Genomic DNA, 55219 nt, shown 5'->3' on the forward strand with positions numbered 1-55219 from the left:
GCTGGGATGGCCGGGCGGCGAGCGGGAACTGACCGATCTGCGGCACCTCGCGCAACTGCTCGACGAGACCGCGTCGGCCGAGGCGCTGGGTGTCACGGCGCTGACCCGCTGGCTGACGGAACGGATCGCCGAGGCGGGCACGGCCCGCGCCGACCGCAGCCGCCGCCTCGACAGCGACGCCGCCGCGGTGCAGGTGCTCACCGTCCACGCCAGCAAGGGCCTCGAATTCCCCGTCGTGTACGTGCCGTTCGCGTGGGAGTCGGGCGTCCGGTCGAAACCCGACCGGCTCCTGCTCCACGACGACGACGGCCGCCGCGTCCTCGACGTCGGCGGCGAGGGCAGCGCGGGCTACGGCGAGCGCCGCCGGCGCCACGACGAGGAGGTGGCCGGCGAGGAACTGCGCCTGCTCTACGTCGCGCTGACCCGCGCCCGCTGTCACCTGGTGCTGTGGTGGGCTCCGGGGTACAGCACCTCCGGTGCCCCGCTGCACCGCATGCTCTTCGGCCGCGTGCCGGGCACCTCCGAGATCGCCCACAAGGCGCGCGTGCCCGAGGACCCGATCGTGGCGCAGCAGCTGACCGGGTGGGCCGGCCGGGCCGCAGGCACGGCGTCCGTCGAGGCCGTCGGATCGGCGCCGATCCCCGCCGTCACGTGGGTGCGGCCGCACGAGACCGTCGTGGAACTCGAGGCCGCCCGCTTCGACCGCGAGCTCGACGACGCCTGGCGGCGCACCTCCTACACCGCCCTCACCGCCGCTGCCCACGAGGGGCCCGGCGCGGGCGCCGAGGCCGAACAGCCCGCGAAGACCGACGAACCCGAGGAACCCCCGCTGCTGCCGGCCGACGCGGCGGACGACGGCATCGCGTCCCCGATGAACCCGCTGCCCGGCGGGGCCGTGTTCGGCACCCTCGTGCACGCGGTGCTCGAGGTCGTCGACACCGCGGCCGCCGACCTCGGGGCGGAACTGCTGCGCTGTTGCCGCGACACCGTCGCCGAACAATTCTCCGACGTCGACCCCGAGGAGCTGGCCGAGGCCCTGCTGCCGGTCCTGCGCACCCCGCTCGCCGGGGGCGCGGGCACGCTCGCCGACATCGCTCCCGCCGACCGGCTCGCCGAACTCGACTTCGAGCTGCCCCTCGCCGGGGGTGACGACCCCGTCGCCACCACCGTCACCCTCGACGGTGTCGCCCGGCTGCTGCGTGCCCACCTGCCCGCCGGCGACCCGTTCGCGTCCTACGCCGATCTCGTGGGCATCCTCGAGCCGACCCCGCTGCGCGGCTACCTCACCGGCAGCATCGATTCGGTCCTGCGGATCCACGGCACCGAGCCGCGATTCGTGATCGTCGACTACAAGACGAACCGGCTCGGGCCGGAGGAGCTCACCACCGCCCACTACACCCGGGACCGGATGGCCGAGGAGATGCTGCGCGCCCACTACCCGATGCAGGCGCTGCTGTATGCCGTTGCCCTGCACCGGTATCTGCGGTGGCGGCTGCCCGGGTACGACCCGGCCGTGCACCTCGGCGGCGTGCAGTACCTGTTCGTGCGCGGCATGGTCGGCCCGGACACCCCCGCGGGCTGCGGCGTGTTCGACTGGGCGCCGCCGCCCGCCCTCGTCGCCGAACTGTCCGACCTGCTGGCAGGCAAGGAGGTCCCGTGACGAACGCCCAGGTGGCCCAGCGTGGCAAGGGGGCCCTGCGGGTCTTCAACGAGGCCGGGGTGCTCGCGGCCGCCGACGTGCACGTCGCGCTGCGGCTGGCCCAGCTGTCCGGGGAGACCGCCGAGGACGTGCACCTCGCGACCGCGTTGGCCGTGCGCGCCGTGCGTGCCGGTTCGGTGTGCCTGGACCTGACCCGGTTGCGGGAGGTCACCGTCGACGAGGCCGCAGAGGTGGATCTCGCGGCGCTGCCGTGGCCGGACGACGACGCCGTCGTCGCCGGGTTGCGCCGCAGTCCGCTCGTCGTCGGCGGCGACCGCGGCCCGCTGCGCCCGCTGCGCCTGGTGGACACCGCCGACGGTCCGCTGCTGTACCTCGAGCGCTACTTCCGTCAGGAGGAGACGGTCCGGCAGATCCTCGACGCCCGCGGGCTCGGTCATCCCGTCGTCGACGAGCAGACGCTCGAGCGGGGGCTGCGGGAGCTGTTCCGGGACCAGCACGACCCCGGCCGCCCGTCCGCCGCACCGGATCGGCAGCGCATCGCCGCGGCGCTGGCCGCCACCGGGTGGACCACGGTCATCGCCGGCGGGCCGGGCACCGGCAAGACCCACACCGTCGCCCGGATCCTGGCGCTCCTGACCACGCTGCACGGCCCCGCCCTGCGCATCGGATTGGCCGCGCCCACCGGCAAGGCCGCGGCCCGGCTGCAGGAATCCGTCCGCGAGCAGGCCGAGCCGCTGGGCCTGCGCGCCGACCTGTCCGCGATGACCCTGCACCGCATGCTCGGCTGGCAGCGCGGCCGCACCCGGTATCGCTACCACGCCGGCAACCACCTGCCCTACGACGTCGTGGTCGTCGACGAGACGTCGATGGTGTCGCTGACCATGATGTGCCGGCTGCTCGAGGCCGTCCGCCCCGGCACCCGCCTGATCCTGGTGGGCGACCCCGACCAGCTGACCTCCGTCGACGCCGGCGCCGTCCTGGCCGACCTCGTCGCCCGTCCCGTCACCGCCGCGGGAAACCCCGTTCTCGGCCGCGTCGTCGGACCCGACCTCGACGCCGGCGACGACCCCGCCGAGGCGGCGCTCTCGCCGGGGGAACGGAACCGGCTGCGCGGCGGCGTGATCCGGCTCAGCCGCGGCCGGCGGTTCGGTGGAGACATCGCACACCTGGCCGTCGCCGTGCGGGAGGGCGACGCCGACGCGGTGATGCGGATTCTCGGGGGCGGTGGCACCGAGGTGTCCTTCCACGCCCCGAACGACCTGGAGGCCCTGCGGCACGACGTCGTCACCACCGCCGCGACCGTCACCGCCGCCGCCGTCGCGGGCGACGCCGGGACTGCGCTCGAGCAGTTCGAGACGCACCGCCTGCTGTGCGCGCACCGCGAGGGACCGTACGGGGTGCAGTGGTGGGCGCGGCGGGCGATGGAGTGGATCGCCACCGACACCGGCCGGCGGCTCGACGCCGAGCGCTGGTACCCGGGTCAGCCGCTGCTCGTCACCGCCAACGACCACGAGACCCGCATCTACAACGGCGACACCGGCGTCGTGGTCGTCGACGCCGCCGGCGAACCCGTCGCGGCATTCGCGCGCGGCAGGGAGCCGTTCCGGCTCCACCCGAGCCAGCTGTCGACCGTGCAGACCGTGTACGCGATGACGATCCACCGCAGCCAGGGCAGCCAGTACGGCACGGTCTCGGTGATCCTGCCCCCGCCCGAATCCTCGCTGCTGACCCGCGAATTGCTGTACACCGCGATCACCCGGGCGCGCGGTCACGTGCGCCTGATCGGCACCGAGGAAGCCGTCCGCGCCGGGGTCGAGCGGCGGGTGCTGCGAGCCAGCGGCCTGCGCCGGCAGCTGCCGGGCCCTCGGGCCGTCCAGTGATACCAAAGTGGTAGCATCGGACTCATGGCCATGACACTCCGGTTGACCGAAGAGCAGGAGCGAGCACTTGCGCTGTTGGCGGAGGCCGACGGTGTGAGTAAGCACGAGGCGACGGTGCGTGCCATCACGGAGGCGGCGGCGCGGCGCGTGCGGGACACGCGGGTGCAGGCGTTGTCCCGTGACGGCCGGGAGCGATACGCTGCGCTGCTCGACCGATTGGCTCAGTGAACGTCGAGTACCTGGAACTCGAGGATCTGCTCGCGCTTGCGGCGGATCTGGGAGTGCCGCACATTCGCGATCTCGGTCTCCTGGATTCGGCTGCGCACCGACCTCGCTCCTCGCTTTTCGGGCGTGATGCCTATCCGTCGATCCACGAGAAGGCCGCGGTGCTGCTCGAATCGATCGCGCGGAACCATCCTCTGGTCGACGGCAACACGCGGCTCTCGTGGATGGCGGTGTTCGTCTTCTACGGCCTCAACGGGCTCGATCTCGACGCGCCGGATGACGACGCGTACGACCTGGTGATCGCCGTCTCTACCGGGACGATCGACTACCGGGCAGCAGCCGAGACACTCGCCGGCTGGACGTAGCGTAGGTCCCCGACGAGCCGTGTGAACGGCCGTGCGCCGGAGCGCCGAGTCGGGTCGGAACCCCAGCGGCGACGGGCGCGCGGTGCTCGACCAGGTGCCGGACGACGTGCCCGGCGTCCGCGCCGGCCCCGCCCACGAGCATCGAGCGGAACGACGACTGGAAGCACAGCCCGGTGAAGTACAGGCCGGGGATGTCGGTCACCACCCCGTGTTCCTCGAGCGGCCAGCCGTCCGGGCCGAGCACCGGCAGGTCGATCCAGTCGTAGACCTGGCGGAAACCGGTGCACCACAACACGTTCGTCACGTCGAGGACGCGCCCGCCGGCGAGGACCGGACGGCCGTCGACGACCCCGGTGACCCGTTCGGTGATCCGTTCGACGCCGAGCTCGGCGAGATCCTCCCGCTTGACCCGCAACAGCGGTGCGCCGTGCCGGCGTTCGTGTTCACGCACCTTCCGGCCGAGCGGGGTGCGGACGGAGAGCACGTGGCCCCACACGAACCACAGGACCGGGAAGAGCACCCGCATCCGGCGGCTCTCGATCCGCACCGGGAGCTGCCCGGTGTCGCGGCCGCACAGGATCGTTGGATGCGACGTAGCCACCTCGTAGGCGAGGTCGCCGCCGGAGTGGGAGGCGCCCACCACGAGCACCGGGCCGTCGATCAGCTGCGTCGGATTACGGTATTCGCTCGAGTGCAGCTGCACGATCCGCGGGTCCAGCTCCGCCGCGAATTCCGGGATGCTCGGGGTGCGGCCGAACGTGCCGGTCGCGACGACGACGTTGCCGGCCTCGATCCGCATCTCGCCGCAGTCGAGGAGGAAGCGGTCGCCGTCGCGTGAGAGCCGACGCACCCGGGTGCCGCCCGCGACGGGGAGATCGAACCGCGCGGCGTATGCCTCGAGATAGTTTGCGACGTCGTCCTTCGTCGGGAACCGGTGCGGATCGCCGGGGAACGGCATGCCGGGCAGGCCGTCGTATCCGGCGGGGCTGTACAGGCGCAGCGAATCCCAGTGGCTGCGCCAGTTGTCGCCGATCCGCCGGTTCGCGTCGACGATCAGGAAAGAGCGGCCGCGCCGGGCGAGGTGGTAGCCGGCGGACAGACCCGCCTGGCCCGCGCCGATCACGACGGTGTCGATCAGTCGGGGTGCACTGTCGGTGGTCATGGGGAACTCCTGGCTCGAGGGGTCTGGACGGACGACGTTAGGCGCCGCCGGCATCGGCCGCGTCGGGCGAACTATGTAGCCGGCCCGAGAACCCGGATGGGTAATTCTGTGCAGCTCAGAGCAGGTGGTGCTCGTACGCGTATGCCGTCGCGGCCGCCCGGGACGACACGTCGAGCTTGGTGAAGATGTTGCTCAGGTGCCGCGCCACGGTCTTCTCGCTCAACACGAGTTCACGGGCCACGGCCCGGTTGGTCTTCCCGGTGGCGACGGCCCGCAGCACTTCGACCTCGCGCGGGGTCAGCCGGCCCCGCGCGGCCGGCCGCGTCGGCACTCGCGCGAGGTCCCGCAGGTCCGGCTCGGCGTGCAGGTCCCGGAACGTCGCCGCCGCGGCCTCGTACTCGAGCCGCGCCGACTCGGCATCGCCGAGCGCATCACAGCAGCGGCCCTGCAGCACCCGCACCCGCGCGCACTCGTAGGGCGCCTCGAACCCGCGCCAGAGCCCGCACGAGCGGCGCAGCCGGTCGAGGGCGGCGCGCGGTGCGCCCTCGGCGAGCAGGACGGCCCCGGTGACCTGCTCGGCGATCGCGCTCAACGCCGGAGCGTCCTGTTCGCGGGCCAGCGCCGCGAGTTCGTCGGCGCTGCGGCGCGCGGCCGCGACGTCGCCGACGGCGAGCGCGACCTCCACGTGGCCCGCCAGCAGCCGCGGACGATAGAGGGGAAGCGATTCGCCGAGCGCCCGCCGGATCCCGGCGAGCGCCGCGTCGGGGTCGCCCTGACGCAGACGCAACAGCGCCATGCCCGGTTGGATCTCGCGGCCCAGCCGGCCCGCGCGGCGGTAGGCGTCCTCGGCCTCGTCGAACTCGCCGCGCAGCCGGTGCAGTTCACCCTGTTCGTACAGGGCCATGCCGACGGCCGGTTGCCCCGGTGGGTCCGACAGCCGACGGAACGCGAGCCGGGCCAGGTCCATGGCCTCCGTCCAGGCGCCCTCCAGTTGCAGGATCTCCGCGCGGTGTACGAGGCACTGTCCACGGAACGGGACGAGGCCGGGCTGGGCGTCGCACCAGCGGCCGAGTGCCCGCGTCCATTCCCTGGCCCGCTGCAGCTGGAACGTGTCCTGGCAGGCCTCGATCACCGCGCAGTACACCAGGCCGGCCACGACCGGCGAGACCTCTTCGAGGGTCACGCCGACCATCACCTCGTCCAGCGTGCCGAGACCGCCGGTGACGTCGCCGAGCAGGATGCGGCACTGCCCGATGCCGAGGGTGCTCAGCGCGACGAGGTCGGCGTCGCCGCAGGACCGGCCGATTTCCTGGGCGGCGGTGAACGCGGGCAGGGCGTCGGCCGGGCGGTTCGCATGCATGTCCTGCACCGCCGCCGGCAGCAGCAGGAAGCCGCGCGTCGCGCAGTCCGGGCGTCCGGGCTCGCTCAGGTGCTGGGCCCGGGCGAGCCAGCCGCCGGCGCGCGCCACCTCACCACGGTTCATCAGCAGGAAGCAGAGCCAGAAGGCACTGCGTCCGGCCCGCTCGGGGTCGTCGGCGTCGAGATGGGCCGAGAACGCACGTTCGTACAGCGTCGCGCAGTCGTCGTCCCGGCCGACCAGATACGCCGACCGTGCGAACAGGTCGAGGTCGTCGGCGGTGAGGGGCTCGTGCGCGTCGGCGGCGCGGAACGCGTCGAACGCCCGCGTCCAGTCCCGCGCGTGGAACGCTGCCCGCGCGTGGTCGAGCACCGTCGACGGGCCCATCCTCGCTCCCTGCGGCGACCGAACGTGCACCGAGTGGTTGCCTGCGATCCTACGCCCCCCGGCCACCCGGTCCGGGGCGCTGCGGAGATCAGTCCGGCAGGCCGGGCCGGGTACGGACCGGTGCCAGACCGGAGACGAGGACGACGGCGGTGATCGTTCCGGCGGCCATGATCGCGGCGAGCACCACGATCTGGAAGCGTCCGGCCTCGAGCGGGGACACACCCCCGAAGATCGCGCCGACGAAGGCGCCCGGCAGCGTCACCAGCCCGGTGGTCTTGGTCTGGTCCGTCGACGGGATCAGCGCCGAGTGGACGGCCAGGCGCGTGAGCTCGCGGGTGGACTGCCGCGGCGTCGCACCGAGCGCGAGCCAGCCCTCGACGGTGTCCCAGTTGTCCCCGGTCAGTTCCGTGAAGCGCCGCCCGGCGAGGGTCGCGATCGTCATGGCGTTGCCGACGACGATGCCGCCGATGGCCAGCACGTACCGCGGGGAGAACTCGATGGCGCCGGTGACGAAGACGATCGTGAGCGTCACGGCGATCCCGAGCGCCATCGCACCGGATACGAGGGCCACGTGTCCCGGGCTCCAGCCGATCCGGCGCGATGCGGTGAGAGCCGCCACGGTGAACATGACGAGCAGGGCGGCGCCCACCCAGATCGGATTCGTGATCACCCCGGACAGCACCACACTGATCAGGGCCAGTTGCACGGCGCCCCGCAGCACCGCGATCGCCGGCGCGAACTGATGCGGGGCGCGGTAGCCCCACAGCACCGCGGTCGTCGTCCCGACGAGCAGTGCCACCCCGACGGCGGTGGGCACCAACTCCAGGGACCAGGTCACCTCCGGAGCGTATCCGCCGGTCGCGCCCCTGCAACATCACCTGTGTCTGCCGTCGGCAGACGAAGCGCCCCGGCGCGCGGAACCGGCGCCAGGATGACGGTCATGATCACCACACCACCGCTGAACTACCGCGACCAACTCGCCGACCGGCTCTTCCAGCACCGCACGGTGCTGCTGACCGGGGAGGTGAACGACGACACGGCCGAACGGGTTTGCTCCGAACTCGTCCTGCTCGCCACGGCCGACACCGAACGCGACGTGGTCGTCTACATCAACTCGCCGGGCGGATCGGTCCTCGCCGGGCTCGCGATCTACGACACCATGAAGCTGATTCCGAACGACGTGGTCACCGTGGCTCTCGGGTTCGCCGCGAGCATGGGGCAGGTGCTGCTCGCCGCCGGCACGCACGGCAAGCGGATCGCCTTGGCGCACAGTCGCATCATGATGCATCAGCCGTCGGCGGGGATCGGCGGCACCGCGATCGACATCGCCATCCAGGCCGACAACTGGGAATACATGAAGCGCCAGTCCGAGGAGATCCTGGCGGCCGAGACCGGGCGCCCGGTGGAGCAGATCGCCGCCGACAGCGACCGGGACCGGTGGTTCACGCCCGAGCAGGCCCGCGAGTACGGCATCGTCGACGCAGTGGTCGACTCGTTCGGTCAGCTCGCCCCGTTCGCGGCCGGTCGCCGGATGGGGTTGTGATCATGTCCCAGTACACGATTCCGCACGTGATCGAGCGGACGCCGGCGGGGGAGCGGTCCTTCGACGTGTTCAGCAGGCTGCTGAACGAGCGAATCATCTTTCTGGGCACGGAGATCGACGACGGCGTCGCGAACGTCGTGATGGCCCAGCTGCTGCACCTCGAAGCCGAGTCGCCCGATCGGGAGATCGGCCTCTACATCAATTCGCCCGGTGGGTCGAGCACCGCGATGATGGCCGTGTACGACACGATGCGGTTCCTGCGGCCGCCCGTCGCCACGTACTGCATGGGTCAGGCCGCGTCCGCGGCGGCGGTGCTGCTCGCGGCCGGAGCACCGGGCCGGCGCTTCGTGCTCGCCCACTCGCGGGTGCTGCTGCACCAGCCGTCGACGCAGGGGCAGGGCACGATCTCGGACCTGTCGCTCCAGGCCGCAGAGGTGTTGCGGATCCGCGCGCAGACCGAGGAGATCCTTGCCGAGCACACCGGTCAGGACCCGGCGCGCCTGCGCAAGGACACCGACCGGGACCGCGTCTTCACCGCGCAGGAGGCCATCGACTACGGGCTCGCCGACGAGCTGATCGTCGACCGCGAGCCGTAGTGGCCGGGCCGCAGGGTGCACTCCCCCCTTCGGGTGGCCGAATGTGACATGCGTTCGCTCGGATCGAAGCGGTGTGACATTCGGCCACGTTGGGTGGGGGCGCTCAGCGGATCAGGTTCCCCAGGTCGACCGGGATCTGCGCGCCGGTGATGTACTTCGCCTCGTCCGAGCACACCCACGCGACGACGGCCGCGACGTCCTCGGGCTGCAGGATCTCGTACGGCAGGGAGTTCATGTAGATCGGGCCGAGAGTGGTCGCGTACTTCGCGATCAGCGGGTGCAGGTCGCTGACCTTCATGCCGGTCTCCACCCCGGCCGGGTGGACGGTGTTGACCCGGATCCGATGCTCGCCGAGTTCGTTCGCCATCGTCTTCGCCAGTCCGGTGATGCCGTGCTTCGTCGCGACGTAGTGGCCGGTGAACGGGGTGCCCTTGAGACCCGAGACGGAACTGGTGAAGACGACCGCGCCGCCCTCGCCCTGCTCGATCAGGTAGGGCACGGCGGCCTTCGCGGTGTGGAACACTCCGGTGAGGTTGACGTCCACCGTTTCGCGCCACTGCTCGAGGGTGATCTCCCACGACAGCGCGCCCGAGCAGATGCCGGCGTTGGCGACGACCACGTCGAGCCGGCCGAGCCGGTCCACGCCGTCGGCGAGTGCCCGCGAGAGCGCGTCGAAGTCCCGGACGTCCGCGGTCGTGGCGACGATGCGACGCCCGGTCGTCTCGACCAGCCGCACGGTCTCCGCGAGATCCTCCTCCGTGGCGCCCGGGTAGGCGGTCGAGGCGAAATCGATGCACGCGTCGATCGCGATGATGTCGGCGCCCTCCCGGGCGAACTGCACCGCCTCGGCGCGGCCCTGGCCGCGGGCTGCGCCGGTGACGAAGGCGACCTTGTTCTCGAAACGGCCGGCGGCATCCATGCTCGTCTCCTCGGCAGTGGGGGGATCGTCGGGTCGGACGCGGATTCTCCAGCCCCGAAGCGACGGGCGATACCACGGGTTCCGCTCAGCGGGACCGGGGCTCAGGCGGCGCACAGCTCCACGCGCGGGTCGCGCACCCGCTCGACCTGCGCGTTCACTCGCGCGGCGGTCAACCGCCGGATCCCGCGCGAGAGCAGGTGCTCGACGGGCAGGTGCAGCGCGCCGCACACCGAGCGCAGCACCTCCGACGACGGCTCCTTGCGGCCGCGCTCGATCTCGGACAGGTACTGCTTGGACATGCCGACCGCGGCCGCGACGTCGGCGAGGCTGCGGTCCTGATCCCGGCGTTCGTCGCGCAGGATCTCCCCGTAGACCTCGCGCAGCAGGCGCTCGGGCCGCGGCCGCTTGGCACGGTGCTGTCGGCGCCGGGCGTCGAAATCCGCGACGGCGGGCCGGTCCGCTGCTGACATGCCCCGAAGTCTCGCACGATGCCGGCGCCGGGGCCGGGGTATTCACCGACAGCGAAACGGGGGCCTCCGTCCGCGACGCGACGCGGCACGGCCGGCCGCGGTTCGGCAGCGCAGCCGATCGCCACCCCGCGGTTACCGCCTAGTAATAGAGCGCATGTTCTGTTATGGTCCCGCTGTGCCCCGCCCCCGCATCCATGACCTCGACGAGGTTCTCGACACCACCGAAAGTCTGGTGGTGGAGGGTGGCGCGAGTGCGGTGACGCTGCGTGCGGTCGCCGCGGCCACGGGGATGTCGAACGGCGCTCTGTATCACGCGTTCGGCTCACGAGGCGGGCTGGTCGGCCGGGCCTGGTTGCGCGCGGCCCACCGCTTCCTCGACCTGCAACACGCGGCGGTCGACGAGGTTCTCGGCTCCGCCTCGGCGCCGGGCTGGGCCGTCGGGGTCGACGCCGTCGTCGCAGCTGCCGATACCCCGGCGGCGTTCGCCGCCCGCTTCCCCGAGTCCTCGCGTCTTCTGCTCACCGTCCGGCGCGACGAGTTGCTCGGGTCCGACCTGCCGGAGGATGTCGCCGCAGAGTTGAGCCGGCTCGATTCGGTTCTGGTCGCGCTGCTCGTTCGCCTGACTCGGACGTTGTGGGGCCGCGGCGACGCGCGTGCGGTCGCGGTCGTCGAGGACTGCGTCGTCGGTCTGCCCACAGGGCTGTTGCTCCGGCGTCGGCGTGTCCCCGACACCGCCTTGCGGCAACGCCTCGAGGCCGCGGTCCGTGCGGTTCTCGCCCTCGATCCTCCGCCGGCGCCGCCCCGGCGCGGCGGCCACACGAAAGGTTCTCGATGACTGCCACTCTGACCTACCGGGACAAGATCGCCGTCCTCGACCTCGGCGACGACGAGAACCGGTTCTCCCCGGACTGGCTCGACACCGTCGACCGCCTCCTCGACGAAGCGCAGCAGAACGCGCACGCGCTCGTCACCACGGCGACGGGGAAGTTCTACTCCAACGGCCTGGACCTGGAATGGTTGACGGCGCACGGTGATCGGGCGCAGTGGTACGTCGGCCGGGTGCAGGCGCTGTTCAGCCGCATCCTCACCTTCCCGTTGCCGACAGTCGCCGCGGTGGTCGGGCACGCGTTCGGGGCGGGCGCCATGCTCGGCATCGCGCACGACTACCGGGTGATGCGCGCCGACCGGGGCTACTACTGCTTCCCCGAGGTCGACATCCACATCCCGTTCACGCCGGGCATGGCCGCCCTGATCCAGGCCAAGCTGACCCCGCAGACTGCAGTCACCGCGATGACCACCGGGCACCGTTACGGCGGCCTCGAGGCCGAGGCTGCCGGCCTGGTCGACCGCACAGCCGGCGAGGGTACCGTCCTGGATGCCGCCGTCGAGCTCGTCACCCCGCTCGTGGGGAAAGACCCCGGCACCCTCGGTGTCATCAAGTCCACCATGTTCGCCACCGTGGTCGAGTCGCTCGCCCAGGGGCGGGCATGACCGGCCACGAGCGACATCCGGTATCGGGCGGAAGTGCGGGGCGCTAACCGGAATCCGTCGCCGGCAGCAGCGCCCGCACCGCGTCGATCGTGTCCGCCTCGGCAGCCGTCTTGTCGGGGCGGTAGCGCACCACCCGCGCGAATCGCAGCGCCACCCCGCCGGGGTAGCGCGGGCTGACCTGCACGCCGTCGAGTTCGATCTCCACGACCAGCTCCGGTCGCAGGTACACCGCGTGTGCGTCGCGGCTGCGTTCGTGACGCGGGAATTCCTCGGTCTGCCATTGCAGCAGCGCGTCGGTCAGCCCCTTGAACGTCTTGCCGACCATGATCGGTTCACCGCCGTCCGGGTCCCGCGCGCCCAGATGGAGATTGGACAGGTACCCGGTGCGGCGGCCGTAGCCCCACTCGGCGCCGAGCACCACCAGGTCGAGGGTGTGCTCCGGCTTGACCTTCTGCCAGGCGCGGCCACGCCGGCCCGCCGCGTAGGGCGCGGTGAGGTCCTTGACGACGACGCCCTCGTGTCCGGCGGCGAGCGCGGCCTCGAACTGGGCCTTGGCTGCGGCGTCGTCCGGCTGCAGCACGCCCGGGATCCGGTGCTCGGGGGCGACCCGCTGCAGGGCGTCGAGACGCTCGGCAAGCGGTGCGTCGAGCAGGTCGACGCCGTCGAGGTGCAGGCAGTCGAAGAAGTACGGGTGCAGCAACAGATCGTGGGCGGACTCGGCGCCGAAGCGGCTCATGGTCTCCTGGAACGGCCGGGGCCGGCCCGCGGGGTCGAGCGCCAGGGTCTCGCCGTCGAGCACCACCGACGTGCACGGCAGCGCGGCGACCAGATCGACGAGTTCCGGTACGCTGCCGGTGATTTCGCGCAAGGTGCGGGTGAACACCCGCACCGTCTCGTCGTGGCGGTGCACCTGGATGCGGGCGCCGTCGAGCTTGTATTCGACGCTGACGTCGCCGCCGAACCGGCTGTAGGCGTCGGCGAGGGACGGCGCGGGAGAGGCGAGCATCGGCCTGATCGGCCGGCCCACCTCGAGACGGAACGCGGTGAGCGCGTCGGCGCCGCCGGTGAGCGCGGCGGCCGCCGTCACGGACAGTTGCCCGGAGAGCATGAACGCCCGGCGCACCGTCTCGGCGGGCAGACCGGCCGTGGCGGCCACCGCGTCGGTCATCACGCCCTCGAGCGCGCCCTGCCGCAGATCCCCGGTGAGCAGCCGCACCAGGAACTCCTGTTCGGCGGTGGTGGCCGCGCCGAGCAGCGTGGCGAGCAGTTCGCGGCGCCGCCCCGTCGATCCGGTCCCGGCCAGACCGGCGAGCTCGGTGAAGGCCCGGTCGACGTCGGAGACGGTCAGCGACGGCGCGTCGGCCGGGTCGACGCGGGCCCCGGCGAGGGTGCGCCAGCCCACGCCGATGCGGCCCTGGCGGGGCTCGCCCGCCAACCACGACACCGCGGGCTCGACCTCCACGGGCTCGAGGACGGCGAGGAGGCTGCGCAGTTCTTCCACCTTGGTCCGTCGCGACCGGGTGGTGCCGACGGCCCGTGAGGTGGCGACGATCGTCGAGAAGAGCACGTCCCGACCGTACCGACCCCCGCCGGTTCCGGCGCAGGTTCACCGCCGGTTCCGGCGCAGGTTCACCGCCGGTTCCGGCGCAGGTTCACCGCCGGTTCCGGCGCAGGTTCACCGCCGGCCGGTCAGTCGCCGACGCGTTCGCCCGTCTCCGGATGGAACAGGTGCACCGAGCCCTCCCGCTTGCGCAGCCGGATCGTGTCCGCGAGCCGGGCCGGGGTGCGGGTGAGCGACCGCGCGACGAGGGTGGTGTCGCTGCGCGCGACGCGGGTGTACACGTACGACTCGCTGCCGAGTTCCTCGACGAGGTCGACGATGGCCTCGACGCCGTCGCCGTCCGTGATCTCCAGCTGTTCGGGCCGGATCCCGACGGTGACGGTCTCGAGGCCGGCGCGGTGCAGCGCGGCGATGCGGTCCCGTTCGACGTCGACGACGGTGCTGCCGATCTGCACGCCGCCGTCGACGATCCGCGCGTCGAGCAGGTTCATCGCGGGCGAGCCGATGAACCCGGCGACGAACGCGTTGGCGGGCCGGTCGTACAGCTCGGTGGGGGAGGAGAACTGCTGCAGCGTGCCGCCGCGCAGCACCGCCACCCGGTCGCCCATGGTCATCGCCTCGACCTGGTCGTGCGTGACGTACACCGTGGTGGTGCCGAGACGCCTTTGCAGCGCGGCGATCTGGGTGCGGGTCTGCACCCGCAGCTTGGCATCGAGGTTGGACAGCGGTTCGTCCATGCAGAACACCTGCGGTTCGCGGACGATCGCCCGGCCCATCGCGACGCGCTGCCGCTGGCCGCCGGAGAGCTTGGCGGGCTTGCGGTCCAGGTAGTCGGTGAGGTCGAGCAGCTTCGCCGCCTGCTCGACCTTGCGCCGCCGTTCGTCGGCGCTCACACCGCGCATCTTCAGTGCGAAGCCCATGTTCTCGGCGACGGTCTTGTTCGGGTACAGGGCGTAGTTCTGGAAGACCATCGCGATGTCACGGTCCTTCGACGGCACACCGACCATGTCGCGGCCGCCGATGCTGATCGAGCCCTCGTCGATGTCCTCGAGTCCGGCGAGCATCCGCAGCGCGGTGCTCTTGCCGGAGCCGGACGGTCCGACCAGGACGACGAACTCCCCGTCCTGGATGTCCAGGTTCAGCGAGTCGACGGCGAGGGTGTCGGAGTTCTCGTAGATGCACGACGCGTTGCGGTAGGTGATCTCGGCCATGACGATTCCTTCGAAAGTGATCGGGGGAGTTACTTGATTGCGCCGAACGACAGGCCGCGCACGAGCTTGTTCTGGGCGACCCAGCCGGCGAGGACGACGGGCAGCGCCGCCATCGTCGCGGCCGCGGACAGGCGAGCCCAGTACAGGCCCTCGCCGGTGATGAAGCCGACGAGGAACACGGGAATTGTCTGCGCCTGTACCGCCGTGAGGTTGACGGCGAAGAAGAATTCGTTCCAGGAGAAGATGACGCAGATCAGGGCGGTGGCGGCGATGCCGGGCGAGACGAGCGGCAGGATCACCTCCCGCACCGACGTCCACAGGCCGGCGCCGTCCATGCTCGCGGCCTCGAGCAGCTCGCCCGGCACCTCGAGGAAGAACGAGCGCATCATCCACACCGCGATCGGCAGGTTCATCGCGGTGTAGAGGATGATCAGGGCCCAAATATTGTCGAGCAGGCCGATGTTCGCGACGATCACGTACAGCGGGATGATCGCGGCGACGATCGGCAGCATCTTCGTGCTGATGAAGAAGAACAGGGCGTCCTTGGTCTTGCGCACCGGCCGCAGCGACAGGGCGAACGCGGCGGGCACGCCGAGCAGCAGGACGAGGATCGTCGACACGCCGGTGGCGAACGCCGAGTTGAGCAGGCTGACACCGACGCCGGTGTCGAACACCGCGCGGAACTGGTCGAGGGTGGGTGTGAAGAAGAACTTCGGTGGATCGGAGTAGGCGTCGGCCTCCTGCTTGAAGGCGGTGAGCACCATCCAGAACACCGGGAAGAAGAACCCCAGGGCGGCGATCCAGGCGACGACGCCCCATGGATTTGCCTTGCGGTGCTTACGTTTCCGGGGGCGCGCCGGGACGGTCTCCGGTGCGGGGAGCTGCTGTGTGGTGGGGGCGGTGGTGCTCATCAGGCGGCCTCCTCCTTGCCCGTGAACGATGTGAAGATCAGCCGCAGCGCGACGGTGGCCACGACGATGGTGGCGACGACGACCACCACGCCCATGGCGGCGGCCTGGCCGATGTCGAAGCCGAGGAACGCCCGCTGATAGATGTAGAACGGCAGGTTGGAGCTGGCGGTGCCCGGTCCGCCCTGGGTCATCATGTAGATGGCGTCGAACGTGTTGACCAGGTGGATCGCGCCGAGCACGGCGCCGAGTTCGATGAACCGCCGCAGGTGCGGCAGCGTCAGCTCGCGGAACAGGGCGAAGGCGCCGGCCCCGTCGACCCGGCCGGCCTCGAGAGTGTCACGCGGCATGGACTGCAGCCCGGCCAGGATGAGCAGCATCATGAACGGGGTCCACTGCCACACCAGGTTGGCCATCACCGCGGCGAGCGGGTAGCGGCTGACCCAGTCGATCTGCCCGACGCCGAACGGGGAGAGCACGAAGTTGACGATGCCGAACACGGGATCGAACATCGCGGTCTTCCACATCAGCGCTCCCGCGACGGGGGTGACCAGGAACGGCGTGATGAGCAGGGTGCGGACGATGCCGCGGCCGAGGAAGACCCGGTCGAGCAGCAGCGCGAGCAGCAGGCCCAGCACGACGGAGATCAGCACGGTGCCGACGATGAGGATCACGGTGTTGACGGCGACCTCGCGGAACTGGCTGTCGCGGAAGACGTCCGCGTAGTTCTGCAGGCCCACGAAGCTGCGCGAGCCCGGGCGCACCAGGTTCCACGACTGCGTGGAGTAGTAGAGGGTGAACACGAACGGGATCTGCGTGACCACGATCATGAAGATCAGGGCCGGCAGCAGGGGCCCCCGGCGGCGCCAGCCTTCCGCGCGGGAGACCGCGTCGCTCTTGGCTTCCCGCACCCGGCGGATGCGTTCCGAGTCGTCGGCGGTGGGTGCGCCGACTGCCACGGTTGTCATTGTTGATCCTCCCGATAGGTGGCACCGACGACGTCGGCGTATTCCTGGGCCTGTTCCAGCGCTTCGGTGACGGTCTTCTGGCCGGCGATCGCGGCGCTGATCTGCTGGCTCACGCGGGTTCCGAGGTCCTGGAACTCGGGGATGGCCAGGAACTGGACGCCGGTGTAGGGCACCGGCTCGACCGTCGGGGCGTCCGGGGTCGCGTTCTCGATGGACCGGAGGGTGAGCGGCCCGTAAGCGGCTGCGGCCTCACGGTATTCGGGGATCTCGTAGGTGGACAGCCGGCTGCCGGGCGGCACCCGCTCCCAGCCGAGGGTCTCGCCGACGGTGCGCAGGTACTCCTTGCTCGTCATCCACGAGACGAACCGCCACGCCGAGTCCGCGTTGTCGCTGTCGACGGGGATGCCGAGCGACCAGCTGTAGAGCCAGCCCGCGTCGTCCTTGACCCGGATCGGTGCCGGCGCGTACCCGATCTTTCCGACCACGTTGCTCGACGCGGGGTCCTCGAGGGTGGAGACCGCCGACGTGGAGTCGTACCACATCGCGACGCGGCCCTGGGCGAGCTGCGTGGCGCATTCGCTGAAACCGCTGGTGGCGGCGCCCGGCTGGCCGTGCTCGCGCACGAGGTCGACGTAGAACTGCACGGCCTCGACGACCTCGGGACTGGTGAGCTGCGCGTTCCAGTTCTCGTCGTACCACCGGCCGCCGAAGGTGTTGATCACCGTGTTCAGCGGGGCGAGCACCTCACCCCAGCCGGGCTTGCCGCGCAGGCAGATCCCGGCGGTGTCGGGGCTGTCGAGGCGGGCGGCGGCAGCGGCGACCTCGTCCCATGTGGGGGTGGGGGACAGGGCGATGCCGGCCTGCTCGAACAGGTCCTTGCGGTACATCAGGAACGAGGACTCGCCGTAGAACGGCACCGAGTACATGTCGCCGTCGTAGGACAGCGATTCGCGCAGGGAGGGAATGAAGTCGTCCTCGTCGTAGCCCTCCGTCTGCCGGGCGTAGTCGGAGAGGTTGGTCAGCCAACCGTTCTCCGCCCACTGCGGGGTCTCGTAGTTGCTGATCATCACTACGTCGAACTCGCCGCCGCCCATCGCGGTGGAGGCCGTGATCTTCGCGCGGGCCTGGTTCTCCGAGAGCGTGACGAACCGCAGGTCGATGTCCGGGTTCTCGGCCTCGAACTGCGCGGCGAGTTGCTGGGCGTCCTGCATCTGGGAATTCGACACCATCGCGATGGTGACGGTCTGGTCGGAGGCGCCGAGCGAGCCGGCGCCGGCGCAGCCGGTGAGCGTGAGGCTGAGCGCCCCCGCTCCGGCCACCAGCATTCGGGTGGTCGTTCTGGATGTGTTCACCGATCGTCGCCTCTTCTTCGGTCTCTCCGGTGGGGTTATCGGTCGAGTAGCCAACGTGCGCACTCGATGTCGCACACGAGCATGGTGGCCAGGCCGCCGCGCAGCGCCCCGAGCGCGGCCTGGTGTTTGGCGGCCCCGCCGGTGACGAGGACCGTGCCGGGGCAGGCGCGGATGTCGTCGAGCGAGACCGACACGGCGCGACGGTCGAGGTCCCCGCCGACGGCCGTGCCGTCGGCGTGGAAGAACCGTCCCGCGATCTCCCCGACCGCGCCGAGGTCGGTGAGGGAGTCGAGCATGGCGGTGTCGAGGTAGCTGCCCTCGAACAGGGTGGTCGACGTGGACACCGCCCCCACGCCGAACATCATCATGTCGGCGCGGCGGCCGATGTCCAGGGTGCGGGAGATCATCGAGTCGGCACGCATGGACGCGACCGTCGCGGGGTCGGCGTACAGGGGAACGGGGAGGCGGACCATCTTGGCCTGCAGCTGTTCCGCACATCGTCCGAGCACGTACTCGGCGCCGGTCTGGTAGTCGGACGCGGTGACGGCGCCGTCGAGCTGGACGATCGTCGCGCAGGTCGCCCCGCCCGGCGGCAGGGCCTGCGCGACGGCCACGGTCTCCGGGCCCCACGTGAATCCGAGGGTGTCCGTCGCGCGGATCCGCCGGCTGATCAGGGCGGCGGCGGCCCGTCCGACGCCCGCGAAGCTGGCGGCCTCGTCGAGCGGGCCGGCCGCGTCCACGCCGTCGCCGACGACGACGGCCTCGAGCAGGCCGAAGCGCTCCTCGAGGGCGCGTTCCTCGTCGGCGTGCAGGTCGTCGCGCAGGTTGGCCGGCACGTTCACCTCGATGCGCACCAGGCCCTGGGTCCGGGCCCGGGCGACGAGGCGTCCCGCGGTCGGCCGGGAGACGCCGAGGCGCGTCGCGACCTCCGCCTGGGTGAGGCCGTCCAGGTAGTACAGCGTCGCCGCGCGCAGCGCCAGGCGTAGCTCCTCCGGCGCGGCGGCGGCCGCGGGCTGGTTCGTCACGTGGGGGACGGTCACGACATCTCCTGGTTCGGAGGAACACCGTGAGCAAATGCTCATGGGTGCGTTCATTTGCTCAGTACGCTAGCATCGGCAATGTGACCCACACAACACCCCCGTCGATCCCGGCCGGCATGCGCGCCGCCGTCCTCGTCGAACCCGGACGGATCGAGATGCGCGAACGGCCGGTCCCCGAACCCGCACCCGGCGACGTGCTCGTCCGGGTCACCTCCGTCGGCGTGTGCGGATCGGACACGCACTACTACCGGGAGGGCCGCATCGGCGAATTCGTCGTCGAGGCCCCGCTCGTCCTCGGCCACGAGGCCGCCGGCACGATCGCCGCGGTCGGCGCCGGCGTCCCCGCCGGCCGGGTCGGGCAGCGCGTGTCCATCGAGCCGCAGCGCCCCGACCCCACCACCGACGAAACCCGGCGCGGGCGCTACAACCTCTGCCCGCACATGCGGTTCTACGCCACCCCACCCGTCGACGGCGCCTTCTGCGACTACGTCACCATCGGGGCGGAATTCGCCCACCCCGTGCCCGACACCGTCTCCGACGACGCCGCCGCCCTCTGTGAACCGCTGTCCGTGGGCATCGCCGCCGTCCGCAAGGCGGGCGTCACCGCCGGATCCCGGGTCCTGGTCACCGGCGCGGGCCCCATCGGGATCGTCACCGCGCAGGTCGCCCGCGCGTTCGGCGCCACCGACATCGTCGTCACCGACCTCGACGCGGACCGGCGCGCGCTGGCCCGGAAGTTCGGGGCGACCGCCACGCTCGACCCGCGCACCGACGACGTCAGCGACCTGCACGTCGACGCCTACATCGACGCCTCCGGCGCCCCCGCCGCGGTCGCCGCCGCGATGCGGGCGGTCCGGCCCGCCGGCACCGTCGTCCTCGTCGGCTCCGGCGCCGAGACGATGAACCTGCCGGTCCAGCTGATCCAGAACCGCGAGCTGGTCCTCACCGGCGTCTTCCGTTACGCCCACACCTGGCCGACGGCGATCGCCCTCGCCGCCACCGGCCGCGTCGACCTCGACGCGATGGTCACCGCCCGCTTCCCGCTCGAGAGGGCGGCCGAAGCACTCGAATCCGACCGGACACCCGGCAACATCAAGACCGTCGTGCGGGTGCACCCCGGCGACGACACGTAAGGAGCCCCGAAGTGGACCTGGGGGAGAACACCCTGAACGCCCTGCCCGTCCCCGGACCGACCTACTCGCGCCGCGACATCGGCGTCGGCATCGTGCATTTCGGGGTCGGCGGATTCCATCGTGCCCATCAGGCGATGTACGTCGACCGGCTGCTCGAACGCGGCGCCCGCAACTGGGGCATCTGCGGCGTCGGCGTCATGCCCGGCGACCGCCGCATGCGCCACGCCCTCGCGTCCCAGGACGGCCTCTACACCCTGATCCTGCGCCACCCGGACGGCAAATGGGAACCGCGGGTGATCGGTTCGATCGTCGACTACCGCTACGCCCCCGACGATCCCGAGGCGGTGATCGAACAGATCGCCGCACCCACCACCCGCATCGTCTCGCTCACCGTCACCGAGGGCGGTTACAACATCCGCCACGACACCGGCGAATTCGACGTCGACGACCCCGCCGTCCGCCGCGACCTCGAGCACCCCGACGCGCCGGCCACCGTCTTCGGCCTGGTCACCGCCGCGCTCGCGCGCCGCCGGGAGCGCGGGCTGCCGTCGCCGACGATCATGTCGTGCGACAACATCGAGGGCAACGGCACCGTCGCCCGGCGTGCCTTCACGTCCTTCGCCGAACTCGTCGACCCCGATCTCGCCGGCTGGATGCGCGAGCACACCCGGTTCCCCAACTCGATGGTCGACCGCATCACCCCCGTCACGACCGACGACATCGCCCCGGAGCTCGACGCCCGCTTCGGCGTCCGCGACCGCTGGCCCGTCGTCGCCGAACCGTTCACCTCGTGGGTGCTCGAGGGCGACTTCTCCTGCGGCCGTCCGGCCTTCGACGAGGCCGGGGTGCAACTCGTCGACGATGTCGCGCCGTACGAGCTGATGAAGCTGCGCCTGCTCAACGCGAGCCACCAGGCGCTGGCCTACTTCGCCCACCTGTGCGGCTACCGCTACGTGCACGAGGCCGCCCAGGACCCCCTGTTCGCGGAGTTCCTGCTCGACTACATGGACACCGAGGCCACCCCCACCCTGCGGCCCGTGCCCGGCATCGACCTCGCGCAGTACAAGCGCACCCTGATCGAGCGCTTCGCCAATCCCGAGATCCGCGACACCGTCGCCCGGCTGTGCGCCGAATCCTCCGACCGCATCCCGAAGTGGCTGCTGCCGGTGGTGCGGGAGAACCTCGCCACGGGCGGATCGGTGCGCCTGGCCGCCGCCGTCGTGGCCGGCTGGGCCCGCTACGCCGAGGGCATCGACGAGGCCGGCGACCCCATCGAGGTCGTCGACCGGCTCGCCGACACCCTCGGGCCCCTCGCCCGCAGCCAGCGCGAGGAGCCGACCGCCTTCCTCGGGAACCGGTCCGTCTTCGGGGATCTCGCCGATCAGCCGCGGTTCGTCGAGGCCTACCTGTGGGCGCTCGGGTCCCTGCACCGCGTCGGGGCCCGCGCCACCCTGCAAGCCCTGCGCAGCAAGGTCGGATCGTGAACGGGCCCGTCCTCGTGATCGGCGAGGCGCTCGTCGACATCGTCCGCCGGGGCGCGGCCGAGCCCGTCGAACACGTCGGCGGCAGCCCGCTCAACGTCGCCGTCGGCCTCGGCCGGCTCGGCCGCGACGTCGAGTTCGTCACCCATATCGGCGACGACGACCGCGGCCGCCGTATCGTCGGCCACCTCGCGGCCTCGAAGGTGCGGCTCGCCGCCGGCAGCAGCACCGCGGCGCGCACCCCGACCGCGACCGCCGTGCTCGACGAGAACGGCTCCGCCACATACGAGTTCGACCTGGAATGGCAACTGCCCGATCCTCGTCCCACGCCCGGTGCCCGGCACGTGCACACCGGATCCATCGCGGCCCTGCTCGAACCCGGCTGCGAGGCCGTCGCCGCGCTGCTCGACCGGCACGTGCCCACCGCGACCGTCAGCTACGACCCGAACGTCCGGCCCGCGCTCGTCGGCGACGACCCGCGCACCCGCGACCGCATCACCCGGTTCGTCGCGGGCGCCGACGTCGTCAAGGCCAGCGACGAAGACCTGCGCTGGTTCGCCCCCGGCCGCGACCCCCGCGACGTCGCGCGGGAGTGGCTCGCGCTCGGGCCGGCACTCGTGGCGGTGACGCTCGGTGCGGGCGGTGCCGTCGCCGTCGCGCGGTCCGGCGCCGTCGAGGTCGCCGCGCACCCGGTCGAGGTCGTCGACACCGTCGGCGCCGGCGACGCGTTCATGGCCGGCCTGCTCGACGCCCTGTGGACCCAGGAGCTGCTCGGCGACCGCGAGGGCCTGCGCGGGATCGGACCGGACGCGCTGCGCACGGCCCTGGACGTCGCCGCGCTCACCGCGGCCCGCACCGTCGCGCGTGCCGGCGCGGACCTGCCCACCCGCGACGAGCGGGACGCCGACCCGAAGGAGCCGTGGTGACGCTCGTCGCCGGGATCGACTCGTCCACCCAGTCCTGCAAGGTGCTCGTCTGCGACGCGCACACCGGCCGCATCGTGCGGCAGGGCCGCGCCCCGCACCCCGGCGGCACCGAGGTCGACCCGCGTGCCTGGGCGGACGCCCTCGACCGCGCCGTCGCCGCCGCCGGCGGGCTCGACGACGTCGCCGCGGTGTCGGTCGGCGGTCAGCAGCACGGGCTGGTGACCCTCGACGAGAGCGGGACGGTGGTGCGCCCGGCGCTGTTGTGGAACGACACCCGCTCGGCCGCGGCCGCCGCCGAGCTCGTCGCCGATCTCGGGGGCGGACAGAAGTGGGCCGACGCCGTCGGCGTCGTCCCGCTCGCCGCGATCACCGTCGCCAAGGCCCGCTGGCTCGCCGACCACGAGCCCGCCCGCGCCGACCGCACCGCGGCGCTGTGCCTGCCGCACGACTGGCTGACCTGGCGGCTGGCCGGAGGATCGGGCATCGGTGCGCTGATCACCGACCGCAGCGACGCCAGCGGCACCGGCTACTACAGCGCCGCCGACGACGCCTATCGCACCGACCTGCTCGAACTGGCGTTGCGCGGCCGGCGGCCCCTGCTGCCCCGGGTGGCCGGACCGGCCGAACAGGTCGGGGAGACGAGCCGGGGTGCCGCGCTGGGACCCGGCGCCGGGGACAACGCCGCCGCCGCCCTCGCCCTCGGTGCGCGCGAGGGCGACGTGATCGTCTCCGTCGGCACGTCGGGCGTGGTCTCGGCGGTCTCGGTCACCCCCACCCGCGACCCCGACGGGCTGGTCGCCGGCTTCGCCGACGCCACCGGCCGCCACCTGCCGCTCGTGTGCACCCTCAACGCGGCGCGGGTCCTCGACGCCACCGCCGCGCTGCTCGGCGTCGACCACGACGAACTGTCACGGCTCGCGTTGTCGGCCCCGTCCGGCGCCGGCGGGCTCGTGATGGTGCCGTACCTCGAGGGCGAGCGCACCCCCAACCGCCCCGGCGCGACCGGCGCGATCCACGGCCTGCGCCTGACGAATTCGACGCGGGAGCACCTGGCGCGCGCGGCCGTGGAGGGGCTGCTGTGCTCGCTCGCGGACGGCCTCGACCACATCACCGCGCAGGGCGTGCCGGTGCGACGGGTGCTGCTCGTCGGTGGCGGCGCCCGTTCCCGCGCGCTGCGCGAGGTCGCGCCCGGCGTGCTCGGGGTCCCGGTCGAGGTGCCCGAGCCGGGCGAGTACGTCGCCGTCGGCGCGGCCCGCCAGGCGGCGTGGGTGCTCGACGGCGGTGCGGAACCACCGCGGTGGCAGGGTGGTGCCGTGCAGCGTTACGAGACCGACCCGATGCCGGCCGTGCGCGCCCGGTACGCGGAGGTCCGCGACCTGACCGAGGACACGATCCGTTGCAGCTGACGCGGGTGGCCGGCTCAGGACAGGCCGAAGGCACTGGCCAGGAAGTCGATCAGCCAGGAGAAGATCTCGACGGACCCGATCACGCTCGAGCCCTCGTCGGTGGTGTCGGCGAGGGCCGTGCCGGGCGCGAGCGCCGACAGGACTGTGGCGCCGAGAACTGCCGTGGTGATGCGAGCCGACGTCCGCATGAGCGTCTCCTTCCGACGGGTATCGAAACCAGTTCATGATCGCCCGGGCGTGCACCGGTTCGCGACCGCGATGAGTTCCGGTTCCGTCTCGGGTCGATATCTGTGACACCGACGGCAGCGACACAGACGGCAGCGACACCGACGTCGGCGACACCGACGTCGGCGACGCCTACGTCTGTGACACCGACGTCTGTGACACCGAGGGCAGTGCCGTCATCCACCCGAGCAAGGAGAAGACGATGCCGAAGATCACCCCGTTCCTGTGGTTCGACACCGAGGCCGAGGACGCGGCCAAGTTCTACACCAGTGTGTTCCCCGACTCCCGCATCCTGGGCACCACCTACTACCAGGACGCCGGCCCCAAGCCGGCCGGCACCGTCATGGCCGTCGACTTCGAACTCGACGGCCAGCGCTACGTCGCGTTCAACGGCGGCCCGGAGTTCTCGTTCTCCGAGGCGGTGTCGCTCCAGATCGACTGCGCCGACCAGGACGAGGTCGACCACTACTGGAACGCCCTCACCGAGGGCGGGGAGGAGAGCCAGTGCGGCTGGCTGAAGGACCGCTTCGGGCTGTCCTGGCAGGTGGTGCCGCGGCGGCTCTACGAGCTGCTCTCCGACACCGACCCCGAGGTGGGACGGCGCATCACCGAGGCGATGTTGCAGATGCGCAAGATCGAGATCGCGCCGCTCGAGGACGCCGCCCGCGGCTGAACCGGCGCGGCGGCCGAGCCCAGCTATCACCGCGGTGGCGGTGATAGCTTTCGGTCGATGACCACGCGCACCGAGCGGCTCGACGAGCTCCCGTTCACCCGCAAACACGGCAGGCTGCTGCTCGGCTCCGGTGTGGGCTGGGCGCTCGACGCCATGGACGTCGGGCTCATCTCGTTCGTGATGGCCGCCCTGGCGGTGCAGTGGGGCCTGAGCACGACCCAGCTGTCGTGGATCGGTTCGATCGGCTTCGTCGGGATGGCCGTCGGCGCCGCGCTCGGCGGCCTGCTCGCCGACCGGATCGGCCGGCGCCAGGTGTTCGCGGTGACACTGCTGGTGTACGGCCTGGCCACCGGTGCCGCCGCGCTCGCCGGCTCCGTCGCGGTGCTGATCGTGCTGCGGTTCGTCGTCGGTTTGGGTCTCGGGGCCGAACTTCCGGTGGCGTCGACCCTCGTCAGTGAATACGCGCCGCGCCGGCAGCGCGGCCGCATGGTGGTGGCGCTCGAGGCGTTCTGGGCGGCCGGGTGGATCCTCGCCGCCCTCATCGGCTACTTCGTGATCCCGCTCGGCGACGACGGCTGGCGCTGGGCGTTGGCCGTGGGGATCGTCCCCACCCTGTACGCGGTGGTCGTGCGGTTCGGCCTGCCCGAATCCGTCCGGTACCTCGAGAGCCGTGGCCGCTACGGCGAGGCCGAGACGGCCGTCCGGTCCTTCGAGACGTCCGCCGGCGTCGACGCGCCCCCGGACCAGGAGGAGACGTCGCGCCCGGTGCGCACCGACCCGGCGGCGGCCGAGTCGATCTGGTCGTCGCGGCTGCGGCGCCGGACCGTCGCCCTGTGGACGGTGTGGTTCGGCATCAACCTCTCGTACTACGGGGCCTTCATCTGGCTGCCCAGTCTGCTGGTCACCCAGGGCTTCGATTTGGTGAAGTCCTTCCAGTACACGCTGATCATCACGCTCGCGCAGTTGCCGGGGTACGCGGTCGCCGCGTGGCTGATCGAGGTGTGGGGGCGGCGCGCCACCCTGGCGAGTTTCCTCGTCGGCTCGGCGGCGGCCGCGGGGCTGTTCGGCCTCGCCGACACCCCCACCCGGATCGTCGCCGCCGGAATGGCGTTGTCGTTCTTCAACCTCGGCGCGTGGGGCGCGCTGTACGCGATCGGTCCGGAACTGTATCCGACGTCGGTGCGGGCCGCCGGGACCGGTGCGGCGGCCGCGTTCGGGCGCATCGCGTCGATCCTGGCGCCGCTGCTGGTGCCCGGGCTGCTCACGGCCGGCGGCAACCCGCTCGTCTTCGGGGTGTTCGCGGCGGCGTTCGCCGTCGCCGCCGTCGCCGCCTACACGCTGCCGGAACGCAAGGGGCAGGTGCTCGAGGCCTGAGCCCTACGCCCGTGCGGGCGGCGCCTGGCTGCAGGCCGTCGCCACGGCGAAGGCCCCGAGGGCCGTGCCGGTGACGAGGCGCTGCGCCCGCACGGCCCGCGGGTGCGTTGCCACGCGGCGCGCGACGGCTGCCGCGCCGAGCACGATCAACCCGTTCACCGTCAGCGCCACCCCGATCTGGACCGCGCCGAGCACGAGTAATTGCCGCCACTCGGGACCGGCGGCGGGCGAGACGAACTGGGGCAGCAGCGCCGCATACATCAGGGCGATCTTCGGGTTGAGCACGTTCGTCGCGAGGCCCATGCCGAACAGTCGCGCCGCCGAGTGCTCGGTCGCAGGGGCCGGGGCGAAGAGTGCACCGCCGCCGGGACGCAGGATGCCCCATGCGAGATACGCGAGATAGCCCGCGCCGGCGAACCGCAGGAGATCGTGGGCGACGGGGACCGCGGCGAACAGGGCGGAGAGCCCGGCCGCAGTGGCGAGCAGGTAGCAGAGGAACCCGGCGCCGACACCCGCGAGGGACACCAGGCCGGCCCGGCGGCCCTGCGCCAGCGACCGGGAGGTCAGGTACATCATGTTCGGGCCGGGCGTGAGGACCATGCCCAGCGCGACCACGGCCACCCCGGCCGCAGCGGAGGCAGAAACCACGGGAACCCCTTCCGTTCGGGACAGGATCGAGAGTGCCGCGCGGAAACGTGCACGTCCATCACGGCTTTGTGCAGGGTTCTGTGTAATGTTGCTACATGTTCGACGTCGACGGGCTCGTGGCCCTGCGTGCGCTGCGTGACCACGGCACGGTCACCGAGGCCGCGAGCGCCCTCGGCTACACGCCCTCCGCCGTCAGCCAGCGCGTCAAACGGCTCGAGCGACGCCTCGGCGCGGCCCTCACGGCCCCGGCGGGCCGCCGGGTGGTGCTCACCCCCGCCGCCCAGCGCCTCCTCGACGACGCCGAACCCCTTCTCGGGCAGCTGGAATCGGCCTTCTTCCGGGTCTCGGGATCGTCGCGGATCGCCGGCGCGGTCACGGTGGCGGCATTCACGACGGCGATCCGGGCCGGCATCCCCGCGGCGCTGGCCTCGGCCACCATGGGCCGGCCGGATCTGTCCGTCAGGGTCGTCGAGGCCGACCCGGTCGACGCTGCCCTGAGGGTGGCCACCGGGCGGGCCGACGTCGCCGTGCTGCACCACTGGCGGTCGCTGCCGCGGGTGTTGCCCGACACCCTCGTCGCCGAACATGTGCTCGACGACGGCGCCGACGTGATCGTGCGCGCGGACCATCCGCCGGCCCTCGGCGAAACGCTCTCACCGCAACAGCTCTCGTCGTCGGACTGGGTGTCCACCGGCGAGGGGACGCTGTGCCACGAATGGCTGATGTCCATGTTCGCCGGGCACGGCCTGCGCCCCCGGATCACCTGCACGTCGAGTGACTTCGACATCCATCTGGACTTCGTGCGCGCCGGGCTCGCCGCCGCGCTGGTCCCGCGACTGGGCCGCAGGCCGCTGGGACCGGACCTGGTGGCGATACCCGCGCCCGGCGCCGTGCGGGTCGTCAGCGTCGTCCGGCGCGCCGGTCAGGTCGACGACCCGACCCTTGCGCACGTCGTGTCGCACCTGCGCATGTCGTTGGGCGCGTAACCGCCGAGGCCCCGCGAGTGCGCACGTCTCGCGCCGATTTCCGAGGACGCGCGACGGGATGTGCGCACTCGGTGCGCGTGGAGTCATCCTTCTGTGCATTCCCAGCCATGTTCGCCCGCCATCCGGGGACCTAGTGTTCCAGATCACAAGCATCCGGCGGCGGGTGGTGCGCATTCGAGGCCCCCGCCGCGACCCGAAAGGACGGACCTGGACGTGGCGTCACTGCAGACGGTGCAGAGGATCGGACCGGTGCTGGACCTGTTCACGGTGCAGCAACCCGAGTGGGGAGTCTCCGAGGTCGCGGCGGCGATCGACGTTCCCCGATCGAGCGCGCACGCCCTGCTGTCGAGCCTGGTCGACACGGGGCTGCTCCAGTGCCGCGCACGCGGACGCTACCGGCTCGGTTGGCGCGTCGTGGAGCTGGGAGAGACGCTGCGCGGCACCGTCGACGTCCGGTCCTGTGCCGCCCCGGTCCTCGAGCGCCTGGTGGAGAAGTACGGCGAGACAACTCATCTCGCGGTCATGGATCGATGGAACGTCCTCTATGTGGACAAGATTCTCGGCAATCACAACATCACCGTGCAGGGTGCGCGGATCGGGACGCGCCTGGATGCGCATTCCACGGCGGTGGGCAAGGTGCTGCTCGCGCAACTCGAGGAGATCGAGGTGCGCCGGTATCTGGCCATGCGCCCGTTGCGGCGGCTGACACCGTCGACCACCACGAACCCCCAGGCACTTCTGGACGCCCTGGCCGGTGTGCGCTCGGCCGGCTTCGCTGCGGACCTCGGGGAGACGGTCTCGGAGGTGCACTGCGTCGCCGCCCCGGTGCGCGACGACCTGGGTTCCGTCGTGGCGGCCGTGAGCGTGAGCGTGCCCGCGACGCGCTTCGTCCAGCGGCGACCGCAGCTCGAGCGGGCCGTGGTCGGTGCCGCGCACGAGATCACCCGGGCGATCGCCGAAGCCCACGACTGCAGTCCCGTGCTCCTGCGGGACGACCCGGGTGCCGCCGGTTTGACGGCGGCGAGCCCACGCGCCTCCTGACCACGAATCCGACCGCACGAACGAGACAAGCGAAAAAGAGGAGCCATGGACACCGCCGCCCACAAGGCCGCAGACCGACTGCTCGAGGTGTATCGCACGGGGGAACCGATCGATCCGCTCACCCCGGACCATCCCGACGCGTCGATCGAACTCGCCTACCGGATCCAACAGCTGCAGGTCGAGCAGTGGACGCTGGCCGGTGATGTCGTCAAGGGCCACAAGGTGGGCTTGGCCTCCCGCGCGATCCAGCGGCAGATGGGCGTCGATCAACCCGATTTCGGGCACCTGACCGCGAGCATGTTCCACCTCGAGCACCAGCCGATCCCCGCCGGCCGCTTCCTGCAGCCGCGGATCGAGCCCGAGGTGGCGTTCGTGCTCGGCCGGCCGCTGGCCGGTCCGGGCGTCACCGCCGCCGAAGCCGCGCGGGCCGTGGACTTCGTGCTGCCCGCACTCGAGATCGTCGACTCGCGGATCCGGGACTGGAAGATCGGCATCTTCGACACCATCGCGGACAATGCCTCCTCCGGCGGCGTGATCCTGGGGAGCCGGCCGGTCTCCCTCGGCGACGTCGACCTGAGGCTGATCGGATGCACGCTCCACATAGGCGGTGAACTCACGGCGACGGGAGCAGGCGGAGCCGTGCTCGGGTCCCCGCTCAACGCACTGGTGTGGCTGGCCAACACGGTCGGCCCGCTCGGGGTCACCCTCGAACCGGGGCATGTGGTGCTTCCAGGTTCCATGACCAGGGCGTTCCCGGTGGCGGCGGGCGACTCCGTCGTGGCGAACATCAGCGGACTCGGCAGCGTCACCGCCGTGCTCGGAGGAAAGGACGAGAAATGAGCGACCAGTTGTGGAGCGCGGCCCGCGTCGCCGACGTGCTGCTGCGTGCGGAGGACACCGCGACCCCGCAGACGTCGATCCTCGCGGAATGGGACGGACTGGACCTGGGGACCGCGTACGCCGCGCAGGACATCGCGTTGCGCATGCGGCTCGCCCGCGGCGAGCGGCTCACCGGCGTGAAGCTCGGGGTCACGTCGAAGGCGAAGCAACGGCAGGTGGGCGTGGACTCGCCGTCCACCGCGTGGCTCACGGACCGGATGATCCTGCCGATCGGCGAGCCTGTCCCGCGCGAGAAGATGATCCACGCCCGCGCGGAGCCGGAGATCGCGTTCGTCATGGGCCGCAGGCTCGAGGGACCCGGGGTCTCGGCCGCGACCGCGCTGGCCGCGGTGGAGCACGTGGTCGGCGCGATCGAGATCATCGACAGCCGGTTCTCCGGCTACCAGTTCTCGATGATGGACGCCGTCGCGGACAACAACTCGTCCGGACGGTACGTGACCGGTCCGGTCGGCCGTGCGCCGGAGGATCTCGATCTCGCCCTCGAGGCGTGCCTGCTCGAGGTCGACGGCGAGGTGGTGGACTCGGCGACGGGCGCCGCGGTGCACGGACATCCCGCGGAGGCGCTGGCCTTCGCCGCGAACACCCTGGCCGAGCGGGGACTCGCCATCGAGGCAGGGTGGGTGGTGCTCACCGGCGGCATGACCGACGCGGTGCCGGTGCAGCCGGGGGCGCGCATCGCCGCGCACTTCACCACCCTCGGCACCGTCACCGTCGCGGGAGGCTGACGATGCCGTTCATCGACGTGACGATCGCGGAGGGGCGCAGCCCGGACGAGCTCCGGAGGCTGATCCACGAACTGACCCAGGCGGCGCACCGGGCCCTGGACGCGCCGCTGCCCAACATCCGGGTGGTGCTGCGGGAGACGCCGAAGACACACTTCGCGGCGGGTGATGTGACGATCGCCGAGCGTGAGACACGGGCCTGAACGGTCCGGATATCCCGAACTGCGACAACGCCCGCCGGCGACGAAGTCGAGCATCGTGATCGGACCGGATCGGGGCGGGGCCGCGGGATACACAAGGGAGACACCATCCCCTGTATCCCCCGGAGAACCCGATGACGTCGAACCGACAGCGCGCCCTGACCCTGGTTGCCGAGCCCGAGCCCGGCTGCGAACGGGTGGCGGACCGGATGTACCACGACCTGCTGTCGCCACCGGGGGTGCGACAGGTGCGCGACCGCGTCCGGGACTTCGCCACCCGGGCCGTCGCGCCGATCGCCGGCCGGATCGCCGGCGGGGACGAGCGCCTCGACGGGTTCCCGCGGGACGCGTTCGAGGCCATGGCCTCGAACGGTCTGTTCCGCATTCCCTTCACCGCGGACGTCGGTGGCGACGGACTCACGCATCGCGCCACGGCCACCGCGGTGGCCGTCGAGGAACTGGCGTACTACTCCAACAGTGTCGCCGCCATCTACGACGTCCATTGCATCCTCGCCGGCACGGCACTGGACCAGGGCACCGAGGAGCAACGGCACCGATGGCTGCGTCCCGTCGTCGACGGGGAGATCGTCGGGTCGTTCGCGACGAGTGAGCCCGGTGCGTCGAGCGATCTCTCTCCCGAAGCGGTGCAGACCGTCGCGAGCCCGGACGGCGACGGGTGGGTACTCACCGGCCGCAAGCGGTGGATCACCAATTCGGTCGTCGCCGGCGTCGTCGTCGTGCTCGCCCGGACCGGCGACAGCCTCACCACCTTCATCGTTCCCACCAGCGCACCGGGCGTCACCGTCGGCACACCCGACCGCAAACTCGGCAACCGCGGGCAGATCACGGCCGACGTGATCCTCGACCGTGTTCGGCTCGGACCGGAAGCGGTGCTCGGGCGGGTCGGCGGCGGCCTGCGCGTCGCGCTCCGGACACTCACGTACGGCCGCATCGGAATCGGCGCCGCCGGCGTCGGCATGGCGCAGGCCGCCTTCGACCGCACCGTCGCGCATCTGAAGTCGCGGCACGCGTTCGGTGGTTCGCTGGCTTCCAAACAGCACTGGCAGTTCGTGATGGCCGACTACGCGGCGGACCTCGAGGCCGCCCGCAGCCTGTACCTGAAAGCGGCTCTTCGGCTCGACGCCGGGGAGCATTTTCCCGAGCCCGAAGCGGCGATGGCGAAGCTGCGCGGCACCGACCTGGCGGCGCGCATCGCCCGGGATGCCGTGCAGGCGTTCGGCGGACTCGGATTCGTGCAGTCCCTCGGAGCCGACGACACCGAAGGACCGGTCGAGGCGATATACCGGGACAGCAAGATCGGTGAGATCTACGAGGGCGCCAACGAGATCCAGCGATGGGTCCTCGCACGACAGATCTTCGGACGCGATCACACCGGATAACGGAACATTCTCCGCACATCATTCGGAGCGCGGGACGGTCGTCGATCTCCGGCGAGGCAACGGGACGAACGGTTCTCGCGGGACTGCGGACGCGCGGTGCACGCGGTCCGCCCGTCCCGGCGACTATCGTACGGCTCGACCGAGCCGGAAATGCGCGGGGCTGGAGCCGAACTGCCGACGGAAGGCACGGCTGAAGTGGGACACGTCCCGGAAGCCGACCAGGCCGCTGATCTCGGTGACCGTGAGGTCGGTTTCCGACAGCAGGGCACGCGCGCGTCCGAGGCGTACCTGGTACAGCCAGGTGCGGGGGGTGGTTCCCGCCGTGCTGAACAACTTGTGGATGTACCGCACGGACATTCCGAGTTCCGCGCCGACATCGGCGAGCGTGTGGTCGGGGTCTCGGAGATACCGGACCATGGTGCTCTGCACTTTGCGAAGGTCGTCCGCGTGGATCCGCTTCGTGGCGCTCAACGGGGGCGACTGTTCACCGATCGCGCTCACGAGCAGATCCAGCGCCGCGGCCGCAACGGTTGCCGAAGAGCCCTGCGACAAGGGGGTATCGGCGGTGGCGACCTCGACGAGGAACCGGGACACGAACCGTCCGATTCCGGACTGTCCGGAAATGCCCTGGCCTGTCACGCTGTTCATGAGCTCGACAGGAAGGCGGGAGGTCAGCTGCTCACGCGGCGTGCGCAGCACGATCTGCTCGAATTCGGTTGTGGCGTCGACGACGAACGGTGCCGACGAGTCGACGATGCCGAAGGCGCCGTCGGTGAGGGTCGCCGACCGGGTCCCCTGCGTCAGGATCGCGGAACCGCGCGTGATCAAGCACAGCAGGTAGTCGTCGTTCGGATCCGAGGTGATCATCGACGGTGTCCGCACCACCGCGTGCGGATCGGCATGCACCACACTGACGGTCATCTCCCCGAGCGGGCGCGCGACCAGATCCGCCGCGAAACGGTCGTGCGTCTGCGGCCAGTCGACGTCCATCTCGCAGTAGGTCGTCTCGAGCGTGTCCGTCCACCGGGCACGACCTTCGGTGGACTCCAGTTCGCGCGTGCTCAGCGCCAATCTCCGGCCGGACGCCGCGGTGCACGGGGAGTCATCCTTCGGTGCACTGTCGGTCATGTTCCCGCTCACCTCCGCCTTCTAGTGTTCCAGATCACAGGAACTCGGCGGGCGGACGATACCGCGGGACACCCCGTCTGCGCGACCCCGGCCGTCATCTCCGGATGAGCCCACGACAGGAGAGCGACATCATGACCACCACCCATACCTGGATCGACGAGATCACCATGGAGGAACTCGACCGCGACCCGAATCCGATCTACGAGCGGCTGCGCCGGGAGGCGCCGGTCGCCTACGTCCCGGCGATCGGGATGCACGTGGTGGCCACGAGGGAGCTGTGCCTGCAGATCACCCAGGACTCCGAGACGTGGTCCACGGTGATCGCCCCCTCGGGCGGGCGGACGTTCGGGACCGGAACCGTGCTCGACTCCAACGGCGAGCGGCACCGCAAGCTGCGCGAATGGATCGATCCGCAACTCCGGCCCGCCGCGGTCGACTCCTACGTGGAAGCGCTGGTCCGGCCGCAGGCGCGGAGCATCCTCGAACGGATCGAGGAACTCGGGGCCGTGGACATCCAGGAGGCCTATTTCGCTCCGGTCAGCGTCCGTGCGGTCGGTGACCTGATGGGTCTGCGGAACGTCCCCTCGGAGACGCTCGTGCGGTGGTTCCAGACGCTCGCGCTGTCGTACGGCAACGCCGAGGTCGACGAGAACGGCGAGTTCGCCCATGCCGAGCCCTTCGAGGCCGGAGACCGGATCAAGGAGGAGATCGTCGCCACCGTCGATCCGTTGCTCGACCACTGGACCCGCAATCCCGACCACACGTTGATCTCGCACTGGTTGCACGACGGAATGCCGGAGGGGCAGGTGCGGGAGCGGTCGGAAATCTACCCGAACATCTACGTCTTCCTGCTCGGTGCGCTGCAGGAGCCCGGTCACGTCATGACGACGACACTGGCGGGCCTGCTGCAGCATCCCGACCAGCTCGAGCGCGTCGTCGACGATCCGGATCTCCTCCCGCGGGCGGTCAACGAGGGCGCGCGCTGGGTAGCGCCGATCTGGAGCGCCGCCGTCAAGGTCGCGAACCGGGAGGTCACGGTCGGCGGCGTCGACCTGCCCGCGGGTACGCCGGTCATACTCGCGTACGGCTCGGCCAACCGCGACGAGACGGTGTGGGCGAACCCGGACGCCTACGACGTGGACCGGCCGGTCATGCCGCACCTCGCCTTCGGCGCCGGCAAGCACGCCTGTGCCGGCACCTACCTCGGGACCGCGATCGTCCGGATCGCCCTCGAGGAGTTGTTCGAGACGATCCCGAACATCGAACCCGACCCCGACCGCACCCCGAGCTTCTGGGGCTGGACCTTCCGCGGCCCGCAGGGCCTGCACGTCCGATGGGAGGTGTAGTCGTGAGCCACTCGGTGACCGTTTCCGGGCAGGACGGGGCCTTTCCCGGCGCGCCCGACCGTTCGGTACTCGAGTCCGCACTGCGGGCGAACCGCTGGTTGCCGCACGCGTGCTCGCAGGGCACCTGCGGGACCTGCAAGATCAGGGTGCTGTGCGGCGAGGTGGACCACGGCCGGCCCGACGAGACCATCCTGAGCGAGGCGGAGCGCGCGTCCGGGCTCACACTCGCCTGTCAGGCGACACCTCGCACCGATCTGACCGTCGCGCCGTTGAACGACGTGCCCCCGGACGGGCCGAGGCATCCCTTGCGCGACCACGCCGGCACCGTGCTCGAGCTGGCCGACATCGCACGGTGCACCCGCCGGCTCGTCGTGGAGCTGGACGAGCCGATGGAGTTCTCCGCCGGTCAGTACGCCGAGCTGATCGTGCCGGGTTCCGTTGTGGCGCGTCAGTACTCGATGGCCAATCCGCCCTCCGAGTCGCGCCGGCTCGAGTTCCACATCAAGCGGGTCGATGGAGGGCTCGCGACGGAGGGGTGGATCTTCGGCTCGCTTCGGCCGGGAGACCGGATCGGGCTGCGCGGGCCGCTGGGGCAGTTCGCCCTGGTTCGTCCCCAGGAAGAACCGGCCATTCTGGTCGGCGGCGGAACGGGGCTTGCCCCCTTGAAGTCGATTGTGCGCCATGCACTCTCCAACGATCTTGTCCCGAGCATCGACCTGTACCACGGAGGGCGCGGGCAGGCGGATCTGTACGACGTGGACTTCTTCCGGGCTCTCGAGGCCGCCGATCCCCGATTCCGCTACCACCCTGTACTCAGCGAGGAGCAGTGGGACGGCGCCACCGGCGTGGTCACCGACGCCGTGCTCGACGACTTCGCCAGTTGCAAGGGGCGCAGCGCATACCTGTGCGGGCCACCCGCCATGGTCACCGCGGCGGTCAAGGCGCTCAAACGGCGTCGCATGGCGCCCCGGTTGATCTTCAAGGAGGAGTTCACCGTCGGCAGCGCGCCGCCGGTGATGTCGCCGGTGTGACCGGTTCCGCGGCCGGGTGTTCGGGTTCAGCCCGAGCACCCGGCCGGTCGTCGTTCAGTGTCGGTGCCCCGGTTCGCGGCCGGCGCGTTCCTTCCGATACTGGCCGGGGCTCGCGCCGAAGGCGGCGCGGAACGTCCTGCTGAAGTGGGAGACGTCCCGGAAGCCCGCGCATTCGCTGACCTCGGCGACGGACATCTCGGTCGTCAGCAGGTACTTCCGCGCGCGCTCGAGCCGTGCCTGATACAGCCATGCGCGCGGAGTGGTGCCCGCTGCGCTGAAGAGCTTCTGGACGTTGCGCAACGACATCCCGGCGTCGGCGGCGACGTCCGGAAGCGTGAGCTCGGGATCGTGCAGCTTCTGTTCGATGACCCGCTGGACGCGGGTGAGATCTTCCGTGCGGTGCAATTGGGCGGCACCGGTCGCGACAGTGCCTTCGGTGAGGGCGGTGACCAGCATGTCGACGGCCGAGGAGGCGAACGACACGGCGGCCCCCCGCGAGATGGGGGCATTCATCGACGCGATGTCGACGAAGAAACGACCGACCAGTCCGCCCGGCCCGGTCTCGCCGCAGATCGTGCGGGCCGTGCCGTGTTCGACGATCCGCCCCGGCAGGCGCGAGGTGAGCAGTTCACGAGGAGACCGCACGACGATCTGCCGGAACGGCGCGGGGGAGTGGAAGACGAACGGGGTGGCGCAGTCGAGCAATGCGAACGACCCTCGCTCGACCGTCGTGGTCCGGCCCGACTGCTGCACCTCGACGTGGCCCTCGGTCACGATGCACACGAGATAGCCTGCACCGGAGTCGGAGTCGACCATCGCGGGCGAGCGGACCACCGTGTGGGCGTCGGCCCGGATCGTGCTGACGTGCAGATCGCCGAACGGCCGGCCGCCCCATTCCGCGTCGAAGTGACGTCGTGGGTTCGGCCACGCGACGTCCATCTCGCAGTACAGCTGCCCCAGCGTGCTCGCCCATCGGGTGTGCCCCTCGCTCGTGTCCAGCTCCTGCGTCCGCAGGGAAACGATGCCGGGGGCCGCTCCGTTGCGCGCAGAGTCACCCGTTTGTTCGCGCTCAGCCATGTTCCACCACACCTCCGCCTTCTAGTGTTACAGATCACAGGAACGTGGCGCCCGGAACGATATCCCAACCCCCGGCCCCGCGCGACCACCGAGGACGGTTACCGAAGCGCGCCAGCGTGATCGGTGCCGGGATCCTCCGAAGTCGGCGGATACGGCCGGGCCGGGTCGACGCCCGTCGTGCCGTTCCCCACCCGAGCCGATTCCTGCACCACACCCCCGAGACCAGGAGTGAAGACCATGACGACCACATCGATCCTGGGCGACGCCGTCGGAGCGCCCAACACCGTCCGGCCCATGACCGGCGACGAGTACATCGAGTCGCTCCGCGACGGTCGTGAGGTGTACTTCCGTGGCGAGCGGGTCGACGATGTCACCACACATCCGGCCTTCCGCAATTCGGTCCGGTCGGTGGCCCGGATGTACGACGCGATGCACAAGCCGGAAGCGAAGGGCATCCTGTCGGTGCCGACCGACACCGGTAACGGAGGATTCACCCATCCGTTCTTCAAGACGGCGCACAGTGCCGACGATCTGCTCCTCGCTCGTGATGCGATCGCCACCTGGCAGCGCGAGGTGTACGGCTGGCTGGGCCGCTCGCCCGACTACAAGGCGTCGTTCCTCGGCACCCTCGGAGCCAACGCGGAGTTCTACGGGGAGTACCAGGACAACGCGAAGCGGTGGTACAAGGAAGCACAGGAACGCGTGATCTACATGAACCACGCGATCGTGAACCCCCCGATCGACCGCGACAAGCCCGCCGACGAGACCGCCGACATCTGCGTGCACGTGGTGGAGGAAACCGACGCGGGCCTGATCGTGTCCGGCGCCAAGGTGGTGGCGACCGGGTCGGCGATCACCAACGCCAACTTCATCGCGCACTACGGCCTGCCGCTCCGCAAGAAGGAGTTCGGCCTGATCTTCACCGTCCCGATGGATTCGCCGGGCCTGAAGCTGTTCTGCCGTACGTCCTACGAGATGAACGCCGCCGTCATGGGTACGCCGTTCGACTACCCGCTCTCGAGCCGATTCGACGAGAACGACGCCATCATGGTGTTCGACCGGGTGCTGGTGCCGTGGGAGAACGTCTTCGCCTACGACACCGAGACGACCAACGGGTTCGTGATGAAGTCGGGCTTCATGTCTCGCTTCATGTTCCACGGTTGCGCCCGTCTCGCCGTGAAGCTGGACTTCATCGCCGGCTGTGTGATGAAGGCGGTGGAGATGACCGGCTCGGCCGGATTCCGCGGCGTGCAGATGCAGATCGGCGAGATCCTCAACTGGCGTGACATGTTCTGGGGACTGTCCGACGCGATGGCGAAGACGCCCGATCCGTGGGTCAACGGTGCCGTGCAACCGAACCTCAACTACGGTCTCGCCTACCGCACCTTCATGGGCGTCGGCTACCCGCGGATCAAGGAGATCATCCAGCAGACCCTCGGCAGCGGCCTGATCTACCTGAATTCGCATGCGAGCGACTGGGGTAACCCCGAGATCCGGCCGTACCTCGACCAGTACGTTCGCGGGTCGAACGGCATCGTGGCCATCGATCGTGTCAAGCTGCTCAAGCTGCTCTGGGATGCCGTCGGTACCGAGTTCGGCGGCCGGCACGAGCTGTACGAGCGCAACTACGGCGGCGACCACGAGGCCGTGCGCTTCCAGACGCTGTTCGCCTACCAGGCTCAGGGCCTGGACAACCAGCTCAAGGGCTTCGCCGAGCAGTGCATGTCCGAATACGACATCGACGGCTGGACGCGCCCGGATCTGATCAACAACGACGATCTGAAGATCGTCCGTAGCTGAACGGGGCGCAGCGATGAGGAGCACGGTCATGACCGACACCGCCCGGGGATCCGATCTCGACGTCACGCCTCTGCACATGCGTAAGGCCCTCGGCCGGTTCGCCAGCGGCGTCACCATCGTCACCACCGCCGAGTCCGAGGACGAGGCCTCGGTGCACGGAATGACCGCCAACGCGTTCACCTCCGTGTCGCTCGATCCGCCGCTCGTGCTCGTATCGATCGCCAACCGCGCCAAGATGAACGAGCGGATCCGCGAGGCGGGGCGGTACGGCGTTTCGATCCTCGCCGGGGACCAGGAACCGTTGTCCCTGCACTTCGCCGGCGCGGCGAACCAGCCGGATCTGGTTCGGTTCGTGTGGCGCAAGGGCGTGCCTCTCCTCGAAGGTGCACTGGTTCACCTCGCGTGCACCGTGGTCGATTCGCATCCCGCGGGTGACCACACCCTGCACGTGGGCCGGGTGGAGCGGCTCTGGTACGACGACGGGCACCCGCTGGTGTTCTACACCGGCACCTTCCGGTCGCTCGAGTTGCAGGGCAGGGACGAACCCTGGGGGTTCTGATCGAGCAGGGCGGGGTGGCCGCGGCGGGCGTCGCGGTCACCCCGCCTCTCGAACCCCCGAGCGAATGTGCCGTTGTGTCGGATAGATCGACGTAACGGCACATTCGCTCATGCCCCGCTGATCACCGCGCCGGCTGTGCGGCCGCCGCGCGCGCCGTGATCTCGCCGGCGCGCGTGGCAGCGGCCGGGTTGCCTGCGATGGACCAGTTCACCGGATCGACTTCGACGATCTGTCCGCGCACCAAATCTCGCTGTGCCCTAAGGATCTCGACGATCAGATCGGTGAATCGCGCCGCCAGCTCCTGGCGCTGCTCGATCGGGCGTCCGGCGAGGACGATCGCGGTGAAGTAGGGGGCCGGGGTGCCGCCGTCGGCGATCACCGTCCCGGCCGTCGCGGCGTCGTCCGGGTCGTACCGGACGACGAACGCCCGCACTCGCTCGATCGGGGAGTCGAGGACCTCCGCGTAGCAGCGGCTCGCGTCGGCGAGCAGCCGACGTCGTTGCTCGGCAGTGTAGGCGCCGTCGACGAGATGGAAGTGTGCAACGGGCATGGCCGCTCCTTTGTGACGTTTTGGGGTACAGATCTAGTGGACGCCGTGACTATTGGACTCCGTGACTATTGGACTCCGTGCCGGGTCCCGCCGTCGACGGTGAGGACGCTTCCGTGCAGCACGGCGGCCTCGGGGGCGAGCAGCATCTCCAGAGTCCAGCCGATCTCGTCGAGGGTCGGTAGCCGGCCGAGCGTGGTCTTGGCGCGGTAGCGGTTCCAGATCTCGCCGGGGTCGCGGCCGGTCTCGGCGGCTTCGGTCTCGACGAACTTCCGCAGCCGTGGCGTGTCGACAGGCCCCGGCGCGATGGTGTGGGTGGTGACGCCCTTCGGGCCGTACAGCGCGCTGAGCTGGCGCATGAGGTTGAAGACCGCGGCGTTCACCGTCCCCGGCCCGGCGTCGAGCGGGCCGGGTTCGAGTCCGAGCGACCCGGCGATCGTCACGAAACGCGAACCCGGCACCAGGTGGTCGCGGACGGCGTGCAGCAGCCGCACCAGCCCGCCGACCTTGATGTTCGCGCCGACCGCGAAGTCTCCCGGCGCGATGGTGTCGGCCGAGCCGCGCACCGGAAGTCCGGCCGCGAACACGGCCATCCGCACCGGTGCGTCGACGTGGGCGGCGATCGCCTCGATCGCGCTGTCGTCGGCGATGTCGGCGACGCACGGGACGATCAGGTCGTCCGAGGCCGCCAGCTTGTCGAGGTCGTCGGCGTTGCGGGCGACGGCGATCACGCGAAGGCCGCGACGGGCCAGGCGCCGGGTGAACTCGGTACCCATCGCACCGGTCGCGCCGACGACGACACACACTGAGGACGAAGTCATACCTGTGCTCCCTCTTGCCGTTGTGGAACGCCCGGACGACCCGCGCAGTAGCGGGACGGGCGATTGGTCGTTCGGCCGCGATCGACGCGCCGAACAGAAATCCGCCCACGCAAATGCCGTGGGCGGATTCCGGTCTGCGGAGCGAATCCGATTCTCCGGCCGTTTCAGCCGCGCAATCGGAGGGTGACCGCGCGGGGTTCGGTGAAGAATTCGCGCGAGTACTGGCCGCCTTCGCGGCCGAGGCCGCTGGCGCCTTCGCCGCCGAACGGCAGGCGCAGGTCGCGTTCGAAGAACGTGTTGATCCACACGGTGCCGGCCTTCCAGCGGGCGGCCATCCGGTGGGCCCGGTCCAGGTTCTGGGTGAACAGCATCCCGGCCAGGCCGTAGGGGGAGTCGTTGGCGATGCGCAGGGCCTCCTGTTCGGTGTCGAAGCCGAGGACGGTCTCGACCGGACCGAAGATCTCCTCGCGTGCGGTGCGGGAGTCGTTGCTCAGCCCGGTGATCACGGTGGGCGGGTAGTAGAAGCCGCCGGCGCGGGCCTGGTCGGTCAGGCGGGCGCCGCCGGTGACGACCTTGCCGCCTTCCTCCTGGGCGAGTTCGACGTAGCCGTGCACCTTGTCGAGGTGGCGTTGCTCGATGAGCGGGCCCAGGAAGTTCGACGGGTCCTTCGGGTCGCCGACGGTGAGCGTGTTCGCCTGCTCGGTGAACCGGGCCAGGAACTCGTCCATGATGCTGTTGTGCACCAGCAGCCGGGACCCGGCCAGGCACACCTGTCCGTTGCCGCCGAAGATCGCGCGGATCGCCATCGGCACGGCGACGTCGAGGTCGGCGTCGGCGAAGACGATGTTCGCGGACTTGCCGCCCATCTCCGCCGAGACCGGGGTGTGGTTGACTGCCGCGGCCTGCAGGATCTTCACGCCCGTCGCGCTCGAGCCGGTGAAGGTGATCCGATCCACCCGCGGATCCGAGGTCAGCGGCCCGGCGACGGCCTCACCGCCGAACCCGTGCACGACGTTGAGCACGCCCTCGGGCAGTCCGGCCTCGAGGGCGAGTTCGGCGAAGCGGTGCGCGGTCAGCGGGGTCTGCGGCGCCGGCTTGAGCACCGCGGTGTTACCGAAGGCCAACGCGGGGGCGATCTTCCAGGTGGCCAGCATCAGGGGTGCGTTCCACGGGCTGATCGCCGAGACCACACCGGCCGGCGGGTAGAGCACGTAGGACAGCAGGTCCCCGTCGGGGTAGGCCTCGTTGGCGGCCATCGCGACGTAGTCGGCGAAGAACCGCAGATTGTGGGCCACGCGGGGGATTTCGGCGTGCAGCGACTGGTTGATGCTCTTGCCGCCGTCGCGGGTCTCGAGCAGGGCGAGTTCCTCGCGGTGGGCGTCGACCGTGTCGGCGACCGCGTGCAGGATCTTCGCGCGCTCCTTCGGGGACAGCAGCGGCCAGGGGCCGTCGTCGAAGGCGGTGCGGGCGGCGGTGATCGCCGCGGCACCGTCCTCGGCGGTGCCCGCGGGCACGACCCCGAGCAGCGCCCCGTCGTGGGGGTCGCGGGACTCGAAGGTGGCCCCGTCCGACGCCGGCTTCCATTCGCCGCCGATCAGGTGCCGGACCTGCGTCACCGACGGCGTGTTCTGGGTCTGTGTCATGGCAGTCTCCCCGGGTCAGACGCCGGCTCGGGCCGGCAGTTCGTAGGTGCGGCCGGCCAGTTCGGAGGCGACATCGACGATCATGTCCTCCTGCCCGCCGATGACGCCGCGGCGGCCGAGCTCGAGCAGGATCTCGCGGGTGGAGAGGCCGAACTTCTTCGCGGCCCGCTTGGTCGGGTGGAAGAACGTCGAGTACACCCCGGCGTAGCCGAGGATCAGGGCGGTCTCGTCGACGATCTGCGGTTCGGTCATCAGCGGGGCGACGACGTGCTCGGCGGTGTCGATCAGCGGGAACAGCTCGACCCCGGTGTCCCAGCCGGCCCGCTCGAACGCGGCGGCGAGCACCTCGGTCTGGGCGTTGCCGGCGCTGGCGCCGAGCCCGCGCAGCGACCCGTCGATGAACGTCGCCCCGTGCTCGGCCGCGGTGAGCGCGTTGGCGATGCCGACCCCGAGATTGTTGTGAGCGTGGAAACCGATGTCGGCGGAGATCGCCTGCCGCAGGGCCGCGACGCGGTCGCCGGCGTGCCGGGGCACCATCGCGCCGGCGGAGTCGACGACGTAGACGACGTCGGCGCCGTAGGAGTCGAGCTTGGCGGCCTGCTCGGCGAGCGGTTCGGGCTCGAGCTTGTGGCTCATCATCAGGAACGTCATCACGTTCAGGCCCTTGTCCTTGGCCCACTCGACGGGCTGCTGGGCGCAGTCGGCCTCGGTGCAGTGCACCGCGACGCGCACGGTCTTGATGCCGGCGTCGATCGCGCCCTGCAGTTCGGCGAGGGTGGCGATGCCCGGGACGTACAGCACCGCGATGTCCGCATCGTCGACGGCGTCGACGGCGGCACGCACGTACTCGGGGTCGGTGGCGGCGGCGAAGCCGTACTGGATCGAGGAGGCACCGAGGCCGATGCCGTGGGCCACCTCGATGGTGGGGATCCCGGCCCGGTCGAGGCCGCGGGCGATGTCGGCGACGTTGCCGGGGGTGAACCGGTGCGAGACCGACGACATGCCGTCGCGCAGGGTGGTGTCGACGAGGGTGACCTTGCGGCGCCCGCCGGGAGTGCCGGGGGTGTGGGTGGTGTCGGTGGTGCTCACTGGGCTGCTCCCTGGACGAGGCTGCGCTGCGCCATGACGTCGGCGACCTGCACGGCGGCGGCGGTGATGATGTCGAGATTTCCGGCGTAGGTGGGCAGGAAGTCGCCGGCGCCGACGACCTCGAGCATGACCGTGACCAGGTCGCCGTCCACATCGACCAGACGCAACGTGTAGCCGGGGACGTACTGCTGCACCTTGGCGACCATCTCGACCACGGCGCGTTCGATCGCGTCCGGGTCGGGGTGGCGGACCTTGGCGTAGACGGTGTCGCGCATGTTCATCGGCGGCTCGGCCGGGTTGATCACCGAGATCGCCTTGGCGCGGTCCGCGCCGGCGACCTGCGCGAGTGCCCGGCCGGTCTTCTCGCTGAATTCGCTGAGGTTCTGGCGGGTGCCCGGGCCGGCGCTGTGCGAGGCGATCGCGGCGACGATCTCCCCGTAGTAGGCGTCCGCGGCCTGGTTGATCGCGTACAGGATCGGGATCGTGGCCTGACCGGCACAGCTGACCATGTTCACGTTCGGTGCGTCGAGGTGTTCGGTGAGATTGACCGCGGGCACGACGTACGGGCCCACCGAGGCGGGCGTCAGGTCGATCGCGGTGATGCCGGCCGCGGCGTACCGGGGTGCGGCCGCGGCGTGCACCCTCGCCGAGGTGGCCTCGAACACCACGTCCGGCAGCTCGGGCCGGGCCAGGAGCCACTCGAGCCCCTCCGCGGACGCCTCGAGGCCCTCCCGCCGGGCCCGCTCGAGTCCCTCGCTGGCCGGATCGATGCCGACCATGTACACCGGCTCGACATGCTCGGACCGCAACAGCTTGTACATCAGGTCCGTCCCGATGTTCCCGGATCCGACGATCGCGGCTTTCAATCGACTCATCTGTGGGCCTTCCCTCCAGTGTCGGGGTGATGCTGCCGACGCTAGGGGCGATCCCCTGGTAGACGGCGGGTGATCCGGCGGTACCGGACACGCCCGGCCGTGATCCGATCGGTGTTCGGCTATCCCGAACAGCGCTGACGGAAGCGCCGGCACCCCCGCAAGCTCGTGACATCCACCACAACCGGAGCAGCAAGCCCGGCCAGCGGAGATCAGGAGTAGCCATGACCGACCCCACTGCCCGTTTCGACATCGCGCACCTCGCCCGTGCCGAACTGTTCACCCCCAGGCCGCAGGAAACCCTCGACTTCTTCACGAAGTTCCTCGGCATGTACGTCACGCATCGGGAGGGGCAGTCCGTCTACCTGCGTGGGTACGAAGACCCGTACCAGTGGAGCCTGAAGGTCACCGAGGCGCCGGAAGCCGGCATGGGCCACGCCGCGCTGCGCGCCAGTTCGCCGGAGGCGCTCGAGCGCCGCGTGGCGTCGCTGAAGCAGGGCAACGTCGAGGGTACGTGGAGCGAGGACCAGTTCGGCTACGGCAAGACCTTCGAGTTCCAGTCCCCGGACGGTCACAACCTGCAGTTGCTGTGGGAGGTGGAGAAGTACGTCGCCCCGCAGGAACTGCAGAGCAAGATCCTCTCGCGGCCGTCGAAGAAGCCGCTGTCGGGGATTCCGGTCAAGCGGATCGACCACCTCAACCTGATGGCCTCGGATGTCACCCCGCTCAAGGACTCGTTCGAGCGGCACCTCGGATTCCGCACCACCGAACGCGTCGTGGACGGCAACGTCGAGATCGGCGCCTGGATGAGCTCGAACCTGCTCGGCCACGAGGTCGCCTGCATGCGGGACATGACCGGCGGCCGCGGCAAGCTCCACCACCTCGCGTTCTACTACGGCACCGGCCAGCACCTTGCCGATGCGGTCGAGATGTTCCGCGACTACGACATCCAGATCGAGGCCGGCCCCGACAAGCACGGGATCACCCAGGGGCAGTTCCTCTACGTGTTCGAGCCGGGCGGCAACCGCATCGAACTGTTCGGCGAGGCCGGTTACCTGCACCTGGATCCGGACGCCGAGACCAAGACCTGGCAGATGTCCGATATCGACACCGGTCTCGCGGTCGGCGGCGCGAAGCTGCCGTGGGAGACGTACTTCACCTACGGCACCCCGAATCCGCTCGCACTCGATCAGCACATCGAGAAGTTCTCGCACTTCGGTCCCGGTGCTCCCGTCGACGACCCGGAGGTGAGTGCCGCGGAACGCGCGGTTCCGGACGAAATCGACCATTCCCGAGCGGTTTCGGGATCCCCGGTCTGAGCCCTGGCCTTCTGCGGGTGCGCACCTCCCGCGCCGGTCTCCGGCGTGCCGCGACGAGAGGTGCGCACCCGCGTGTCAGCCGGCGTCCGGGAACGTCACCTCGAGCGCCGCGAGCTGCCCGGGATCCGACACCACCTCGATCTCGACGATCGCGTCGTCTTCGATCGTGAAGGCGAACACCGTGCGCGGACGGCCGCCCGGCGCCCATGCGGCACCGGGCATTCCGTCGACGAGCACCGTCCGGGCGGCCTGGGCGCGGCCGTCGAAAACCTTTGCGACGCTGTGGGGTCCGTGAAGCTCGTGCGCGAGCGCCGGTGCGCCGTGAGCCGCGCCGGCACGGGCCGTCGCCACGGCGACGTCGTCCGCGCGAAGGACCACGTCCGGATCGAGCAGGGCCAGCAGGTCGTCGAACCGTCCCTCCCGCGACGCGGCGAGGAACGCGTCGACGAGGCGACGGCGGCGCATCAGGTCGGCCCGTGGGGCGGTCGCGCCCTGGATGCGCCGCCGCGCGCGGCTCGCGAGCTGGCGGGTGGCGGCGGGGGAGCGCTCCACGATCGGGGCGATCTCGTCGAACGGGACGGCGAACAGGTCGTGCAGCACGAACGCGAGGCGTTCGGCCGGGGCGAGGGTGTCGAGCACGACGAGCATGGCCACACCGACCGAATCGGCCAGTAGTGCAGCGCTTTCCGGAACGTCGCGCGGGTCCGTCGACCCAGGTTCGGGACGGTCGGGCTGATCGAGGGGGACCTCCCGGCGCGAGCCCCGGGAGCGCAGCATGTCCAGGCACACCCGGCTCACCACCGTCGTCAGCCAGCCTCCCAGGTTGGCGACCTCGTCGGTGCCGGAGCGGTGCAGGCGCAGCCAGGCCTCCTGCACGGCGTCGTCGGCCTCGCTCGCCGAGCCGAGCATGCGGAAGGCCACCGCCCGGAGATGGTCCCGATGTGCCTCGAACTGTTCGGCGGGGAAGGCGCCGCCGGGGTGGGCCGAGAAGTTTCCGTCGCTCATGTCGTCACATTCTGTCGTCGGGATCCGTCATGGCTGTGACGAACGCACGACCCCGGATGTGACAAGGAGACGATCATGAAGGCTCGAATGACGAATCCCGCGCTCGTTCTGCCCGACGCGGTGACGGCGTTGCAGGCACTGGGGAACGCCGCCGACGGTGGCGGGCTGCCGGCGCGCACCACCCACCTCGTGCATCTGCGGGCGAGCCAGATCAACGGATGCAGCGTCTGTGTGGACATGCACCCGCGGCTGGCGAAGAAGGACGGGGAGACCGACAAGCGGCTGTTCGCGGTGGCGGCGTGGCGCGAGGCGCCGTACTTCACCGATGCCGAGCGGGCGGCCCTGGCGCTGACGGAGGCGGTGACCCGGCTCGCGGACCGGCCCGACCCGGTGCCCGACGACGTCTGGGACGAGGCCGACCGCCACTACGACGAGCCGCAACTGGCGGCGCTGATCCTGCAGATCTCGCTGATCAACGTGTGGAACCGGCTCAACGCGACGGTCAAGCAGGTGGCCGGCGCGCAGTGGTGACGACCGCGACGTTGCCCCCCGCCGTATTTTCTGGAATCATTCCAGATAATGCGTCGGAGGGTCGTCGCCCGCGTGGTGACGGCCCCGAACGAAAAGGAGTGCGCTCATGTTCGCCGCCGGCTCCGGTGCCGTCACGCTTCCGTCGATGGTCCTCGGAGGACTGCGGCCGCTCTACCGGCAGATGGCACGCGCCAACGTGCGCACCGTGGGCTTCGTGCACACCGTGGGCGCGAACCGGTTCGAGGTCCGGCTGACCGCGGCGGTGGGTGGACCGACGCTCGACATCCGTTCTCAGGACCGGACGATCGCGTTCACGGTGCCGCTCACGGCGCAGTTCCGGGCGCAGCCGGAACTCGATCCGGGCAGCTACCGGACGCTGTGCGCGATGCTGACGCCGGACGCCGCTCCGGCGGCCGGCACCGTCGTCCGCTTTCTGCAGGGCCTCGTCGCGCAGGCGCCCGCCGTGCTCTCCCGCACGGACACCCCCGCGGCCTGAGGGAGCCCGCCGCGACGGGTTCGGCTGCCGAGACGGTGCCCGGGGGGCATGATCGGATCGGGACCGAACCGTGGTCCGGAGGAGGGTGGCGATGGCGGAGGACGGCGAGACCCGTCGATTCGGACTGCTCGGGTCCGCGATGGAGGAGTTGCTGGAGAGGACCCGCGCCGTGGCGGACGCGGTCGGGTCGATCGGGAGCGACGCCCTCGGCGCGATTCCCGAGCCCCTGTCCGCGCCCGCGAACCGGATGCTCGGCTCTCTTCGGCAGGTGATGGAGCTCGTGCCACCCGTCCTCACCGAGTTCGACGCACTCGTCGAGCAGCTGCACGCGCAGCGAAAATCGGTGCAGGCGCTGCAGGCACAACTGTCGGCGTTCGACCGTCAGTTGGAGGTGGTCGAAAAGTCGCTGGCACCGTTGCAGGGTCTGGCCCATCAGTGGTCCCGTCTGCAGCAGTCGTTGCTCGACTACCCCGCCACCGGCGAACCGAAGAAGTCCGGCCCGTCGGAGGCCTGATCGACCGGATGCGTCGGCTCGTCCGGCGTCGCAGCGTCCCGGTGCGTCCTTCGGGCTGCTGGGACAGCCCAAAGGACGCACCGGCGGCGCAGCCGCCTACAGCCCGGGGCGCTTGCCGATCGTCAGGGTGACCTCGCCGGTGCCGGCGAAGAAATCGTTGCCCTTGTCGTCCACGACGATGAACGCCGGGAAGTCCTCGACCTCGATCTTCCACACCGCTTCCATACCCAGTTCCGGGTATTCGAGAACCTCGACCTTCTTGATGCAGTCGAGTGCGAGGCGCGCGGCCGGCCCGCCGATGGAGCCGAGGTAGAAGCCGCCGTGGTTCTTGCAGGCGTCGGTGACCTGCTGCGAGCGGTTGCCCTTGGCGAGCATGACCATCGAGCCGCCCGCGGCCTGGAACTGCTCGACGTAGGAGTCCATCCGGCCGGCCGTGGTGGGGCCGAACGAACCGGAGGCCATGCCGTCCGGGGTCTTGGCCGGCCCGGCGTAGTACACCGGGTGGTCCTTCAGGTACTGCGGCATTCCCTCGCCGGCGTCGAGGCGTTCCTTGATCTTCGCGTGCGCGATGTCGCGGGCGACGACGAGCGGGCCCGTGAGGGACAGCCGGGTCTTGACGGGGTGCTTGGACAGTTCGGCGAGGATCTCCGGCATCGGCCGCGTCAGGTCGATCTTCACCGCGGCACCCTTGCCGGTGCCCGACACGCCCTCGGTCTCGGCGTCGAGCTGGGCGTCGGTGATCTCGGGCAGGAAGCGGCCCGGGTTGAACTCGAGCTGTTCGAGGAACACGCCCTCCGGGGTGATCTTCGCCTTCGCCTGCCGGTCGGCGGAGCAGGACACGGCCAGCGCCACCGGCAGCGACGCGCCGTGCCGGGGCAGGCGGATGACACGCACGTCGTGGCAGAAGTACTTGCCGCCGAACTGCGCGCCGATCCCGATCTTGCGGGTCAGCTCGAGCACCTGCTCCTCGAGCTCGAGATCGCGGAAGCCGCGGCCGGTGATCGCGCCCTCGTTCGGCAGCTCGTCCAGGTAGTGCGCCGAGGCGTACTTGGCGGTCTTGAGGGCGAACTCGGCGGAGGTGCCGCCGACGACGATCGCGAGATGGTACGGCGGGCACGCGGCGGTGCCGAGCGAGCGGATCTTGGCCTCGAGGAATCGCATCATCGAGTCCGGGTTCAGGATCGCCTTCGTCTCCTGGTACAGGTACGACTTGTTGGCCGATCCGCCGCCCTTGGCCATGAACAGGAACTTGTAGGCGTTCTCGTGGCCGGCCGCCGTGTCGGCGTAGAGCTCGATCTGCGCCGGCAGGTTCGAGCCGGTGTTCTTCTCCTCCCACATGGTGAGGGGAGCGTTCTGCGAGTACCGCAGATTGAGCCGGGTGTACGCGTCGTACACGCCGCGGGCGATGGCTTCCTCGTCGTTGCCGGGACTGAGGACGTGCTGGCCGCGCTTGCCCATGACGATCGCGGTGCCGGTGTCCTGGCACATCGGCAGCACCCCGGCGGCGGCGATGTTGGCGTTCTTCAGGAGATCGAGCGCGACGAACTTGTCGTTGTCCGACGCCTCCGGGTCGTCGAGGATGCTTGCGAGCTGCTTCAGGTGATCCGCGCGCAGGTAGTGCTGGATGTCGTGCAGCGCGGTCTCGGTGAGCAGGCGCAGCGCCTCGGGCTCGACCTGCAGGAAGGTGCGGCCGCCCGGTCCTTCGACGGTGGACACCCCCTCGGTGGTCAGCAGCCGGTACTCGGTGGGGTCTTCCCCGATCGGCAGCAGGTCCTCGTAGAGGAAGTCGGCCATTTCTTCTCCTGAACTGTCCTGGACAGCGGGGCTGATGTTCGCGACAAGGCTAGTCCGGGCGACACGGCGCCCCGACGCCGGGGCGTGTGACGCAATCCGCTCCCGCACCCGTCGTGACCTGCGTCACTACCGAATTCGGCCGTCGCTGTGGCGCCGGTCACGGCCCCGGCGGCACGCGATCCGTACACTGGTATGGATGGTTCGTACGGCACAGGAACGGGTACTCGGAGAGCATCGGGTACCCGGAGGGCACCGCTTCCGACAGACCCGAGAGCGGGAGTTCGAGAACACATTGAGTACCGAGACCGTGCCGACGACGGCACCTGCGCACCGCGGATCGCTTCGCGGCGCCCACGCCTGGCTCGACGTCGCCGTCGTGGTGGTCGTCCTCGTCGCCACCAACCTGATCGCGCACTTCACCACCGTGTGGGCCAGCATCGCGACGGTGCCCATCGCGGCCGTGGTGCTCGTCGCGCTGATGCGCCGCCGGGGCATGCGCTGGTCCGAACTCGGGCTCTCGCCGCGCCACTGGCGGTCCGGTTCGCTCTACGCGCTGGGCGCCGCGGGGATCGTGCTGGCCGTGATCGCTGTCGGCGTGGCGCTGCCCCCGACCCGGCAGTTCTTCCTGTCCGACCGCTACGCCACGATCTCCGGCGCGCTCCTCGCGTCGATGATCGTCATCCCGCTGCAGACGGTCATCCCCGAGGAACTCGCGTTCCGCGGCGTGCTGCACGGCACGCTCGAACGTGTCTCGGGTGCGCGCGGCGTGTTCGCCGCCGGATCGCTGCTGTTCGGCCTGTGGCACATCGCCTCGTCGCTCGGGCTCACGAACGGCAACCGCGGGCTGAGCGGCGTCCTCGGCGGCGGCCTGTGGGGACAGGTGCTGGGCATCGCCGGAGCGGTCGTGGCGACCGCGGCCGCCGGATTCGTCTTCACCTGGCTGCGCCGCCGCAGCGGGAGCCTGATCGCCCCGATCGCCCTGCACTGGTCGCTCAACGGCGCCGGTGCCCTGGCCGCGGCCCTGGTCTGGCACGCCACCCTGAACTGACCGCCGGCGAACCGCCACCGCGGTACCGTGCGCTGATGGCACTCGCGGTCTGCCTGCTCTTCGACGCCGCCGCCCGGCGCGCCCTGCAACAGCTGTGGGCCCGGCTCGAAGATCTCGGTGTGCCGACGCTGCTCACCCATACCCACGGCCGGCACGTGCCGCACCTGTCGTACGCGGTGCTGCGCAGCTACGACGTCGACGACGTGACGGCCGCGCTCGAGGCGCTGCCCGACGGCGGGCCGCTGACCCTCTACTCCGACGGCCTGGGCGCCTTCCGGCGCGGACGGATCTGGCTCGCGCCCGCCCCCACCGCCGACCTCCTGCGGCGCCAGCAGCGTGTGGTCGACACCGTCACCGCCACCGGCGCGGACCTGCACAAGCACTACCGGCCGGGCGTATGGACCCCGCACCTGACCCTCAGCCCCCGCGCACGGCTGGACGACCTGCCGCGGGTGGCCGCGGCCGTCTACGACGTGCTGCCCCTCGCAACGGCCGTGTCCGGCGCGGCACTGATCGACACCACGACGGGGGAGCGCCGTCCGTTGCGGCGGGTCCCGTGACCGACGTCGCTCACTCCTCGGGGTTCTCCACCCACTTGCCGTAGGGCGGGGGCCCCTCGCCCATGATCTGCACTCCGAAGTGCGGGGCGTGCTTCCACACGTAGCCGTGCAGGGTGTGTTCCTCCGACGTCTGCGTGTTGACGAGGACGAGGTCTCCCGTCGCGCGCTCCTCGAGCGAGAACCCGCTCTCCGGGCCCTCGAGTACCCACCACTTCTTCCTGCTCATGATCGATGCCCTCCGGTGCGGGACGGGACAGGTCTCGGGCCGGACGTTACTCCCGAGCGGGCCTTCGCGGCACCGGTTCGCCGATCCGGGTCACCGGCTCCCCAGCAGACGGCGGGTGGTCTCGTCGGCGGGGTAGAACGCCTCGATCGCCAGTTCCGCGACGGTGACGTCCAGCGGCGTGCCGAACAGCGTCGTCGTGCTCAACAGCGACAGCTCGCCGTCGTCGGTGCGCAGCCGCAGCGGCACCACCAGGGCGTGGGCGCCGGCCGGGTCGAGCTCGGCGTCGTGGCCGTCGTCGCACGGGTAGGCGGCCAGTTCGGCGTGCAGCCGTCGCAGCACCGGGTCGCCCGTCGCGGCGAGCTGGTGCCGCAGGCGTGTCAGCAGGTGCGCCCGCCACTGGCCGTGGTTGGCGATGCGCGGCGCCATGCCCTCCGGGTGCAGCGTCACCCGCAGCACGTTCACCGGGGGCTCGAGCAGCCGCGGCGCGCAGCCGTCGAGCAGTCCCACCACGGCGTCGTTGGCGTCGACCATCGTCCAGTGCCGGTCCACCACCAGCGCCGGATACGGCCGGTGCGACGCCAGGATCCGCTCGATCGCGTCGGCCACCGCGGCCATCGGCACGTCCCCGAGTCGGTGCTCCGGATACGCGGGGGCCAGGCCGGCCGCGAGCAGCAGCGAGTTGCGCTCCCGCAGCGGGATGTCGAGCTGATCGGCCAGGCGCAGCAGCATGGTGCGGGTCGGCCGCGACCGGCCGGTCTCGAGGAAGCTCACGTGCCGCGCCGAGACCTCCGCCCGGTTGGCGAGCGCGAGCTGGCTCAGGCCGCGACGCTCGCGCCAGTGCCGCAGCAGCACCCCGACGGGTTCCTCGTGCACGGTGGTCATGCCCGTCACCGTAGGCGCGGAGTGGGAAGGGCGGCCATTACCTGCCGGGTAATCGATTCGGGCACCGGAGCGCGGCAGTCTCGTCGGTGTGCGGCACACCGCCGCCACCGACCGACCGGGAGGACCCCATGACCGCCTACGCGATCGCCCATCTGCGTTCCGTCGACTTCGGCCCCGAGATCGTCCGTTACCTCGAGGAGATCGACGACACCTTCACGCCGTACGGGGGCAGGTTCGTCGTCCACGGCGCCGAACCCGAGGTTCACGAGGGACCGTGGCCCGGCCACGTCGTGGTCGTCGAGTTCCCCGACCTCGAGCAGGCCCGCGCCTGGTACCGGTCGCCGGCCTACCAGGCGATTCTGCCGCTGCGCACCGAGCACTCCGACAGTTCGGCGATCCTCGTCGACGGCGTGCCGCCGGGATACCGGGCGAGGGACTACCTCGCCAAGGTGGGACGCGGCTGATCCGTCCGCGGTTCAGCGCAGGATCCCGGCCGCGCGGGCCGGCGCCGCATACGCCTCGGCGAGGGTGTCCACCGTCTCGTGGGCGTTGAGCCCGCTCGGATTCGGCACCACCCACACCGGCACCCCGCCGAGCGTCTCCGCCTGCAGCCCCGCGACGGCCTTCCGGTGCCCGAACGCCGACCGGTACGCGGTGATGCCGGCGACGGCCACCACCCGCGGCCGGTGCAGCGCCACCACCTCGGCCAGCCGCACCGCCCCGGCCCGCAGTTCCTCGGCCGTGAGCTCGTCCGCGCGGGCCGTGGCGCGCGGCGCGAGATTGGTGATCCCGACGCCCCGCTCGATCAGGTGGGCCCTGTCTTCCTCGCTCATCCCCGAGGTGGGGTCGATGGGCCGGAGCAGGATGCCGGCCCGCAGCAGCGCCGGGTAGAAGCGGTTGCCGGGCCGCGCGAAGTGCGCACCCGTCGCCGCCGTCCACAGGCCCGGGTTGATGCCCACGAACAGCAGTCGGCAGTCCGGCCCGATCAAATCGGGCACCACCGCGTCACGGAAGCGTTCGAGTTCGGCGCGCGTGAATCCCACCCGCCCCACGGTAGCGAGCGGCGCCGCCGGCCCCGGCAGTGCCGGGCCCGGGGAGTGTGGCCGCCATCGCGCCCGCGCCCATCGGCTAGGGTGAAATGCGCGTCGTGGCGGGACCGGACAGCCGCGGCGAGCAGGGCCGAAACGATAGGGGAAGGTGTGCAGCGCCGGAACGTGATCGGTAACCCCGTCGGAGACTCGTCCGGCCGCGAGGTGGCGCTACCGCCGTACACGGATCTGCTGTGGCCCACCCTGCAGGCGCTGATCGGGCTCGGAGGCTCGGCCTCGATCGAGGAGCTCGAGAAGGCCGTCATCGCGCGCGAAGGTCTGTCCGAGGCCGCGCGGTCCGTACTGCACGGCGACGGGCCGGTCACCGAGATCGAGTACCGGGTCGGCTGGGCGCGCACCTACCTCAAGGGCATGGGGCTGCTCGCCAACACCCGTCGCGGCGTGTGGAGCGTCACCGACCGCGGCCGCGCGGTGCAGGAATCCGAGATCAAGCCCCTGCAGGTGGCATACACCGCGGAGAAGCGGCGCAAGCGGCTCGTGCGCAACGCGTCGTCGCGCGCGCAGGTGGTGACCCTCGCGGCCGCCCCCGAGGATCCCGAGCTGTGGCGCGAGCCCGTGCTCGCCGCCGTCGCCGAGCTCCCCGACGAGGGCTTCGAACGGCTCGCCGTCGCGGTGCTCCGCGCCGCCGGCTTCACCACCATCTCGGTGCCCCCGCACGGCGGTCACCTCGACACCGGCTCCGACAACGACGTCGACGTCGAAGGCACCGGCGTGCTGCGGGTGTCGCTACTCGGCTTCTCGGTGTTCTTCCGGTTCCTGCGCGGCCCCGAGCGGGCGGGCGCGGACGTCGTGCGCGAGTTCCGCGCCGCGATGGCCGGTCGCGGGGAGAAGGGTCTGCTCGTCACCACCGGGACGTTCGGCGACGACGCCCGCGCCGAGGCGCACCGGCTCGGCGCGCCGCCCATCGAACTCGTCGACGGCGACGGCCTGTGCGATCTGCTCAAGGAGCACGGTCTCGGGGTCCACACCACGGTGCGCACCGTCGAGGACGTCGCCCTCGTTCCCGCCTTCTTCGCCGAGCTCGGCGGCCGGTAGCCGCGCCGCGTCCCCGTCGCGCGGGCCCCGAATCCCGATGCGCCCGCGCGGGACCCGCGAGTGTGGTGCAATACCGGAAGCTCGACACCCTGTCCGCCGTGCACGCTCGTCCAAGCGAGGTTCGATGGCCATCTCACGTCGGGAACTGTTGCGGTACGCGGCCGTCGGCTCGTGCGCGGCCTGGGTGTCGGCCGTCGCCGCCCCCGGGGTGGCGCACGGCCGGGAGGTGCTCGGCACGATCGTCGACTACTCGGCGGCCGTGCCGTCGCCGTCGTCGATCCGTGCCGCCGGGCACATCGGTGCCATCCGGTACGTCTCGGACCGCCGGCCGGGCGCCGAATGGATGCTGGCCAAGCCGCTGACGGAGTCGGAGGCCGCCGCGCTCGTCGCCGGCGACCTCGAGGTCGTGTCGTGTTATCAGTTCGGCAAGGCCGACACGGCGGACTGGCTCGGCGGATACGACGCCGGGGTCCGGCACGCGACGCGCGGCCTCGAGCTGCATCGGGCGGCCGGGGGACCGGCGGACCGGCCGATCTACGCCTCGGTCGACGACAATCCGTCCGAGCAACAGTTCGCC

General features: G+C 70.9%; 58 protein-coding genes (2 of these 58 cut by a window edge). 33 read left to right on the top strand and 25 right to left on the bottom strand.

The features are described 5' to 3' along the window. The 4 genes in view from G6039_RS02760 to G6039_RS02775 are tightly spaced (at most 53 nt apart) and all read left to right on the top strand, a layout consistent with a single transcriptional unit that may run on beyond the window. Window positions 1-1660, top strand: partial view of a UvrD-helicase domain-containing protein gene (locus G6039_RS02760; RefSeq protein WP_174824788.1) — the 3' portion only. Its footprint begins 1637 nt before the window's first position; 1660 of the gene's 3297 nt are visible here — the last part of the coding sequence; its start codon lies off the left edge, out of view; the stop codon is at window positions 1658-1660. After that, the gene (gene recD / locus G6039_RS02765; RefSeq protein ID WP_043799202.1) at window positions 1657-3540 is read left to right on the top strand and encodes an exodeoxyribonuclease V subunit alpha; all 1884 of its coding nucleotides are present in this window, start codon (window positions 1657-1659) and stop codon (window positions 3538-3540) included. Before G6039_RS02760 ends, recD begins: the two co-directional genes overlap by 4 nt. A gap of 24 nt (window positions 3541-3564) precedes the next feature. Further along, on the top strand, window positions 3565-3768 hold the full coding sequence (locus G6039_RS02770) for a hypothetical protein (RefSeq protein ID WP_006948033.1): 204 nt from the start codon (window positions 3565-3567) through the stop codon (window positions 3766-3768). Between the two features lie 53 nt (window positions 3769-3821). Next, window positions 3822-4130 (top strand): type II toxin-antitoxin system death-on-curing family toxin, encoded by a 309-nt coding sequence (locus G6039_RS02775; RefSeq protein ID WP_235194056.1) that lies wholly within the window; start codon window positions 3822-3824, stop codon window positions 4128-4130. Here G6039_RS02775 and G6039_RS02780 read toward each other — a convergent pair. From G6039_RS02780 to G6039_RS02790, 3 genes are all read right to left on the bottom strand, one after another. Beyond that, the gene (locus G6039_RS02780) at window positions 4075-5292 is read right to left on the bottom strand and encodes a flavin-containing monooxygenase (RefSeq protein WP_029542279.1); all 1218 of its coding nucleotides are present in this window, start codon (window positions 5290-5292) and stop codon (window positions 4075-4077) included. The two genes, G6039_RS02775 and G6039_RS02780, sit on opposite strands and share 56 nt — an antisense overlap. 115 nt (window positions 5293-5407) lie before the next feature. Beyond that, complete coding sequence (locus tag G6039_RS02785; RefSeq protein ID WP_006948036.1) at window positions 5408-7036, bottom strand: LuxR family transcriptional regulator; 1629 nt, start codon at window positions 7034-7036, stop codon at window positions 5408-5410. An 88-nt stretch (window positions 7037-7124) separates the two neighbouring features. Further along, a complete protein-coding gene (locus G6039_RS02790) occupies window positions 7125-7874 on the bottom strand; it encodes an ABC transporter permease (protein ID WP_043799209.1) in 750 nt (249 codons plus the stop codon). 102 nt (window positions 7875-7976) lie between these two features. Here G6039_RS02790 and G6039_RS02795 point away from each other — a divergent pair, with 102 nt between their 5' ends. Together G6039_RS02795 and G6039_RS02800 are read left to right on the top strand one after the other, a co-directional pair. Further along, a complete protein-coding gene (locus G6039_RS02795) occupies window positions 7977-8579 on the top strand; it encodes a ClpP family protease (RefSeq protein WP_029542283.1) in 603 nt (200 codons plus the stop codon). 2 nt (window positions 8580-8581) lie between these two features. After that, the gene (locus G6039_RS02800) at window positions 8582-9175 is read left to right on the top strand and encodes an ATP-dependent Clp protease proteolytic subunit (protein WP_029542284.1); all 594 of its coding nucleotides are present in this window, start codon (window positions 8582-8584) and stop codon (window positions 9173-9175) included. A 103-nt stretch (window positions 9176-9278) separates the two neighbouring features. Here G6039_RS02800 and G6039_RS02805 read toward each other — a convergent pair whose 3' ends face one another. Both G6039_RS02805 and G6039_RS02810 read right to left on the bottom strand, forming a co-directional pair. After that, window positions 9279-10094: a mycofactocin-coupled SDR family oxidoreductase gene (locus G6039_RS02805; protein WP_006948042.1), complete on the bottom strand. Its 816-nt coding sequence runs from the start codon at window positions 10092-10094 to the stop codon at window positions 9279-9281. A 101-nt stretch (window positions 10095-10195) separates the two neighbouring features. Beyond that, window positions 10196-10564 (bottom strand): helix-turn-helix domain-containing protein, encoded by a 369-nt coding sequence (locus tag G6039_RS02810; protein WP_029542286.1) that lies wholly within the window; start codon window positions 10562-10564, stop codon window positions 10196-10198. A 175-nt stretch (window positions 10565-10739) separates the two neighbouring features. On the opposite strand from G6039_RS02810, the gene G6039_RS02815 reads away from it, so the two are divergent. Next, window positions 10740-11399, top strand: a complete 660-nt coding sequence (locus tag G6039_RS02815; protein WP_006948046.1) for a TetR family transcriptional regulator — start codon at window positions 10740-10742, stop codon at window positions 11397-11399. Then, the gene (locus G6039_RS02820; RefSeq protein WP_006948048.1) at window positions 11396-12055 is read left to right on the top strand and encodes an enoyl-CoA hydratase-related protein; all 660 of its coding nucleotides are present in this window, start codon (window positions 11396-11398) and stop codon (window positions 12053-12055) included. The genes G6039_RS02815 and G6039_RS02820 overlap by 4 nt, the downstream gene beginning before the upstream one ends. Before the next feature lie 43 nt (window positions 12056-12098). On the opposite strand, the gene G6039_RS02825 is transcribed toward G6039_RS02820, so the two are convergent. The 6 genes from G6039_RS02825 to G6039_RS02850 all read right to left on the bottom strand — a co-directional run bounded on the left by G6039_RS02825 (window position 12099) and on the right by G6039_RS02850 (window position 19095). Beyond that, window positions 12099-13622, bottom strand: a complete 1524-nt coding sequence (locus tag G6039_RS02825; RefSeq protein ID WP_029542288.1) for an ATP-dependent DNA ligase — start codon at window positions 13620-13622, stop codon at window positions 12099-12101. A gap of 122 nt (window positions 13623-13744) precedes the next feature. Next, window positions 13745-14827, bottom strand: a complete 1083-nt coding sequence (locus G6039_RS02830) for an ABC transporter ATP-binding protein (protein WP_029542290.1) — start codon at window positions 14825-14827, stop codon at window positions 13745-13747. Window positions 14828-14856: 29 nt separating this feature from the next. Continuing rightward, entirely contained in the window at window positions 14857-15738 is an 882-nt protein-coding gene (locus G6039_RS02835) for a carbohydrate ABC transporter permease (RefSeq protein WP_006933843.1), read from the bottom strand. Continuing rightward, the gene (locus G6039_RS02840; protein WP_006933844.1) at window positions 15738-16703 is read right to left on the bottom strand and encodes a carbohydrate ABC transporter permease; all 966 of its coding nucleotides are present in this window, start codon (window positions 16701-16703) and stop codon (window positions 15738-15740) included. The genes G6039_RS02835 and G6039_RS02840 overlap by 1 nt, the downstream gene beginning before the upstream one ends. Further along, entirely contained in the window at window positions 16700-18028 is a 1329-nt protein-coding gene (locus tag G6039_RS02845) for an ABC transporter substrate-binding protein (protein WP_006933846.1), read from the bottom strand. Before G6039_RS02845 ends, G6039_RS02840 begins: the two co-directional genes overlap by 4 nt. A 62-nt stretch (window positions 18029-18090) precedes the next feature. Then, window positions 18091-19095, bottom strand: a complete 1005-nt coding sequence (locus G6039_RS02850; RefSeq protein ID WP_043799213.1) for a sugar-binding transcriptional regulator — start codon at window positions 19093-19095, stop codon at window positions 18091-18093. A 116-nt stretch (window positions 19096-19211) separates the two neighbouring features. Between G6039_RS02850 and G6039_RS02855 the strand changes: the two genes are divergently transcribed. From G6039_RS02855 to xylB, 4 genes are read left to right on the top strand one after another with little or no spacing between them, the layout of a single operon-like run. Then, on the top strand, window positions 19212-20228 hold the full coding sequence (locus G6039_RS02855; RefSeq protein WP_043799216.1) for an NAD(P)-dependent alcohol dehydrogenase: 1017 nt from the start codon (window positions 19212-19214) through the stop codon (window positions 20226-20228). Window positions 20229-20239: 11 nt separating this feature from the next. Then, window positions 20240-21712 (top strand): mannitol dehydrogenase family protein, encoded by a 1473-nt coding sequence (locus tag G6039_RS02860; RefSeq protein ID WP_043799217.1) that lies wholly within the window; start codon window positions 20240-20242, stop codon window positions 21710-21712. After that, window positions 21709-22635, top strand: coding sequence for a carbohydrate kinase family protein (locus tag G6039_RS02865; RefSeq protein WP_043799219.1), 927 nt, complete (start codon window positions 21709-21711; stop codon window positions 22633-22635). The genes G6039_RS02860 and G6039_RS02865 overlap by 4 nt, the downstream gene beginning before the upstream one ends. Further along, window positions 22632-24041, top strand: a complete 1410-nt coding sequence (xylB, locus tag G6039_RS02870) for a xylulokinase (RefSeq protein ID WP_043799288.1) — start codon at window positions 22632-22634, stop codon at window positions 24039-24041. Before G6039_RS02865 ends, xylB begins: the two co-directional genes overlap by 4 nt. A 14-nt stretch (window positions 24042-24055) precedes the next feature. On the opposite strand, the gene G6039_RS02875 is transcribed toward xylB, so the two are convergent. Further along, the gene (locus G6039_RS02875) at window positions 24056-24229 is read right to left on the bottom strand and encodes a hypothetical protein (RefSeq protein WP_006933860.1); all 174 of its coding nucleotides are present in this window, start codon (window positions 24227-24229) and stop codon (window positions 24056-24058) included. 239 nt (window positions 24230-24468) lie between these two features. Here G6039_RS02875 and G6039_RS02880 point away from each other — a divergent pair, with 239 nt between their 5' ends. Then, the gene (locus G6039_RS02880; RefSeq protein ID WP_043799220.1) at window positions 24469-24939 is read left to right on the top strand and encodes a VOC family protein; all 471 of its coding nucleotides are present in this window, start codon (window positions 24469-24471) and stop codon (window positions 24937-24939) included. A gap of 57 nt (window positions 24940-24996) precedes the next feature. Continuing rightward, entirely contained in the window at window positions 24997-26313 is a 1317-nt protein-coding gene (locus G6039_RS02885; RefSeq protein ID WP_006933865.1) for an MFS transporter, read from the top strand. A 3-nt stretch (window positions 26314-26316) separates the two neighbouring features. On the opposite strand, the gene G6039_RS02890 is transcribed toward G6039_RS02885, so the two are convergent. Continuing rightward, on the bottom strand, window positions 26317-26961 hold the full coding sequence (locus G6039_RS02890) for a LysE family translocator (RefSeq protein WP_043799222.1): 645 nt from the start codon (window positions 26959-26961) through the stop codon (window positions 26317-26319). Window positions 26962-27056: 95 nt separating this feature from the next. Between G6039_RS02890 and G6039_RS02895 the strand changes: the two genes are divergently transcribed. The 6 genes from G6039_RS02895 to G6039_RS02920 all read left to right on the top strand — a co-directional run bounded on the left by G6039_RS02895 (window position 27057) and on the right by G6039_RS02920 (window position 32210). Then, the gene (locus G6039_RS02895; protein WP_043799223.1) at window positions 27057-27947 is read left to right on the top strand and encodes a LysR family transcriptional regulator; all 891 of its coding nucleotides are present in this window, start codon (window positions 27057-27059) and stop codon (window positions 27945-27947) included. Between the two features lie 213 nt (window positions 27948-28160). Continuing rightward, the gene (locus G6039_RS02900) at window positions 28161-28988 is read left to right on the top strand and encodes an IclR family transcriptional regulator (protein WP_029542304.1); all 828 of its coding nucleotides are present in this window, start codon (window positions 28161-28163) and stop codon (window positions 28986-28988) included. Window positions 28989-29033: 45 nt separating this feature from the next. After that, on the top strand, window positions 29034-29828 hold the full coding sequence (locus G6039_RS02905) for a 2-keto-4-pentenoate hydratase (protein WP_006933873.1): 795 nt from the start codon (window positions 29034-29036) through the stop codon (window positions 29826-29828). Next, entirely contained in the window at window positions 29825-30613 is a 789-nt protein-coding gene (locus tag G6039_RS02910) for a 2-keto-4-pentenoate hydratase (protein ID WP_006933875.1), read from the top strand. Before G6039_RS02905 ends, G6039_RS02910 begins: the two co-directional genes overlap by 4 nt. Window positions 30614-30615: 2 nt before the next feature. Continuing rightward, window positions 30616-30813: a tautomerase family protein gene (locus G6039_RS02915; protein WP_006933877.1), complete on the top strand. Its 198-nt coding sequence runs from the start codon at window positions 30616-30618 to the stop codon at window positions 30811-30813. 131 nt (window positions 30814-30944) lie between these two features. After that, on the top strand, window positions 30945-32210 hold the full coding sequence (locus tag G6039_RS02920) for an acyl-CoA dehydrogenase family protein (protein WP_043799225.1): 1266 nt from the start codon (window positions 30945-30947) through the stop codon (window positions 32208-32210). A 123-nt stretch (window positions 32211-32333) separates the two neighbouring features. Here G6039_RS02920 and G6039_RS02925 read toward each other — a convergent pair whose 3' ends face one another. After that, window positions 32334-33338, bottom strand: a complete 1005-nt coding sequence (locus tag G6039_RS02925) for an AraC family transcriptional regulator (protein WP_043799227.1) — start codon at window positions 33336-33338, stop codon at window positions 32334-32336. 131 nt (window positions 33339-33469) lie between these two features. On the opposite strand from G6039_RS02925, the gene G6039_RS02930 reads away from it, so the two are divergent. Further along, entirely contained in the window at window positions 33470-34684 is a 1215-nt protein-coding gene (locus G6039_RS02930) for a cytochrome P450 (protein WP_029542310.1), read from the top strand. A 2-nt stretch (window positions 34685-34686) separates the two neighbouring features. Next, a complete protein-coding gene (locus G6039_RS02935; RefSeq protein WP_006933887.1) occupies window positions 34687-35715 on the top strand; it encodes an NADH:ubiquinone reductase (Na(+)-transporting) subunit F in 1029 nt (342 codons plus the stop codon). A gap of 54 nt (window positions 35716-35769) precedes the next feature. Here G6039_RS02935 and G6039_RS02940 read toward each other — a convergent pair whose 3' ends face one another. Next, entirely contained in the window at window positions 35770-36792 is a 1023-nt protein-coding gene (locus G6039_RS02940) for an AraC family transcriptional regulator (RefSeq protein WP_006933888.1), read from the bottom strand. A 237-nt stretch (window positions 36793-37029) separates the two neighbouring features. Between G6039_RS02940 and G6039_RS02945 the strand changes: the two genes are divergently transcribed. Both G6039_RS02945 and nphA read left to right on the top strand, forming a co-directional pair. Beyond that, the gene (locus G6039_RS02945; RefSeq protein WP_043799290.1) at window positions 37030-38592 is read left to right on the top strand and encodes a 4-hydroxyphenylacetate 3-hydroxylase family protein; all 1563 of its coding nucleotides are present in this window, start codon (window positions 37030-37032) and stop codon (window positions 38590-38592) included. Between the two features lie 28 nt (window positions 38593-38620). After that, window positions 38621-39151 (top strand): NADH-dependent flavin reductase, encoded by a 531-nt coding sequence (gene nphA, locus G6039_RS02950; RefSeq protein ID WP_006933892.1) that lies wholly within the window; start codon window positions 38621-38623, stop codon window positions 39149-39151. A gap of 121 nt (window positions 39152-39272) precedes the next feature. Here nphA and G6039_RS02955 read toward each other — a convergent pair whose 3' ends face one another. From G6039_RS02955 to G6039_RS02975, 5 genes are all read right to left on the bottom strand, one after another. Beyond that, the gene (locus G6039_RS02955; protein ID WP_043799228.1) at window positions 39273-39701 is read right to left on the bottom strand and encodes a tautomerase family protein; all 429 of its coding nucleotides are present in this window, start codon (window positions 39699-39701) and stop codon (window positions 39273-39275) included. A 65-nt stretch (window positions 39702-39766) separates the two neighbouring features. Continuing rightward, window positions 39767-40519, bottom strand: coding sequence for an SDR family NAD(P)-dependent oxidoreductase (locus G6039_RS02960; RefSeq protein ID WP_006933896.1), 753 nt, complete (start codon window positions 40517-40519; stop codon window positions 39767-39769). Between the two features lie 164 nt (window positions 40520-40683). Then, window positions 40684-42162 (bottom strand): aldehyde dehydrogenase, encoded by a 1479-nt coding sequence (locus tag G6039_RS02965; RefSeq protein ID WP_043799230.1) that lies wholly within the window; start codon window positions 42160-42162, stop codon window positions 40684-40686. 15 nt (window positions 42163-42177) lie between these two features. Next, complete coding sequence (gene dmpG / locus G6039_RS02970) at window positions 42178-43251, bottom strand: 4-hydroxy-2-oxovalerate aldolase (RefSeq protein WP_006933900.1); 1074 nt, start codon at window positions 43249-43251, stop codon at window positions 42178-42180. Next, window positions 43248-44126 (bottom strand): acetaldehyde dehydrogenase (acetylating), encoded by an 879-nt coding sequence (locus G6039_RS02975; protein ID WP_029542312.1) that lies wholly within the window; start codon window positions 44124-44126, stop codon window positions 43248-43250. Before G6039_RS02975 ends, dmpG begins: the two co-directional genes overlap by 4 nt. A 221-nt stretch (window positions 44127-44347) precedes the next feature. On the opposite strand from G6039_RS02975, the gene G6039_RS02980 reads away from it, so the two are divergent. Continuing rightward, window positions 44348-45442, top strand: coding sequence for a VOC family protein (locus G6039_RS02980; protein ID WP_006933903.1), 1095 nt, complete (start codon window positions 44348-44350; stop codon window positions 45440-45442). A gap of 75 nt (window positions 45443-45517) precedes the next feature. Here G6039_RS02980 and G6039_RS02985 read toward each other — a convergent pair whose 3' ends face one another. Further along, window positions 45518-46447: a sigma-70 family RNA polymerase sigma factor gene (locus tag G6039_RS02985; RefSeq protein ID WP_006933904.1), complete on the bottom strand. Its 930-nt coding sequence runs from the start codon at window positions 46445-46447 to the stop codon at window positions 45518-45520. A 75-nt stretch (window positions 46448-46522) separates the two neighbouring features. On the opposite strand from G6039_RS02985, the gene G6039_RS02990 reads away from it, so the two are divergent. The 3 genes from G6039_RS02990 (at window position 46523) to G6039_RS03000 (ending at window position 47988) form a co-directional block, all read left to right on the top strand. Then, window positions 46523-46978, top strand: coding sequence for a carboxymuconolactone decarboxylase family protein (locus tag G6039_RS02990; protein ID WP_043799232.1), 456 nt, complete (start codon window positions 46523-46525; stop codon window positions 46976-46978). 106 nt (window positions 46979-47084) lie between these two features. Continuing rightward, window positions 47085-47474, top strand: coding sequence for a hypothetical protein (locus tag G6039_RS02995; protein ID WP_006933908.1), 390 nt, complete (start codon window positions 47085-47087; stop codon window positions 47472-47474). A 91-nt stretch (window positions 47475-47565) separates the two neighbouring features. Beyond that, the gene (locus G6039_RS03000; protein ID WP_006933911.1) at window positions 47566-47988 is read left to right on the top strand and encodes a hypothetical protein; all 423 of its coding nucleotides are present in this window, start codon (window positions 47566-47568) and stop codon (window positions 47986-47988) included. A gap of 96 nt (window positions 47989-48084) precedes the next feature. Here G6039_RS03000 and G6039_RS03005 read toward each other — a convergent pair whose 3' ends face one another. Continuing rightward, window positions 48085-49782, bottom strand: coding sequence for a fumarate hydratase (locus G6039_RS03005; protein ID WP_029542320.1), 1698 nt, complete (start codon window positions 49780-49782; stop codon window positions 48085-48087). 292 nt (window positions 49783-50074) lie between these two features. On the opposite strand from G6039_RS03005, the gene G6039_RS03010 reads away from it, so the two are divergent. Together G6039_RS03010 and G6039_RS03015 are read left to right on the top strand one after the other, a co-directional pair. Further along, window positions 50075-50830, top strand: a complete 756-nt coding sequence (locus G6039_RS03010) for a CPBP family intramembrane glutamic endopeptidase (RefSeq protein WP_029542322.1) — start codon at window positions 50075-50077, stop codon at window positions 50828-50830. A 35-nt stretch (window positions 50831-50865) separates the two neighbouring features. After that, a complete protein-coding gene (locus G6039_RS03015; protein ID WP_006933916.1) occupies window positions 50866-51390 on the top strand; it encodes a 2'-5' RNA ligase family protein in 525 nt (174 codons plus the stop codon). 10 nt (window positions 51391-51400) lie between these two features. On the opposite strand, the gene G6039_RS03020 is transcribed toward G6039_RS03015, so the two are convergent. Both G6039_RS03020 and G6039_RS03025 read right to left on the bottom strand, forming a co-directional pair. Further along, window positions 51401-51616, bottom strand: a complete 216-nt coding sequence (locus G6039_RS03020) for a hypothetical protein (RefSeq protein ID WP_006933918.1) — start codon at window positions 51614-51616, stop codon at window positions 51401-51403. Window positions 51617-51706: 90 nt separating this feature from the next. Beyond that, on the bottom strand, window positions 51707-52498 hold the full coding sequence (locus tag G6039_RS03025; RefSeq protein ID WP_006933920.1) for a helix-turn-helix domain-containing protein: 792 nt from the start codon (window positions 52496-52498) through the stop codon (window positions 51707-51709). A gap of 128 nt (window positions 52499-52626) precedes the next feature. On the opposite strand from G6039_RS03025, the gene G6039_RS03030 reads away from it, so the two are divergent. Further along, complete coding sequence (locus G6039_RS03030) at window positions 52627-52962, top strand: DUF1330 domain-containing protein (RefSeq protein ID WP_029542324.1); 336 nt, start codon at window positions 52627-52629, stop codon at window positions 52960-52962. 12 nt (window positions 52963-52974) lie between these two features. Here the strand turns inward: G6039_RS03030 and G6039_RS03035 are convergent, their stop codons facing one another. Beyond that, the gene (locus G6039_RS03035; RefSeq protein ID WP_043799234.1) at window positions 52975-53541 is read right to left on the bottom strand and encodes a mismatch-specific DNA-glycosylase; all 567 of its coding nucleotides are present in this window, start codon (window positions 53539-53541) and stop codon (window positions 52975-52977) included. 156 nt (window positions 53542-53697) lie between these two features. Here G6039_RS03035 and G6039_RS03040 point away from each other — a divergent pair, with 156 nt between their 5' ends. Continuing rightward, entirely contained in the window at window positions 53698-54642 is a 945-nt protein-coding gene (locus tag G6039_RS03040; RefSeq protein ID WP_006933925.1) for a restriction endonuclease, read from the top strand. 124 nt (window positions 54643-54766) lie between these two features. Beyond that, window positions 54767-55219 carry the 5' portion of a DUF1906 domain-containing protein gene (locus tag G6039_RS03045; RefSeq protein ID WP_006933927.1) on the top strand. It continues 270 nt past the right edge of the window, so 453 of the gene's 723 nt are visible here — the first part of the coding sequence; it begins with the start codon at window positions 54767-54769; its stop codon lies beyond the right edge, outside the window.

The sequence above is a fragment of the Rhodococcus aetherivorans genome (genome assembly GCF_011058165.1).
GTDB classification, from domain to species: Bacteria; Actinomycetota; Actinomycetes; order Mycobacteriales; family Mycobacteriaceae; genus Rhodococcus; species Rhodococcus aetherivorans.

Bases quoted from the DNA above. Each gene is read 5' to 3' on its own strand.
- G6039_RS02820 (WP_006948048.1), top strand. From the start codon at position 11,396: ATGACTGCCACTCTGACCTACCGGGACAAGATCGCCGTCCTCGACCTC.
- G6039_RS03015 (WP_006933916.1), top strand. From the start codon at position 50,866: ATGGCACTCGCGGTCTGCCTGCTCTTCGACGCCGCCGCCCGGCGCGCC.
- G6039_RS02795 (WP_029542283.1), top strand. From the start codon at position 7,977: ATGATCACCACACCACCGCTGAACTACCGCGACCAACTCGCCGACCGG.
- G6039_RS02975 (WP_029542312.1), bottom strand. From the start codon at position 44,126: ATGAGTCGATTGAAAGCCGCGATCGTCGGATCCGGGAACATCGGGACG.
- G6039_RS02810 (WP_029542286.1), bottom strand. From the start codon at position 10,564: ATGTCAGCAGCGGACCGGCCCGCCGTCGCGGATTTCGACGCCCGGCGC.
- G6039_RS02940 (WP_006933888.1), bottom strand. From the start codon at position 36,792: ATGGCTGAGCGCGAACAAACGGGTGACTCTGCGCGCAACGGAGCGGCC.
- G6039_RS02915 (WP_006933877.1), top strand. From the start codon at position 30,616: ATGCCGTTCATCGACGTGACGATCGCGGAGGGGCGCAGCCCGGACGAG.
- G6039_RS02920 (WP_043799225.1), top strand. From the start codon at position 30,945: ATGACGTCGAACCGACAGCGCGCCCTGACCCTGGTTGCCGAGCCCGAG.
- G6039_RS02885 (WP_006933865.1), top strand. From the start codon at position 24,997: ATGACCACGCGCACCGAGCGGCTCGACGAGCTCCCGTTCACCCGCAAA.
- G6039_RS02945 (WP_043799290.1), top strand. From the start codon at position 37,030: ATGACGACCACATCGATCCTGGGCGACGCCGTCGGAGCGCCCAACACC.
- G6039_RS02905 (WP_006933873.1), top strand. From the start codon at position 29,034: ATGGACACCGCCGCCCACAAGGCCGCAGACCGACTGCTCGAGGTGTAT.
- G6039_RS02770 (WP_006948033.1), top strand. From the start codon at position 3,565: ATGGCCATGACACTCCGGTTGACCGAAGAGCAGGAGCGAGCACTTGCG.
- G6039_RS02925 (WP_043799227.1), bottom strand. From the start codon at position 33,338: ATGACCGACAGTGCACCGAAGGATGACTCCCCGTGCACCGCGGCGTCC.
- G6039_RS02995 (WP_006933908.1), top strand. From the start codon at position 47,085: ATGTTCGCCGCCGGCTCCGGTGCCGTCACGCTTCCGTCGATGGTCCTC.
- G6039_RS02835 (WP_006933843.1), bottom strand. From the start codon at position 15,738: ATGAGCACCACCGCCCCCACCACACAGCAGCTCCCCGCACCGGAGACC.
- G6039_RS02780 (WP_029542279.1), bottom strand. From the start codon at position 5,292: ATGACCACCGACAGTGCACCCCGACTGATCGACACCGTCGTGATCGGC.
- G6039_RS02985 (WP_006933904.1), bottom strand. From the start codon at position 46,447: ATGAGCGACGGAAACTTCTCGGCCCACCCCGGCGGCGCCTTCCCCGCC.
- G6039_RS03005 (WP_029542320.1), bottom strand. From the start codon at position 49,782: ATGGCCGACTTCCTCTACGAGGACCTGCTGCCGATCGGGGAAGACCCC.
- G6039_RS02785 (WP_006948036.1), bottom strand. From the start codon at position 7,036: ATGGGCCCGTCGACGGTGCTCGACCACGCGCGGGCAGCGTTCCACGCG.
- G6039_RS02830 (WP_029542290.1), bottom strand. From the start codon at position 14,827: ATGGCCGAGATCACCTACCGCAACGCGTCGTGCATCTACGAGAACTCC.
- G6039_RS02840 (WP_006933844.1), bottom strand. From the start codon at position 16,703: ATGACAACCGTGGCAGTCGGCGCACCCACCGCCGACGACTCGGAACGC.
- G6039_RS02875 (WP_006933860.1), bottom strand. From the start codon at position 24,229: ATGCGGACGTCGGCTCGCATCACCACGGCAGTTCTCGGCGCCACAGTC.
- nphA (WP_006933892.1), top strand. From the start codon at position 38,621: ATGACCGACACCGCCCGGGGATCCGATCTCGACGTCACGCCTCTGCAC.
- G6039_RS02960 (WP_006933896.1), bottom strand. From the start codon at position 40,519: ATGACTTCGTCCTCAGTGTGTGTCGTCGTCGGCGCGACCGGTGCGATG.
- G6039_RS02895 (WP_043799223.1), top strand. From the start codon at position 27,057: ATGTTCGACGTCGACGGGCTCGTGGCCCTGCGTGCGCTGCGTGACCAC.
- G6039_RS02845 (WP_006933846.1), bottom strand. From the start codon at position 18,028: ATGCTGGTGGCCGGAGCGGGGGCGCTCAGCCTCACGCTCACCGGCTGC.
- G6039_RS02855 (WP_043799216.1), top strand. From the start codon at position 19,212: ATGCGCGCCGCCGTCCTCGTCGAACCCGGACGGATCGAGATGCGCGAA.
- G6039_RS03030 (WP_029542324.1), top strand. From the start codon at position 52,627: ATGACCGCCTACGCGATCGCCCATCTGCGTTCCGTCGACTTCGGCCCC.
- G6039_RS02800 (WP_029542284.1), top strand. From the start codon at position 8,582: ATGTCCCAGTACACGATTCCGCACGTGATCGAGCGGACGCCGGCGGGG.
- G6039_RS03025 (WP_006933920.1), bottom strand. From the start codon at position 52,498: ATGACCACCGTGCACGAGGAACCCGTCGGGGTGCTGCTGCGGCACTGG.
- G6039_RS02955 (WP_043799228.1), bottom strand. From the start codon at position 39,701: ATGCCCGTTGCACACTTCCATCTCGTCGACGGCGCCTACACTGCCGAG.
- G6039_RS02980 (WP_006933903.1), top strand. From the start codon at position 44,348: ATGACCGACCCCACTGCCCGTTTCGACATCGCGCACCTCGCCCGTGCC.
- G6039_RS03020 (WP_006933918.1), bottom strand. From the start codon at position 51,616: ATGAGCAGGAAGAAGTGGTGGGTACTCGAGGGCCCGGAGAGCGGGTTC.
- G6039_RS02880 (WP_043799220.1), top strand. From the start codon at position 24,469: ATGCCGAAGATCACCCCGTTCCTGTGGTTCGACACCGAGGCCGAGGAC.
- G6039_RS02930 (WP_029542310.1), top strand. From the start codon at position 33,470: ATGACCACCACCCATACCTGGATCGACGAGATCACCATGGAGGAACTC.
- G6039_RS02990 (WP_043799232.1), top strand. From the start codon at position 46,523: ATGAAGGCTCGAATGACGAATCCCGCGCTCGTTCTGCCCGACGCGGTG.
- G6039_RS02965 (WP_043799230.1), bottom strand. From the start codon at position 42,162: ATGACACAGACCCAGAACACGCCGTCGGTGACGCAGGTCCGGCACCTG.
- G6039_RS03000 (WP_006933911.1), top strand. From the start codon at position 47,566: ATGGCGGAGGACGGCGAGACCCGTCGATTCGGACTGCTCGGGTCCGCG.
- G6039_RS02805 (WP_006948042.1), bottom strand. From the start codon at position 10,094: ATGGATGCCGCCGGCCGTTTCGAGAACAAGGTCGCCTTCGTCACCGGC.
- G6039_RS02910 (WP_006933875.1), top strand. From the start codon at position 29,825: ATGAGCGACCAGTTGTGGAGCGCGGCCCGCGTCGCCGACGTGCTGCTG.